Genomic DNA, 54,941 nt, shown 5'->3' on the forward strand with positions numbered 1-54,941 from the left:
CGCGCAGTCTCGGCGCTGCTCAGCGCACGAAGAGTCACGGGCGGCTTGTAGCGGTCTGTCATCGGGACGGCGGTCTTGTCCTCGAGGACCGTCCAGGTCGCCTCTAGGCACGAGATGACCGTGACGGCTCGGTGCTTGATGTCGTGAAGCTCCAACAGGCCCTGGGCGAGCGCATCCACGATCGATTGCGTCTCAGCTTTCTCGAGCCCGGCGTCGTTGTTTCCGGTTCGGGCTGCCGAGACGCTCGCGGTCACGATCGCGTCGATCTGGTCGACCGCAATGAGCGTCGGCCCGACCAGGCTCATGATCCAAGACAGTCCTTGGACCACCTTGATCGGCGAATTGTCCTCCTTGAACCCGAGCCGACGAATATCGTCCGCATCGAAGGTCATGCCCTGCAGCCATCCGTGCGCGATGCTGTGGCAATCGAGATCCTCGGAAATGAGCAGAATCAGGGCGGTGACGACGTCACGAAAACGGGTCGTTTCCTGCGGGTACCTGCTCGAGAGCGACGTCGTGAACAGGCGAACCAGTTCGAGAACGAGGTCGTGTGGCCGCCCCCTCCACCGTTCTGCGATCGCGGTCAGCTCCTGGTCGATATCGAGAAGCTTCGCGACGCGCAGGACGAGCCGGTCGTATTGTGTCGTTCCGTTCCAGACACGGACCTGAAGAGAGTTCAGGAATCCGAGCGCGACTGACGACCAGAAGTCCTTGATCCCGATGAAATCGAGAGAACGAACCATCCCTCGTTCTCCCACACCCGACGACGCAGCTCGCCGATCAGGTGCGTTTTTCCAAATCCGGCCGGACCGACGATGACCCGGCCCGGCGGCTCGTCGTCCGGATCGGTACAGCGCGTGCTCGTCAAGAAATACGAGACGATGTCGTCGACCGCTCGGTCGTTCAGGGACGCCACATGGTAAGGCGGATCTCGCCAGACGCTCTTGAGCTGGCGGACCCAATTGAAATTGGCCGAACGAAAGGCGTCGAGATCCCGGGTCATTGTTCGATCCAAAGGATATGGCGAGGCTCTCCGCCGAAATAGATCGCGGCAGCGCGATCGGACTCGGTGATCTCGGTCTTGTTGTCGAACGGATACAACGAGGCGTCCTGCTCTCGCTGCATTCGCTTCAGGGCTTCGTCGAGTGACGCCCGATCGATGCTCTCCAATCTCGCCCGAATATCGGACAGACGAGCGCGCGCATTGATCCGGCCACCCGTGGCCGCGAGATACGCCTGCCGGATGCGCGTGCGCAGTGCCTCGTAGTCGAGCGGGTGATCCGGCCCGACGGCCTGCTCGGCCGCGGAGCCGTGCGTGTTGCCCGGGGCTTCTTCGGGCCGGTCGGCGGGACTGGGCTCGAGCACGTCCTTCAGTGATAATTGTCGGCTGCTCATATGCCCCGACAAACGCGTCAACCATGCTTGCAGAATTGGTGCGGCGGCGGAAGCGCGGGCCGGGACGGCGGCGAGGTTCTGCTCTGCCCACTCGCGGCCGGCCTGGGTGACCGACAACCAGTGTCCCTTGACCATACGACCCTGGTCGTTGCGCGCTGATCGCATTTCGAGTTTTATCAGACCTCGTCCCACAAGCGCGGTGCGCGCGGCTTTGTCGTCGCCAGGAAGCATTCCCTTTTTCTCTAATGAAGATCGTGAAACGTCTCGGCCTCCCCCCTCGCCGAGGATGGCCCAGAGCAGCAGAACCTGCTTCTGCATGAGCAGCTCGGCCGGCGTGGGCTTCGCAACTGCCTTCTTCGGCTTCTTCCCCACCTCATCTCTCCTCGTTCAATCGCGACCTGCGCCAGCGCACGAGATCACGGATCTTCTCGAGCGCTCGCTCGAAATCCTGCACGACTTCGTCGTTGGCGAGCCGCAGGACGGTATAGCCGCTGAGTGTCAGTTCATAGTCGCGGTGCCGGTCGCAGCGAAATGCCCGGCGTGTCGAGTGGTCGGGATATCCGTCGAGCTCGACCACGAGCCGTCCTTCCGTCCATACGAGATCGCCTCGGAAACACGAGCCGCGCTCCGTGTGGACGGACCAGTTGAAGCGAAACAGCGACGCAAGCTCGTCGTCGGCACGAACCATGGCGGCGAGTCGCTGCTCGATCTCGCTCATCGGATGGGGACTTCCGCGCCAGGGTGCCAGCCACAGATCCGCCGGGCCTTGCGCTTCGTCGTTTTCGGGAGTGCAGATGTCTCGGCAGATTGATGCACTCACGCTGCGAGCGCCGTACAGAATACGGTCGAACGGCGAAATGTGCGGTGGCAGCTCGGATAGCAGGACGATCACGGCCGCGCGGGCGTTCTGGGCGATCCATTCCAGCGCATGAACCAGCGCGTCGGCATTCGGTCTCGCGGCGGCGGCGTTCGCATCGGCGACGAGCACGAGCCCGGCTCGGCAGATCGCGAGCGAAAGCTGAGCTATCTCGATCGCCGCCAGCATACCGTCGATGCGCGGTGGCCGGCCGGCGAGCGCGCATCGCGTGGCGGCTTCCGCCCAGACGGCGCTGGTTCCCGATACGATGGCCGCTGTTTCACGGGCGATCACGCCGGCAGCTTGCCGGCCAAGCGTGTCATTATTACAGCTCGCAAAGCTGACATCAGTGTACCACATCGGCCAAAGCCGCAAGGCGGCCTCGGCCATACGCGAGATCATGGCCTCTACATAGGCTTCGACGCTCGGGGCCGACTGCACGGACAGGAACAACGCTCGCCGATCGTCCGGGCCATGCGCTGATCCGTCGACGAGTTCGCGCAACGACGCGCTGTCGATCCCACTCAGGGTAAGGATCGCGCCGACGGGGGCCTCGAAGACGAATCGACTTGCATGCTCCGGCGCGAGAGTTTGCTCATAGCCGACGCCGGGTACGGTTGCCGCAAAGGCGGATCGGGGCTTCGACGAGGACAGGCCTGAGTTTGAGGATTCGAGCGGCGCCACTGCCACAGTGATCCGAAGTGAGAGTCGCGGAATTATAGGTACTCAATCGAGGTCAGCCTATGGATTAGTTGGCAAACAAGCAACCTGGGCAGAACGGCCGCTCGTGGAGGAGTCTTCACATAATGGGAAAATTAAATTTCACTATACAGCCTGGTCGCGGAAATTCGGCAGAAATAGCTCTGCCTGTTTAGCCCAGGTCGCCGGTAAAGGACGCATAAAGTAGGCGAGCGAAAACTCGGCAGTGCCTGACAGAATCGCTTCGACGATCTCGGGGGCGAGCAGGGTGAGTCGCAGGACGCGGCAGGCGTAGGATTCGTTGACCTTCTCGGCGCGGGCAATCGCGGTGATGGAGTGCGACTCGCCGTTCTCCAGCATGTGGCGCCAGCGATAGGCGCGCGCGAGCGCTTTTACGATGGCGGCATTGGTATAGCTGACCGGAGCCGATGACGAGTTCCAGCTGGCATGGCCCGCCGACGTCGCTGGACTGCGCGCTTGTTCGGAAGGTGCGGGCGGTCTTGAACCCGGAGCCGCGACCGGAACGATGATCAACTTGCGGCAGCGGCGCCGGCGGATCGTGAGCGGCACGCTGACTACGATCGTTTCACTGCGCCTGGTCGCCGATCGGTTCATTCGGCCGCCTCGGCTGAAGCACGAGTGTCGAGCTCGTCGAGCAGGCACGTCAGCCCGTCGGTACGGAGATGAATTTCGGCACCGGCGGCGCCGATATCAATGCGGTCGACCAGGAGGCGCACGAGGCGCGCCTGCTCGGCCGGGAACAGCTCGTCCCACAGCGTATCGAAGCGTAGGAGTGCGTCGCGGACGTCGGCCTCGGTCAAATCAACGACCGTCTGCTTCGCCTTGCGCCAGGTGCGCACGATGATCTCCGGAGCCCGCAGCAGCGTTCGGATCTGGCCGACGACGGCACGCTCGATCTCGGCAGCCGGTAAGCGAATGGGGGCATCCGGGTCGGCCCCCCGGCGCAGCACGCGGTTCGAAACGTAATAGCCGTAGAGACGGCCCCGACGCCGGGTGAAGCTCGGCGTCATCGCGGCGCCGTCCGGACCGAACAGGAGGCCTTTCAGCAAAGCCGGTGTCCGCCCGCGGTGCGCACCGGCGCGCTGTCGGGGGCTTTCCTTGAGGATGGCGTGCACCTTGTCCCACAGCGGTCGGTCGATGATGGCCTGGTGCTCGCCCGGATACGCGATGCCCTTGTGCACGGCCTCGCCCAGGTAGATCCGGTTGGTCAGGATCCGATAGAGGATGCCCTTGTCGATGAGCTTGCCGCGTTTGTTCCTGACGCCTTCGGCGATCAGCTCTCGGGCCAGGAGAGTGGCCGAGCCGATCTGAGCAAAACGTCGGAAGATCGACTGGACCGTTTTCGCCTCGGCCTCGACGATAACAAGCTTGCGGTCCTTGACGGCGTAGCCGAGGGGCGGCCAGCCGCCCATCCACATTCCCTTCTTGCGCGAGGCCGCGAACTTGTCGCGAATGCGCTCGCCGATCACCTCGCGCTCGAACTGAGCGAAGGAGAGAAGGATGTTCAGCGTCAGCCGGCCCATCGAGGTCGTGGTGTTGAACGACTGGGTGACGCTGACGAAGGTGACGTCGTTGCGCTCGAAAGCCTCGACCAGCTTGGAGAAGTCCATCAGCGAGCGTGACAGGCGATCGATCTTGTAGACAACGACGACGTCGATCTTACCCTGCTCGATGTTGGTGATCAGGCGCTGCAGCGCCGGGCGCTCGAGGGTGCCGCCGGAGAAGCCGCCGTCGTCGTACCGGTCGGGCACCAGCAGCCAGCCCTCGGACCGTTGGCTCGCGACGAAGGCCTCGCACGCCTCGCGTTGGGCATCGAGGCTGTTGAACTCCATGTCGAGCCCTTCCTCGCTCGACTTGCGGGCGTAGACCGCACAGCGCCCCTTGCGGATCACCGGCTTGGTCACGGTCTGCTCCGCTGTCGCTCGAGGCCGAAGAAGAGCCAGCCGTTCCAGCGCGTGCCCGTGATGGCGCGGGCGACCGACGAGAGCGACTTGTAGGGACGACCCTGGTACTCGAAGTCGGCGTCGCGCACCGTGACCGCGTGCTCGACACCCTGCCACTCCCGAATCAGGCGGGTGCCGGAGATCGGCCGGTTTCGATTGCTGGGTCGATGCGGTTTGGCCCGCGCACTCGCGAGCTGCTCGCCAAGGGCGCGGAGCCGCTCCTGGGTCTCGGGCTTCAGGCCGCCATAGGTGAGCTCCTGGATTCGGTACGCCAACCGGCTTTCCAGGAAGCGTCGGTTGAAGGGCGGCGGCTCGGTACCGAAGAGTTCGCGCCAGCGGGTCTTCAAGGCCGACGCCGGCATGGTCTTCAGGGCGGCGATCTGTGCGAGAACCGATGCGTTCATGGGACCGGATCCGAAGTATGCGGATCCGGATGACCGCTCCAAACAGGCGAGATGTCGAGCGAACTCTCTCCAAAGTCGGGAGACTTTCGACTGGACTCTTTGGCTCGAAGCCGGATCAGCCCGGCCGCCAACAACTCGGCGATCTCGTCGAGTCGATCGTGCCGGTCTTGGGGCGGGTCGTGCGCCATGCCACCAAGGATGACTGCAGAATCGGATTGTCCAGGGTTTTGAAGACCTTATGGGCCCCATAGGGCGCCGCCGCCGGCGATCGGACGTCCCCGTAGAACTCGCTTGTGGACAGATCGGCCGGACAGCCCCTCGGAGCGGTCGCCGGTGAGACAATTCCCCGTCACGGCGAATCAGCGCGGTCCGTCACCATGGCGCACGACCCGTTCACAGGTCCCGGCCTGAGCCTTGCCGAAGCGCTCGAACGACCAGCCGACATCGACGCCTGGTGCGCGAAGGATCGGCTGGAAAAAGCCTTGGCGGCAGCCGGGGGCCCGATTACGCCGGATGAGTTTCCGCGGCGGCGGGATGCTCCGGACGAGGAGACCTACGATCAGCAGTGGCGGGCAGCGGAACGGCGCAGGAGCCTGATGGCGGACCTGGACGATGCCCGCGAGCAGCTCCACCGGGAACTCGAATGCAGCATTCGCTCTACGCACGTGTTCGCCGTGGCTCGCGTGCCGCCCGACAGTCCCCGGCGTCTGTTGACCCATGCCGAATGCCGCAAGCTCAGGCTGTTCACGCTTCCGCCGCCGCCGGCGTGGGCCCCGGCGGAGCCTCCTTATGTCGCGGATCTCGGCTTCTATGGGCTGCTCGATCTCCCGGACGTCGCGACGCGGCTATCCGGAATGCGGCTCGCCGACGCGTTCCGTGAAGCGGTGCTGAACTGGCCGGAGCTGCAACACGTCATCGCGAGCAGCCATCTGGTCGGGCCGGTGCTGGACGGCCAATTCACCTTCGGCCGGCACGCCTGGCCGGTCACCATCGAGGACTGGTGCCTCGCCGACGTGTGGCTGGTCAGCCAGGGGTACATGCGGGAGGCCGGAGACTGGCATTACACGAAGAACGGGACCTACACGCTGGACGATGAAGCCGGAGGTCGGCTGACCGTGATCGGGCGCTACATCGGCGCGCGTGTCGCCCGCTTCCTCGAACTGCTTCGCACCGGCGCGCTCGTCGCACGCGATGGCGCGGTCACGGTGCCGACGTGGTGGTGGCAGAGGCCGAGCTTCCGCGTCCACTTCCCGAGGAGCCGTTTGTTCGAACAAATCGGCGAGGATCTGGTCGAAAGGTCGGGCGAGCTGATCGTGACAGCCGGATCGCCTCGGCTCGCGGCGTCGGCAGATGCGCCTCCGCCGTCGGACTCGCCGCGACTTTCTGACAAGAACCCCGGCGCGAACGGGCAAGGCGCGTTTCACGTGAAGCCGACCGAGCCCGACCGGGCACGATCACCAGCGGCGGAACGCGCGGCCGAACAACCCACACGCAAACATTCCGCGACCCACCAGAATATCGCTGTTGCAATCCGCATATTGTGGCCGGACGGCATTCCGAAAACTCTCACGGCCAAGGCGCGCAACTGGGAGATCATCGATTGGCTTGCAACAAACAGAAAAATGAACGTGAGCGAACGGTCGGTTTACCGGTACATCCAGCGAGACGGAGCACCGTAGCCGGACTGCAGGCGTCCGACTTTCGGGGGCTCCATCATTTATCATCGCGGCACGGCCGTCACCTCACGAGCGTGAGCTGTGACATGGCAGACTCTGTCAGATCCTGGCAGGTATCGGCAGTTCAATTTTGCTGAACTCGACGTCGTACGCGTGCATCGTGACTCATCGGAATCGATGTGGGTGAGAGCGATGAAGACGAACTCCACGATCTCGAGTGGCGACACGCTACTCGACGAGAGGCAAGCGGCCGAGCTGCTGAACCTCTCCTGCCGTACCTTGCAGGCTTGGCGAGCGGTCGATGCCGGCCCGCGGTTCATCCGGGCGGGCCGCGCCGTGCGCTATCGCCGGACCGACCTCCTCGCCTGGGTGGAGGCCAACGCCGTCGCCCCGACGCGCCTCGCGCCGGCCAGCCGGGAGGTGCGGTCATGATCCGGGCCGACGAGACGCGGCGCGCTGCCAGCCTCGGGCAGGCCGACCTACATGATCGCGAGCTCCGGGTGACGGCGCCGTCGAACGTCATAACGGTATGCGCGTCCTCAGCGGCAGGCGGCGACTCGCTCACGATTTCGATCGCGCTCCCGCCGGGGCGAGCACATCAGTTGACGCCTGCCGAACTCCACTCGATCGGCGACCAGGTGTTGCGCGTGCTCGTCACGCCGATAGCAACGAACCGTGCAGGATCACGAGCGGTTGCCGGTGCGACCGCGCCGGCCCGACGCCCGGTCCTCACCCAAAAAGCCAGCGTGGCTGCCGCCGCCGAGGCTATTCGAGCATTCATCGACGCGCAGTGTATTTTGGACAGGAACGCGTGGGAGCAGGCCAGTGTTCTGCGCGAGGCGTATGGGTCTTGGGCCTCCACGCGAAACTTGCCGCGCCTGGGCGGCAGGGTGTTCGGTATGGCTTTGGGCGCGCTGGGCTACGAGCGCCGAAAGTCTTGCAACGTTCTTTGGTGCGGGCTCCGGCTGGAGCGACGCAAGGATGCCCCGTGACGAGCCGACGAGACGGGAGACCGCCCAGGTCTCCCGCGCGAACTGCGCTCGATCAACGACGATGGTGTGCGCGTGTTCACCACGGTAACCCATCATCGGGCATCTGATCACGTGTGATCAGGTGATCAGGCTGGTCCTGTCGATCAGCTGTGTATCTGATCAGGTTCTCGTTGCCGTGCGGCGGGCGCAATTCGGGCGCGCAATGTGCTGTGGATAAGCACGGTCCGTCCAAGCCAGTGCTCTCATCGAGGCGTATCGTGTCCAGGCGTCCGAGTCGAGCTTGCCTGCGAGCAGGCCGACGTTCGGTCCGGCCCAGGTGAAAACGCTGCATGCCGCTGCAGGCGGGGTGCGGCGCATTATCGTATTGACCTCGCGATTGGCCGAACAGGGCGAGGTCTCCCAGGTCTCCCAAAAATGGGAGACCTGCCCTCCTGGCAAGCCCTTGTTTCAAAAGCGTTTGGGAGACCTTTCCGAAAATGGGAGGCATTTTCCATGTGCGCGCGTATAGGAAGCACACATGAGAAAATAAATTCAGATTTGTATCTCTCATATGCGCGTATACGGGAAACGTCTCCCAGTATCCCAATGCTATACATAAGATGTTGATATGAGCGCCAAAATTTGAAATGGGAGACCTTCAAAGACTGCGTTGGCGGGTATCCCAAGGGTCTCCCAAAGTGAGAAATTGTCATTGAGCGAGAATCGCTAGCCGCTCCGGCGCTCATCGAGCCCGGCCGTCGTCCTCGGCATGCGCGATGCGGCCTGAGCGATGTCCTGACTCGCGTCGGATCCTGGAGCATCCGCGTTCTGTGACGCCAGGGCCCGACCACAATGGGTCGTCCGCGGCCAGAGAAGGCCGCCAGTGCGGATCCTCGATCGCGGGGTCCTGAGGGTAGCGCTCGGAAGATCTGCGCACCAGATCACGTCTGGCGCCGACTACGGGGCATCAGCCGCCTCTCGCGTCTGCGTGTCAGCTCGTTCGAACGGATGTGGCCTCCGATGTACCTCGGTCGACTTTGCGCGATCAGGCGAGTGCCTGTCCGGATGGGGGTGGGGGGTGGCGAATCTTGCCGGCAATTCGCCTCGCGACCGGTGGGCTAAGCGCGCGCGTGATGCCGCGAAATTCGGAAGTATTTTTTTCAGCACGCTTCGATCAAACGATCTGATCAGCGGGGCGGAGTGGCCGAGAGGCACTGCCGAGCAACTCAGTGGAAATACCGGATCGAGTTGAAGGTTGTCGCTGACGCTGACGCAGAGGCTGCCGTGCTCCGGTTTTCCCTCTTCCGCGCCCGCAAGGGCCGGGCCTACGGCTTCCGCTTCCGTGACTGGAACGACTTCGAGGCGGCGGGCGAGCCGCTCGGCGCGACGGCCGAGCCGCTGGTGTGGCAGCTCTTCAAGCAGTACGTGTCGGGATCGTCCGCCGAGCAGCGGGTGATCACCAAGCCGGTCGCCGGCTCCGTCGTGGTGCGGATCGGCGGGACCCCGGTCGCGGTCACGGTGAACCACCTCAACGGCAAGGTGACGTTCGCGGCGGCGCCCGGCGCGCAGCCCTATGCCGATTTCCAGTTCGACGTGGCGGTCCGGTTCGACACCGATCACCTGCCGGTGGTCGCGGTCGACTACCACATCCATCAGGTCAGCTCGATCGTCGTCGTCGAGATTCGCGCATGAAGACCGCAACGGGTGCGCTTGCGGCGCACATCGCCGGCGAGGTGACCACGCTGCCACCTGCTGGCGGTTGGAGCGGACCGACGGCTGGGTGCGCGGCTTCACCGACCACGACCAGCCGCTCGTGATCGACGGGCTCACCTATGTGGCGGCGACCGGGTTCCTGCCGAGCGCCATCAAGTCGGGCTCGGATCTCTCGGGTCGACAACCTCGACGTCGAGGGCTTTCTCGACGACGACGCCCTCACGGCGGAAGACCTCTCGGCCGGGCTGTTCGACGGGGCCAGGATCGACATCTTCCTCGTCAACTGGGCCGACCTCGCCCAGGGCCGGTTGCTGCTGCGCCGCGGTTGGCTCGGCGAGATCAAGCGCGCCGACAGCCGCTTCTCCGCCGAGATCCGCGGGATCGCCAACCGCCTGCAGCAGTCGGCCGGCAAGCTCTATTCCCGGCTCTGTCGCACCGATCTCGGCAGTGCCGAGTGCAAGGTGGCGCTGGCGCCGTTGATCGACACGCTCGCCGTCACGGCAGTCGCGAGCGGCGACAGTTTCACGGTCGGGACGGGCCGGCCGACGGGCTTCTACACCTTCGGGGTCTGCACGTTCCTCTCCGGCGCGAACGTCGGCGCTGCGACCGAGATTCTCCAGCTCAACGGCCAAGCGATCCAGCTGTTCACGCCGATGCCGCGTCCGATGGCCGTGGCGACCAGGTGCGGCTGGTCGCTGCCAAGGCGGACGCCGAGGCCTAATCCAAGGCGCTCGCCGAAACGAACGACACCATGCGGATCGAGGTGGCGTCCGGCGACGTCGTGCAGCGCTGGTGGCGGCCGATCTATGCCTTCGAGCTGACACTCGAATGCGCGGTCTGCTGGGCGCTCGCGACTTGGGCGGTCAACGCCTTGGGACTTCTCTCGCTGTACTGGGGCCCGCGCTTCGGCGTCCTCGGCGTGTACGTCAACGGCCGCTCGCGCGAGAAGAAGGCGGCGCTCACCGGCCAGCCCGCCCCGACCGCGATCAATCCCCTCGTAAAGGCTGCGGCCCGGAAGGTGCGCGATGACCATTCTCTCCGAACTGGCCGACGTGGCCTGGCGCGCCGTTGCCGGCCTCCTTGCTGTTCCTGCCGTCCCGCTCGCCGGAGCTCGACCCCGTCGGAAACGTCTGGCAGTCCCTGCGCGGCAACTGGCTCTCGACCGTGTCTTCGACACCTACGACGAGATCGTCGACGCCGCTTGCGACGCTTGGCGACGCCTCGTTGCCCAGCCCGCAACCATCGGGTCCATCGGACCGCGGGCATGGGCTCACATCGTTCAGCCGTCAGGGCCGTCGGTATTACAGGCCTGAAGCACGCGGAGCGCCCGGGGCCGTCTTGGGTCCCATCGGGCCTCCGGAGCTCCACCCCGGGGGGTCAGAATCGACGACTTCGAAGGCTCCGGGAAAGGCTTGCGCTGGACCGCCGACGTCGCACGGCTTCTGTTTCGATCACCTGATCTCTCCAGCCGGGCGGCACCAGCGCCCGCCAGCGTCAGGCCCTGCGCGTCTGGCGGCGCTGCATGAACAGGCCGTAGGTCGCCTGCAGGTGCAGCCGCATGGCGGCCTCGGCGTAGTCCCGGTTGCGCTGGGCGATCGCCGTCGCGATGTCGCGGTGGTGCTGCAGGCTGCGCAGCAGCTCGACGTCGGTGTAGAAGTAGAACGAGCCGATGATCACCGGCAGGTCCAGCAGGTTGTCCAGGATGGTGCGCAGCCGCGGCGAGCCGGCGGCGATCACGACGGCGTGGTGGAACTCGGAGTTGGTCCGCTGGATGTCGGCGATGCGGCCCTTGCCGGTCGAGGCGATCGCCGCGGCGAGGCGGTCGTTCAGCGCCTCCAGCCGGGCGATCTGCTCGACGGTGGCGCGCTGCGAGGCGAGGCCGGTGGCGCGCGCCTCAAGCAGGAGCCGCAGCTCGAACACCTCGATGATGTCCTGCTCAGTCCATTCCGCGACGAACACGCCGCGGTTGGCGGCGGCCACCACCATGCCGTCGAGGGTCAGCCGCTTGAGCGCCGCCCGCACCGGCGTGCGGCTGACCGCGAGGTCGGCCGCGATGTGCTCCTCCTTGAGCTGGGCACCGGGGACGAAGTGGCCGGCCATCAGGCGCTGCCGCAGGATGGCGTAGACCGCGTCGGCGACGCTCCGGGGCTCCGGCGGACCGGACGCGTCCGGCGGGCCGGGCGCGTCCTCCGGCACCGGCAGTCCCGCGCCGGCCGGCCGTCCGCTCTGCCGCGAGGCTCGCATGGTGGTCGTGTCGTCCGTGTCGCCCGGTGCGCCGCGAACGGCCCCGTCCGGCGGGGCCATCCTCCGTCGCGCTACCGCCTAACAGATCGGTCGGCCGACCGGAAGAGGCGCGCGGCTCAGTCGACCACGCGGCAGCCCTTGGCGGCCAGGGTCTTGTCCACCCAGGCGCGGTCCCAGCGGTCCTGCTCGATCTCCTCGCGGGTCTTCTCCTCGTCGCGCATCTTGGCCCGCGAGGTCGCCAGGATGTCGGGCGCGTCGGCCGGCGCGATCACCACGACGCCGTCGTCGTCACCGACCACGATGTCGCCCGGATGGACCGTGACGCCGCCGCAGGAGACGACGCCGTTGATCTCGCCCGGCCCTTCCTTGTAGGGCCCGGCCGGGGTGACGCCGGCGGCGTAGACCGGGATCGGCAGGATCTTGAGGGTCGAGAGGTCGCGGATCGCGCCGTCGATGACGAAGCCGCCGATCCGGCGCCGCATCGCCCAGCGAACCATCAGCTCGCCCATCAGCGAGTTGGCGGTGTCGCCCTGGCCGTCGACCACGATGATGTCGCCCGGCTCGGCGAGATCGAGCGCCTTGTGGAGCAGCAGGTTGTCGCCCGGCCGCGCCTTCACGGTGAGGGCCGGACCGAGCAGCGGCACGCTGTTGACCGGGCGAATACGCGCCGCGACGCAGAACATGCGGCTCATGTTGTCGGCGATGTTGGCGACCGGAAGGCCTGCGAACCCCTCGACGAGATCGCGGGGCGGCCGCTGGATGCAGTTGGTGATGCGAAAGCCGACGGCAGGCATGTGGTGCTCCGTTGTGAAGGATCGATCGGGTGTCGGTGGACGGTCGTGCGAACCTCACACGACCGGGAAGCGCGGCGGCCGGCCCTCCAGCACGTCGAGCACACCGGCGGCGACGTCGCGGCCCATGCGCGACAGCGCCTCGGTGGTGGTGCCGCCGATGTGCGGCGTGGCGACGAAGCCGGGAAGGCCGAGCAGCGGATGGTCGGCGGACGGCGGCTCCGCGACGAAGACGTCGCTCGCCGCGCCTCCGATGCGGCCGGCGCACAGCGCCTCGTGGAGCGCCGTCTCGTCGATCACCCCGCCGCGCGCCGTGTTGACGAGCAGCGCGCCGGGCTTCATCGCGGCGAGCTCTGCGGCGCCGATCAGCCCGCGGGTGGCCGGCAGCAGCGGCACGTGGACCGTCACCACGTCGGCGCGCGCCAGCAGCTCCGGCAGCGTCGCCACGCGGATCGCGCCGGCGTCGGCGAACACCTCGGACGCCACCCCCGGATCGAAGGCGACGACCGTGGCGTCGAAGGCGGCGCGGACCAGCGCCGCGACGCGGCGCCCGATGGCGCCGAAGCCGACGACCCCGAAGGTCTTGCCGGTCAGCTCGGTGCCGATCCGCTCGGCCGGCGACAACGGCGTGCCGGTGCGCAGTCTGCGGTCGGCGAGCGGAATGCGGCGCGCCAGCGCCAGGGTCAGCCCGAGCGTCAGCTCGGCGACCGAGCAGCTGTTGGCGTCCGGCGTGGAGACGACGCGCACGCCGTGGGCGCGGGCGGCGGCGAGATCGATGGCGTCAACCCCGGCGCCGTGCTTGCCGATCACCTTCAGAGTCGGCGCCGCGGCGGCGATCTCGGCGGCCGTGACGCCGGCCGCCCGTACGATCACGGCGGCGGCGCGTCCGACCCACGGGATCTCGCGCGACTGCGGCAGCGCCACCACGGGGACCCGCTCCGCCAGCAGGGCGATCGCCTCGGCGGCGACCGGCTCCAGCACGAAGACCTCGTTCATGGCACCGCCTCCGCGGCGGCGAGCGGCCGGTGCGAGACCGCCGGGAAGGCGACGCCGTGACGGGCGGCGAGCGTCTCCAGCAGGCGCACGATCTCGGCGGTGAGCGGGATGCCGCTGCGCAGCCGCTCGTCCTGCAGCCGGGTCTCGATCTCGCCGGGCATCAGCACCTCGGCGTGGCCGGCGGCGCGTTTCGACGCTTTTAGGGTGGTGATCATGTCGTCGACGCGGGCGCGGAACCGGTCCATGTCCATGAACCGCGCCACGTCGAGGCAGAGGAAGAAGTGGCCGAAATTGGAGACCCGCTTGAGGTCGCGGTAGAAGTCGGGCACCTCCTGCAGCGAGTTCGCTCCGGACAGGCGGCCGGCGAGCAGCTCGACCAGCATGGCGAAAGCCGAGCCCTTGTACTCGCCGAACGGCAGCACGGCGCCGATCAGCGCGGCGTGCGGATCGGTGGTCGGCGCCCCTTCGGGATCGAGCGCCCAGCCGGGCGGGATCATCTCGCCGCGCTGCGCCGCGAGCAGGATCTTGCCGCGCGCCACGATGCTGGTGGCGAGATCGGCGACGATCGCCGGGTAGCGTCCCGTCGGCATGCCGTAGCCGAGCGGGTTGGTGCCGAACAGCGGCTCGCGGCCGCCCCACACCGCCATGGTGGGCGGCGCGTTGGAGCAGACGAAGGCGAACATGCCGCGCGCCACCGCCTTGGCGATGTAGTAGGCCGTGGTGCCGAAGTGATTGCTGTGCCGAACCGTGACGGCGCCGAGCCCGGTCGCCGCCGCCATCTCGATCGCCTCGCCGATCGCGGCCGTGCCGACCACGGCGCCCATGCCGTTGTCGCCGTCGATCGTGCAGGCGGCCGCCCCGGTGCGGTCGATGGTGATCCGCGGGTGCGGGTTGAACAGACCGCGCCGCAGCCGCTCGGTGTAGATCTCCATCCGGGTGACGCCGTGGGAGTGCACACCGCGCAGATCGGCGACGACGAGATTGTCGGCGACCGTGGCGGCGGCATCCGCCGGAAGTCCAGCGTCGACGAAGACGTCGGCGCAGAACGTCCGCAGGGCGCGCGCTTCGATCCAGGTGTCGGCCGACGCTTCGGTGACGTACTGCTTGGACATGTCGAGTGCTCGGTTTCGGGGCGTCGGAAGCCGGCCCACGGAGCCTCCGCGGGGGCGTGACGACCGTCGGCGCATCCGCGGCCGGGCGGACCGGAGCCCGCCCGGCCGGCATCGCCTATTTGACGTTCCAGGGGGTGTCCTTCCACATCTGCTGCAGGTTCGCCTCGACGCCGGCGAGCTCGGCGGCGTACGCGGCCGGCGGCAGGAACCGCATCGGGGCGTAGATCCCGGCGACCTTGGCGACGAACTCCGGATCGGCCGCCGTCTTCGCCACCGCGTCGACCAGCCGGTCGCGCAGCTCCGCCGGGATTCCCTTCGGCGCGCCGACGCCGCGCATCGACGCGAACACCATGTCGAAGCCCTGCTCCATGAAGGTCGGCGTGTCCTCGGCGATGTTGACGCGCTTGACGCTCATCTGGCCGAGATTGCGGAACGGGCTGCCGCCGGCGACGTACTGCTTGGCCTCGCCGATGTTGATGGCGCCGAGGACGATGTGCTTGCCGACGAGCGCATTGCGGACCGCCGAGGCGCCCGCGAACGGAACGTGGGTCAGCTTGGTGCCGGTGAGCCGCTCGAACGCCATCATGGCGAGATGGTCGTCGGAGCCGACCCCGGTGGTGCCGACCGTCACGGCCCCCGGCTTCTCCTTGGCGTAGGCGACGAGATCCTTCAGCGACTTGATCGGGCTGTCGACGTGCACCGAGAAGCCGCCCGGATCGTCGAGCAGGTTGCCGAGCAGCTCGTACTGGCGCCAGTTGAACTTGGTGGTCCGCTCGATCGGGATCGACAGCACGTTCGGCGTGTTGAGGAAGCCGATCGTGTAGCCGTCGGGCGTCGATTCGGAGAGCGCCGTGAAGCCGATCTCGCCGCCGGCGCCGGGACGGTTGACGACCGCGATCTTGGCGCCGCCGCCGATGTACTTCTCCAGATAGGTGGCGAGGACGCGCGCGGTCAGGTCGGTGGAGCCGCCGGGCGCGTAGGCGACGATCATGGTGATCGGCTTCTCCGGCCAGGCCGCCCGGGCCGGGCCGGTGCCGAGCAGGGCCGTGGTGGTTCCGGCGAGGCCCAGTTCGAGAAATGTCCGCCGCGTCGCGATCATCGAAGTTCCTCCAGCTCGTTTGTCTCGTTGGATCGGTCAGGCGCGCAGCACCTGCCGTTTTCGCTTCAGGGTCGGCACCAGCGCGGCGAGCAGCAGCAGCGCCGAGACGCCGAGCATGCCGGCGGCGATGGGCCGCGTGACGAAGACGGACGGGTCGCCCTGGGACAGCAGCAGGGCGCGGCGCAGGTTCTCCTCGAACATCGGCCCGACCACGAAGCCGAGCATCAGCGGAGCGACCTCGCAACCGAGTCGGCGGCAGACGTAGCCGAGCACCCCGAAGGCGGCCATGAGACCGACCTCGAAGACGCTGTTGTTGAGCGAGTAGGTGCCGATCGCGCAGAACACCAGGATGATCGGGAACAGCACCGAGTAGGGCACGCGCAGCAGCCGCACCCACAGGCCGATCAGCGGCAGGTTCAGCAGGACCAGCGTCACGTTGCCGATCAGCATGCTGGCGATCATGCCCCAGAACAGCGCCGGCTGGGTGGCGATCACGGCGGGCCCGGGCTGGATGCCCTGGATCATCATCGCGCCGATCATCAGCGCCATGATGGCGTTCGGCGGCACGCCGAGGCTGAGCATCGGGATGAAGCAGGCCTGCGCGGCGGCGTTGTTCGCCGATTCCGGCCCGGCCAGTCCCTCGATCGCGCCGCGGCCGAACTCCTCCGGCCGGCGCGAGACCTTCTTCTCCAGGGCGTAGGAGGCGAACGACGCCAGGGTGGCGCCGCTGCCCGGCAGGATGCCGAGCAGGATGCCGAGGATCGTGCCGCGCAGGCTCGCCGGCCAGGCCCGGGCGAAATCGGTGCGCGACGGCCACAGCCGGCTGATCTGCGCCGTCGTCTGGCCGCGCCCGCCGGTCTCCTCCAGGCTAACCACCACCTCGGCGAGGCCGAACATGCCCATCGCCAGCGGCACGAAGCCGATGCCGTCGTAGAGCGTGGTGACCTCGAAGGTGAAGCGCTTTTCGCCGGTCGAGATGTCGATGCCGACGCAGGCCAGCAGCAGACCGAGCAGCACCATGGCGATAGCCTTGGGGATCGATCCGCTGGCCAGCACCACGGCGCCGATCAGGCCCATGGTCAGCAGCCCGACATACTCGGCCGGGCCGAACATCACGGCGATGTCGGCGAGCGGCGGGCCGGCGAGCGCGATCACGAAGGCGGTGGTCAGGCCGGCGAACAGCGAGCCGAGGGCGGCGACGGCGAGCGCGGCGCCGGCGCGGCCCTGCTGCGCCATCGCGTAGCCATCGAGGCAGGTGACCACCGAGGAGGCCTCGCCCGGCAGGCGGACCAGGATGGCCGTGGACGAGCCGCCGTACTGCGCGCCGTAGAAGATGCCGGCGAGCATGATGAGCGAGCCGGTCGGCGGCAGATAGAACGTCACCGGCAGCAGCATCGCCACCGTGGCGGTGGGGCCGAGCCCCGGCAGCACGCCGATCAGGGTGCCGAGCAGGGCGCCGACGAAGCAGAACAGGAGGTTGTCGGGAGAGATGGCGATCCCGAGCCCGTAGGCGAGATTGGTGAAGACGTCCATCAGAACGGCCACGCGTTCAGGGGCAGCTTGGCGCCCCAGATGAAGATGGCGACACACGCGAAGGACAGCACGGTACCGACCACCAGCGACTGCAGGACGCGGGGACGGTCGCACGCGAAGGTCGACAGGAAGACCGTGAGCATGGTGGCGAAGACGAGCCCGAGCCGCTCGACCGTGAAGGCGAACAGGACGACGCAGGCCGTGACCACGACCAGCGGCCGTAGCGACGCGATCGACGGCAGCCGGCCGCGCTGCCGCAGGCCCTGCAGCAGCACGATCAGACCGAACAGGATCAGCAGCGAGGAGACTAGCGTCGGCACGAAGCCGCTCTGGATCTCGCCCGCCCGCCACACCGCCATCTGGCGCGAGAAGACGAGGCCGAGGGTCCCGATCGTGACGAACAGCGCACCGGCGGGAAGGTCGGTGCGGTCCTCCACCTCCGCGGGGAATCGGTCGGAGTCGGTCTCGTCCATCGTCGCCTCCCTGAAACGTCCCCGGTCGAACGCCGGGTCTGCATCGTCGGCGCGCGGCGCGTGCGCCGCGGACGGAGGTCGTGGCGTCAGGCGGCGTCGCCGCACCGGTCGGCGGCACGCGGCGCGGGGTTGGCGCGGCCGCTGTCGGCGACTACCGACAGCCACGACAGGGCCGCGTCGGCGCCCGCCGGCTCGGCGGCGGGGGGGAGTTCGTGGAGGGCGTCGGCGGTGCGGGCGAACAGCGCCCGCACGCCGGGCGTGACGCAGGGCGCGACCCCGGCCAGCAAGAGCTGGTCTTCCGCCTCCTCGACCTCGTGCAGGCGCCGTTCCGCGTGGAGAACGTGGGTGCGCACCAGCATCTCGAGGAAGGCGCGCAGCGGCGCGGCGTCGAAATCCTTGAGGTTGTCGTGCAGGGCGTCGACCAGCTTCAGCCGGCGGGCGAGCACGAAGGTCTCCACCGTGAGCGCTTCGAGGCCCTTCATGAAGATGCTGCGCAGCAGCTTCAGGGTCACGGCGTCGCCCGCCTCGCCGGTCAGCACCGTCACGGGCGCCTTCACGGCGGCGAGCAGGTCGCGCAGATCGGCGGCGCCGTCGCCGGCGCAGATCAGCCCGGTCTCGGCCCGCTTGAGCGAGATGCCGCCCATGATGGCGACGTCGACGAAGCGCACGCCCGCCGCCTGCGCGGCGACCGCGGCCGCACGGATGTCGTCCGGCGAGGCCGTGGTCATGTCGGCGAACACGGTGCCGGGCCGCAGGAACGGGAAGCTGGCGCGCGCCACCGCCAGCGCCTGCCCGCCGGTGACGGCGGACAGCACCAGATCCGCCCCGGCGAGCCACGCCCCGGGGGCGTCGTGCAGCGGCGCGCCGATCCGCGAGGCGAGGTCGCGGGCCGCCTGAGACGGGTGGGCGTCGCAGAGATCGGAAACCGAAATGCCCGCCTCGGCGAGCGCAGTGACGTAACAGCGGCCGACTTCGCCGCAGCCGACGACAACAATCCTCATGCCCCGGCCTCCTTAATGAATGATACAATCACAGTACAATTCGTGCGTCGCGTCCAGTGCTCGTCGCATCCGGATTGTTGCGGACGCGACCTGCCGGCGCGACGCGAGACGGGGACCGCGAGCTCCGGCCGACGTCCGGGCCGCTCAAACGAGTTGAGCACACCGGAAGTCAGCTCTATTTATCGCCGATAATTGCAGGGAACTCAGACCCTGGAAGCGGCCGGCGCGACGGGCGCCCGACGGACGAGCGGCCGCTCGGGCCTGTCGGCCTCCCTGAGCGCGCCACCGCCGGGACGGGCCGCGTCCCTGACCGGCTGCGACTGTGTACTTAGATTGTATCCGCGAGCGATGCCGGTCGAGCCCGTCAGGGCTTCGAAAAACTCGAACCAGACGTCAGCTCGATGCACATCAACGCCCACCGCTCGGCGGCGTGTGGAAAAGGAGGGGCTTCCAAGCAGCCAATCGGCCGTTCACGCGGCGGGCGAGCGACGATAATGCACACGCTGGCGCGCGAAGCACGGTCTGCACGACAGGAGCGTCCGCAACATCTCCGAGGAGGAGCTGCAGGACATCTACCGCGGGAACTACTAGGTCCCGATGGTCGGCGACGCCTGGCCCAAGGGGCCCGACCAGATCGTATTCGACACCGCGGTCAATTCCGGGACCGGCCGCGCTCCGCAGATCATGGGCACCGCCATCGGCGTCGCCACCAGAAACCCGCAGGAGCTGGCGGCGCTCGCGTTCCGCTCCGCCGACACGGTCGGCATCGTCAAGCGCGCCTGTGCCCGGCGTGCGAGCTTCTATCGGTCGCCCGCGAGCGCGGCCGCATAGGCCCTGGCCCGCTCGCCATGCCGCCGCCAGGCCCAGACGAGCGCCAGCGTGAGCGCGACCGCGCCGCCGGTGAAGACGTCGGACAGCATAGGCGCCGCGAGGGTCGGCGCGAACCGGAGACTTTCTGCGAACAGGACGGATCGCTATGCCTGATCTTGGGCATGTTGCACAATTGGCAGGGCCGATGCAGATCAACGCCGAGCTCGCGAAAATGTTATGTACGTCGTAACGCATTTAACGCCGTGCTGATCCAGATCAACGATGCGGTCGGTTGAATGTGTGCGTGATCAGTTGCTGAATTTGTTCCCTCCATCGGGAGGTGCGCCATGCGCACCGGCTTGGATCGCGCCGAGCTGTTCGAGGAGAGGATCGCGACCGACGCCGTCGGCTTCGCCGAGGCGACGATCGCCGGGCTGCTCGCGTTCGTCGGCTCCAGCACCGCAGCGAAGCGCAAGCTCGGCCTGAAGGCGGTGAGCCGCCGGGCCGACGGTTGGCCTGCATGGTATGTCTGGTTGGCGGGGCGAACCGACGCCTTCGAGATCGTGTTGGTTCCCTCGGACGGCGACGGCGCGACGGGCGTCGATGGGATCGAGCTGGCGATCCGCTGCTTCCCCGATCCCGCCGACGAGACGCTGTTTGCGACCTTCACGGACGGGGAGCAGGAGGCACGGATTTCGGCCCTCTTCGATCGGACCGGCACGCCCGCCGTCGGCGCGGCCGGCGATCTCGATCCGAGCCTCTATCACGTCGGCACGATCGGTCTGGTGCCGCGGGCCGGCGGCTGGGTCGACCTCACGCTGTCGACCCAGGACGTCTGGTGCGAGATCGAGACGTCGGCGTGCGGACCGCGCCGGCGCCGGTCGGTCCCCGGGACCGCCCTGTCGGCGCCGATCGTCGATCTCCTGGTCTGCGCCCATGCCCTGGTCGGCCGGCAGCCGCCGGCGGCCGTCGAGATCCGGTCGGCGCCGGGCCTCGTGTGGCATCTCGGTCCCGGTGACAGCGCCACGGTCCGTCCGGACCCGGACCTGTCCGCCCTCGAGATCCGCGTGACCGGGCTGCCGCGCTTCGGGGTTCCGGTCGATCGGCAGAGACGGGCGGCGGCCCGGCTGGACGACGCTGCGGGCGGCCGATTGCTGCTGTGGCCCGCCGGACCGGAGCGTCCGCCTGCGGTCGCGCCGTTCGATCTCGCCGCCTGGTGGGACGCCGCCGGGTGGCGACTGCCGCCGATCGGGGCCATGTGCGGCTGCCATGCGGGCGAGGTCGGCGTCGCCGGACCCGACGAACGCGACGAGCCCGCGTCGTCTCGTCCCACGGTCCGCCAGGGAGGTCGCGCATGAGCGCCGACCCGGTCACCCGCCGTGCCTTCCTCGCCTTCCGGCTCGCCGGCGCGCCCGACCGGGAGCCCCGCGAGGAGACCGCCCCCGAGACCCCCGACGACCCCTTCGCCTCCTACGACATCGCGTGTGCGCTGGTGAACGAGGCGCGACCGTTCCTCGCCGACGAGGCCCGCCGGTACGAAATCAGCATGGAGAACCGAACCGACCTCGAGATCTGTAAGGCGATCTTCGCCAAGGCTGCGCCGCCGACCGACTGACGCATCCCCCGACGACAGCCGACCGACACGGGCCTCGGCGTCCGAACTGTGTCGAAGAGCACTGTGTCGAACCTACCCAGGGAGGCCCACATGGGGGCTCAATCCGGAACCGCGACGGAGCGGTACGGCGAGGGGTGGCTGGAGGAGCGCAAGCTGACCGCCCGCTGGCCGTGGCCCGTAACGCATGCCGTCAACGTCGTCTGCCTGCTGTCCGTGTTCTTCGTGACCTGGTGGATCTTCCAGGATCCGCGCGGGATCATGCGGCTCTACACGCCGTATGTCGGCTACATGTACACCCGTTGGCTGCTCATCATCCTGATCTGGATGGTCTACATCTTCCAGTTCTGGCCGATGCGCCGCGTGCAGCTCGAGACCTGGCATCCGCTGGTCAAGGCGATGATCGCGCTGCCGGTCGCCGTCGCGATCATGTTGCTGGTGATCCACGGGTTCTTCCAGTGGTTCCTGGGCTCGCTCGGGATCACCTACTTCAACCCCGAGCGCACCGCCGCCTTCCCGCGCATGACCCGGTTCTTCGCCGAGGAGTACGCGGCGCTCGCGATCCTGATGTTCGCCGCGCTGGCGAGCTGGCTGTCGCCGGCCTGGGTGGTCGGCATGGAGCGGGCGCCGTGGCGGAACGAGCCCCAGCCCGTGCAGGGAATCACGATTCTGATCGTGACCTTCTTCCTCTCGACGGTGCTGTATTTCGTCACCATGCATCCGCACATGGGCATCCTCTACTATCCGTGGCAGCAGTTCACCGCGGTATCGCCACCCTACTGGGAGGATTTCGCCAACACGGTCAGTGGCAACTTTCACATCTCGTGGATTATGTGCGCGACCGTCGTCGTCTGGTTGGTCGAGACGGTCTGGGAGCGTTGGCCGTTCAAGCTGATCAGGCACGCCTGGACGCGTCGGGTCGTCACCTTCTTCGGCATCGTGGCGATCGCCTGGGCCTTCCACCTGTTCTTCTACTTCGCGCTGGAGCTCTACATGGGGCCGGTGATCCGCGGCACCCGCAACGAGAACGCGCCCGATTGGCGGTGGCTTCACGTCGGCGAGATCATGATCTTCTTCCTGCTGCCGGCGCTCTATCTCCACTTCTACTGCGGCAACAGGCCGACCCGGTTCTCGACGCCCGTCAACGTGGCGCTGCGGACCCTGATCGTCGCGATCGGCGGCGTCGCGCTGATGATCGTCTATTACAACATCAGCCACCTCGCTCTGGGGACCCAGCGCGGCGTCTCGCAACCCGAGCAGTTCCCGATGATCCCGACCATCTGGCTCATCAACGTGATGCTGCTGCATCACTGGTACATGGACAACTGGCCGGCTTGGCGCCTGACGGTCCCGCGGACCGCCGAGGACGCCGCGCCCGTGCGGCCGCAGATCGCCGCCGTTCCGGCCGAGTGAGGAGATTCGTCATGTCCGACACCCTCAAGATGAGCTCCGGCTTCGTGGTCGGCATCGGCGTGGGCATCGCCCTCTACTTCGCCGTGGTCGCGCTGCTGCCGATCGTCGGCAAGATGAACCTGGTCTTCCTGTGACGGCGGCGCGCGGTGCCGCGCGCCGGCGCCGCGCCCGTGTCACGACACGGAGCTTCGTCATGTCCGAACAGAAACCCGAGGTCAGCCGCCGCACCTTCGCGGGCGGCGTCGCGGCCGGCACGCTCGCCGGCGCGGTCGGCACCATGGGCGTGTACTCCTACTCGCCGTGGCGCCAGCGTCACTTCGTCAAGGCCGAGCCGACCCGCCGTCAGATCGGCGAGGTGAAGAGCGTCAAGGTGACCAACATCAGCGAGACGAGCTGGTTCGACAACCGCACGCTGATGAGCGACATCCGCGGCGCCGGCGGCCTCCTGGTCAACCAGTACACCTACAACTGGGCGCCGTTCACCGACGTCAAGGGCAAGCTCGGCAAGGGCAGCTACGAGCAGGGCGTACGCAACATCCAGCCCTATCTCGCCAAGGCCAATCTGGAGGACGCCTGGGCGTTCCAGATGGAGAATGCCGTCAACCCGCTCAACTCGGGCGGCTTCTCGGCGCTGATCGAGGTCGAGACACTGGAGGGTGAGACCAAGCGGATCCTTCTCGACTCCGGCTGGTCCTTCGACTGGATCGACAAGTCGTTCCAGCGCGAGGGCATCGACAAGATGCTGGCCGAGAACAAGATCGACATCTTCATCGTCTCGCACGAGCACTTCGACCACTTCTGGGGCGTCCCGGTCGTGTTCAAGTACGCGCCGACTATCAAGACCTACTATCCGAAGGGGTTCTATGCCGAGGGTCTCGACTACTTCAACGTCGCCGGCCACCGCGGCGAGCGCATCGAGACCCAGCCCGGCCTCACCGTGTTGTTCCCGGGCGCCGCGCTCTACAACTTCCAGACCCCGATCATCTGCCGAGTGTTCGGCGAGCAGTCGCTGTTCTTCAACGTGAAGGACCGCGGCCTCGTCACCATCACGGGCTGCTGCCATCAGGGCATTCTGCAGTTCGCGTCGGTGGCGCAGCGCGCCGTCGAGGCCAAGAAGCTCTACGGCCTTTATGGCGGCCTGCACGTCTCGCCGTTCGAGGAGTGGGATCCGAAATACGACGACCTCGTCGCCGTGTTCAAGAAATGGGGCTTCGAGAAGGTCGCTTGCAATCACTGCACCGGCATTCTCACGGCCCGCAAGCTGCAGGAGGCCGGCATCGGCATCGTCAGCGGCACGGCGCGGTACCGCTCCAAGGATACGGCCTATCTGGGCAACGGCGACCAGGTGACGTTCGCCATGAACGACGACGACAAGCCGGCCGTGCTGGTCCCGGGCGGCTCGGCGTCGGCGGCGCCGGCCCAGGCCGGCGGCGGCGTCAAATACTGAAAGACGGGCGTCGAGAGGACACCCCTCCGTTGCTCCGGCCGGAGGATCCGGCCGGGGCAACGGTACGAGGCAGCCTGCGGTCATAACCGCGTGTCATCGATGTGGCGCCGGCGGCGCGGCGCCGAAATCCGCCGGCATCTGCACCGCGACGACGGTGCCACGGGCCGTGACCACGCCGCCCGCTCGCAGCTCGGTCTCCACCACGACCTTGCGGCCCTTAATCTCGACGGCGCGTCCGCGGATCTCGAGCGCACCGTCGATCGGGGTCGGCTTCAGGTAATCGACATGCAGCGAGCCGGTGACGAAGCGGAACGGCGGCAGCGTGTCGAGGCCGCGGCCGTCCTGGCGATACATCGCGGCGGCAGCCGTCGCGGTGCTGTGGCAGTCGATCAGCGAGGCGACGAGCCCGCCATATACGAAGCCAGGGATCGCGGTGTGATAGGGCTCCGGCGTGAAGCGCGTGACGGTCTCGTCGCCGTTCCACACGGTCTTGATTTGGTGTCCGTGCGCGTTGAGCCGCCCGCAGCCGAAGCAGTGGGCGACGGCGTCGGGATAGTGGTCCTGAAACGCATCCATGCACGTGTCCCTGGTCGGTCGACGGGGCGGCATTGTCGCGACGCGCGCGGGGCGCCTGTGCCGGGCGGCGCGCATCGATGGCGGCGGCAACGGACGCGGTGACGCGCGACGATGTCCCTGAACGAGGCCGTCAGGCTAACGTCAGCCCGTCCGGCACACAATGTCGTCGGTCGCTCTCGACGGTGCGGTCATCTCGATCGCAGCGCCGCCGAGCGCGACGGCCACGGGGCCGTGGAGGGACGGGGGCAGGACAGGAGACCTGCGATGAGACACTTTCGTTCGCGTGCCGCGCTCGGCGTGCTGATCGTCGTTGTGGCGGCCGGATCGGCGTTTGCCCAGAAGGGGACCGGGGAGGCCACCGGGATCGCCCGCCGGGCCGAGAAGCCGCCCATCGTCACGCTGTCCGGGGCCGTGACGGAGACCAAGATCGGGCCCTGCAAGCTGACCACCGGACGCGCCTCGGAAGGCGCGCATCTGATCGTCCAGACCGGTGACAAGACGATCAATCTCCACCTCGGCCCGTCGGCGGCCGTCGCCGACGTCCTGAAGGCCGCGCCGGTCGGCCGCTCCATCACGGTCGACGGGTTCCGCACCGACCGCATGCCGACCGACGCCTATGTCGCCAAGTCCGTGAAGGTCGACGATCGGACGTTCACGTTGCGTGACGACTCGCTCCGGCCGACTTGGGCGGCGGGCCGCGGCCGCGGGCGCGGCGCGTGGTCCGGTCGCGGTCCGGGATGGCGGCGCGGATACGGCGGCTGCTTCTGAAGGCACGAGCTGCTGGGGCGGGTCGGCGGCGCGGCCGGTCGCCGACGTCGACCGGCCGCGCGGGCCGATGCCGAGAAGGGCCGATGCGCCGGGGCGGCGACACGCCGGCGCATCTCCGTGGCCCCGCTGCTCCAAGGTGACTTGGTCGCAGACCGCCGTGTCGGGTGACCTAAAACCCGCTCATCGGACAGAGGCATCGACAAGCGAGGACGACATGCTTGCGAAGAACATGGGACTGATCGACCGGGTGCTGCGCGCCGTGCTCGGCGCGGGCCTGATCGCGTGGGCGCTGGCCGGCGGCCCGGTCTGGGCCTGGATCGGCGTCGTTCCGCTGTTCACCGCCGCGGTCGCGCGCTGCCCGCTCTACTCGATCGTCGGTATCAAGACCTGCGCGGTCTCGAAGGCCTGACGCTCCGGCCGTCCCGATGCGGTCGGCGCCCGCCGTGTCGGGGGCGCCGCGCCGAGTTCGATCGAACCGTTCGGCCCATCGTCCCGACCGTGAGTCCTCTCACGACTGTCGCGTCGTCGGTCCTGGGCCGCTGTGGGCTCCGCCGGCGTCGGCGCCGGTCGTCGTTCGCGGGTCGAGACGCGAGACCACCCGGCCGTCCTCCAGCCGGACGATCGCGTCCATGCGATCGAGCCGCGCCGGCCGGTGGGTCAGCAGCATGAGCGACCCGACGCCGGGGTCGTCGAGTAGTGCATCGAGCAGCCGCGCCTCGGTGTCGGGGTCGAGCCCCTCGGTCGGCTCGTCGAGAATCAGGATCGGCCGGCTTGCGACCAGGGCGCGGGCGACGAGCAGGCGGCGGATCTCGCCGCCCGAGAGCTTGGCGCCATGGGCGCCCACGAAAGTGTCGAAGCCGTCCGACAGCGCCTCGACGAAGGGCAGGATCTGCGCGATCCGGCACGCCGCGCGCAGGCGCTCCTCGTCGGCGTTCGGATCACCGAGCAGCAGATTGTCCCGGATCGTCGCGGCGAACAGATGGTCGCGCTGGCCGACGAAGGCGATCCGGCTGCGCACCGCCTCGCCGGTCAGGCCGCCATAGGGGACGCCGCCGAGCGCGAGCCCGCCCGCGTGCGGGAGCGCGAAGCGCATCGCGAGCTGCGCCAGCGTCGATTTCCCCGCGCCGCTCGGCCCGACCACGGCGATCCGCCGGCCGGCCGGGAGGTCGAGCGTCACGCCGTCGAGCGTGTCGCGCGATGCGCCGGGATAGCGGAACGTGACGGCGTCGAAGTGCAGATGGGTGGCGGACGGCACCGGCACGGGGTCGGCCGGATCGGGGGCGCCGGTCGGCCGGTCGGCGATCTCGAACACCCGGCTGGCCGACGCGACGACGGCTGGCATCGCCTGCACGGCGAGCGGGACTGCGGCGACGGCGTCGAACAGCGCGAGGCCGAGGAGCGCCAGCATCGGCAGGTCGGCCGCCGCCAGCGCTCCGGCCGCCACGACGGGCAGGCCGAGCAGCAGGACCGCCACCAGCAGGACATGGCCGGCAAGCAGGAGTCCGGCGCTGCTCAGCGCCGCGGTGTTGGACAGCACGCGCTCGTCGGCGACGAGGGCGTCGCTCGCGGCCAGCGTGGCGCGGCGATGCAGCCCGTCGGGATCGTAGACGGCGAGCTCGGCCAGGCCTTCGACCTCGTCGACGAGACGGGCGCCGAGCGCCGCCGTTCCGGCCGTCAGCCGGACGGCCGCGGGGGCGCCGGCGCGCAGCAGCACGAGCGGCAGGACGAGGCCGGCGACCGCCAGCAGCACGGCCGCGAGGGCGGCGATCCGCCGGTCGTAGGCCGCCATCGCGAGGACCGACGGCACCGCGATCGCGAGGCCCGCGGCGAGCGGCCCGACGACGCGCAGGAACGCGTGCTCGAGCCGGTCGATGTCGCCGCGCAGGCGGGCGAGCAGATCGCCGTCCGTCCGGCCGCGAAGATTTCCCGGGGCGCCGCGCTCCAGCCGCGCGAACAGCCACGGCCGCAGGCCGGCGACGAAGCGCAGCGTCGCCTCGTGGCCGATCACCCGCTCGGCGTAGCGGCCGGCGGTGCGGATGATCGCGAGGCCGCGGATCACGGCGGCGGGCGTGAAGAAGTTCATGGTCACGCCGGCGGCCCCGGCCAGCGCCATGCCGGTGATGAACCAGCCGGCCGTCGCCATGAGGGCCACCTGGGCGAGGCCGACGATCGCGGCGAGCAGGACGGCGAGCGTCATCCAGGCCGCATGCGGCCGCATCAGTCGAACGAGCCGGAGGACGACCGCCATGCGCGCTCAGCCCATCCAGCCCGGCACGAAGCCGGCCGACCGCACGAGCGCCGCGAAGCGGCCGTCGGCGGCGCGCAGCTCCGCCTCGGACCCAGCCTCCGCGATCCGGCCGCTCTCCATGACGACGATCCGGTCGGCGTGCCGCAGCGTCGCCAGCCGGTGGGCGATCACCAGCATGGTGCGGCTCTCGCGCAGCCGGGCGAGGCTCCGCTGCACCACGGCCTCGGTCTCCGCGTCGAGATGCGCCGTCGGCTCGTCGAGCAGCACGAGCGGCGCCTCGCGGTAGAAGGCGCGGGCGAGGCCGAGCCGCTGCGCCTCGCCGCCCGACAGGGCATGGCCGCCGCTGCCGACGAGTGTATCGAAGCCGTCGGGAAGCGCTGCGATTCGCTCGGCGATCGCCGCCGCGCGGGCCGCCTGCAGGATGCGGTCGCGGTCGGGGGCGGGGTCGCCGAGGGCGATGTTGGCGGCCACGGTGCCGGTGAACAGGCGCGGGCGCTGCGGGATGTAGGCGATGCGGCGGCGGAAGCCGGCGAGATCCAGGTCGTCGAGATCGCGGCCGTCGATCAGGACGCGGCCGCTGCTCGGCCGGACGAAGCCCATCAGCAGCGCCAGCAGGCTCGACTTTCCGGCCCCGGACGCGCCGACGATCGCGATCGTCTCGCCCGCCGCCACGTCGAGGGTCACGCCGTCGAGCGCCACGCGCCCGTCCGGATAGGCGAGCCGCACGTCGTGGAACGCGACGGCGGTGCCGGCCGACGATGGGGCGTGCAGTGACTGCGCGCGCGGCGCCGGCTCCGTGGGTCCGGCGCGCCGGCCGGCGCGGGCGAGGTCCGGCATGGCCTCGAAGGCGACCAGCCGCTCCGCCGCGCCGAGCGCCTCCATGCGGGCGTGATAGGCGGTGCCCATGGCGCGCAGCGGCAGGTAGAACTCCGGCGCCAGCAGCAGCACGAACAGGCCGTGCTGGTAGCTCATGTCGCCCCACAGCAGGCGGAAGCCGATCAGCACCGCGACGATCGCGATCGACATGGTGGCGAAGAATTCGAGCGTGAGCGCCGACAGGAAGGCGAGGCGTAGCACCGCCATGGTGTCGCGCCGATAGGCGTCCGCGGCCGCGGCGACCGCCTCGATCATCCGCGCCCCGGCATTGTAGGCGCGCAGCGTCGGCAGCCCCTGGATGGCGTCGAGCAGATGGCCGGACATGCGCTGCATGCGGCCCCATTGGCGCTGGTTCAACGCCTCGGCGCCCTTGCCGATCAGCACCATGAAGACCGGGATCAACGGCGCCGTGACGGCGAAGGCGAGCGCCGAGATCCAGTCGAGCGGCGCGACGACGAGAACGATTCCGAGCGGGATCACGGCGGCCTGGACGACGGCCGGCAGGTAGCGCGAGAAGAACGGCTCGACGCCGCGCGCCGCCTCCGAGAGGATCGCGACGATCTCGCCGGACGGCCGCTCCGCGAGCCCGGCCGGGCCGGCGCGATCGAGCTTGGCGAGCAGTGCGGCGCGCAGCGCGGGAACCACCCGCATCGCCGCCGAGAAACCGAACCGGTCGGCCGCCCAGGCGGCCGCGGCGCGCAGCAGCACGACGGCGACCAGCAGCACGAACGGGAGCGCGAGCGAATCGCCGAGCGGCTCCGTGATGCGGAGCGACTCCGTGACGCGTCCCTCGAACAGCCCGTCGTGCAGGATCGTGGCGACCAGCCACGCCTGCGCCACGACGGCGATGCCGCCGAGGAGCCCGGCCGCGATCGCGAGGCGCAGCTCGCGCCGCGCGATCGGCCGTAGACCCCTGAGATACGTCGTTTCGGCTCGCGCGGTCACGGGCCCGGCTGCTGCGTCCAGAACGCGATCAGATCCGGCCGCCGTCCGGCGGCTCGAATTCGCTCTGGAACTCGTACCACATCACGTTGATGACGCCGAAGGCGAGCGCCGCCGTCACCCCGAGGATCCAGGCAAAGTACCACATGGTCGGCTCCGGTTCCGGGTTTCAGTAGGCGTGGTGCTTCTTGGCCTCGATCTCCGCGACCGTGACCTTGCCCCACATCGCGCGATAGCACCACAGCGTGTAGCCGAGGACGATCGGCAGGAAGATCACGACGGCGAAGAACATGATCGTCAGCGTCAGCCGGCTCGACGGCGCGTCCCAGACCGTGAGGCTGGAGCCCGGCTGCGAGCTCGACGGCATGACGAATGGGAACATCGCCGCGCCGGCCGTGCCGATGATGCCGGTCATGCCGAGGCTGCTTGCCACGAAGCCGAGCCCGGGGCGGTCCATGCCCGACAGGGCGCGGGCCGCCAGCGGGGCGAGGAGCCCGGTCGCCGGCAGCAGCATCGCGATCGGTAGCGTGGCGTAGACGGCGAACCACGCGCCCGCCTCGCGGACGACCTCCTTGGCGAGCGGGTTCGGCAGCGCCGAATGGGCGGGCTCCGAGACGATACGGTAGCCGTCGATCCCGAGCAACACCCAGATCCCGCCGAGCGCGAAGGCGCCGGTCACGACCAGGGCGAGCAGCGAGACGGCGCGCTTCGCCCGCGCCGCGACGGCGCCCTCGGTGCGGATCTGCAGCCATAGCGCGCCGTGCAGCGCGAGCATCGCGACGCTGATCAGCCCGGCGAGCAGCGCGAACGGGTTGAGCAGCGGCAGCAGCGCCCAGATGAACGTGCCCTCGTAGTGCGGCTTGAGGAACGCGTCGAGATGGAACGGCACGCCCTGCAGCAGGTTGCCGAAGGCGACGCCGAAGATCAGGGCCGGCACCAGGCCGCCCGCGAACAGCCCCCAGTCCCAGGCGTTGCGCCAGCGGGGATCCTCGAGCTTCGAGCGATAGTCGAAGCCGACCGGCCGGAAGAACAGCGCGACCAGCACCAGCAGCATCGCCAGATAGAAGCCCGAAAAGGCGGCCGCGTAGACGGCCGGCCAAGCGGCGAAGATGGCGCCGCCGGCCGTGATCAGCCAGACCTGGTTGCCGTCCCAGTGCGGGCCGACCGTGTTGATGACGACGCGACGCTCGGCGTCGTCGCGTCCGACGAAGGGCAGGAGCATGCCGACGCCCATGTCCATGCCGTCGGCGATGGCGAAGCCGATGAGCAGCACGCCCACCAGCACCCACCAGACCAGCTTCAGGGTCTCATAGTCGAGCATCGCGAGGTCCTCTCGGCGGCGTCGGGATCATTCGGCGGGAACGAGGCGCGGCGCGGGCGCGGCGTCGGCCCGCGTGTCGGCGCGCTCGTGATGGTAGCGCCCGGTGTGGAGCGAGCTCGGGCCGAGCCTGGCGAAGCGCACCATCAGGTAGAGCTCGATCGCCAGCAGGATCGAGTAGAAGATCAGATAGGCCGCCATCGACGTGACGATGTCGGTCGTGGTCAGGGCCGAGGTGGCCAGGAAGGTCGGCAGCACCTCGCCGATCGCCCAGGGCTGGCGGCCGTACTCGGCGACGAACCACCCGGTCTCGCTGGCCAGCCAGGGCAGCGGGATGCACCACACCAGCACGCGAAGCAGCCAAGCGTTCTTCTCCAGCCGGCCGCGCGCCAGGAGATAGAACGAGGCGGCGAACAGGCCGAGCATCAGGAAGCCGAGCCCGACCATGATGCGGAAACTCCAGAACAGGTAGGGCACGTGGGGCACGCTGTCCCAGGCGGCCTGCCGGATCTGATCCTCGTTCGCGGTCGCGGGATCCGCGACGTAGCGCTTGAGCAGCAGCCCGTATCCGAGGTCCTTCTTGTGGCGGTCGAAGCTCGCGCGCGTCTCGGTCCCTTTGTCGCCGCTGCGCAGCTTCTCCAGCATCGCGTAGGCGACGGCGCCGGAGCGGACGCGCGTCTCCGCATGGGCGACGAGCTCGTCGATGCCGAGCACCGGCTTGTCGATCGACCGGGTCGCGATCAGCCCCAGCGCCCAGGGAAGCTTGATCTCGAAGCTGTTCTCGCGCTTGTCCTGATCCGTGATCGCGACGACGTTGAAGCTGGCCGGCGGCGGCTGGGTGTGCCACTCGGCCTCGATGGCGGCGAGCTTCATCTTTTGGACGTCGCCGAGCTCGTAGCCGCTCTCGTCGCCGAGCACGATGACGGACAGCGAGGACGCGAGTCCGAACCCGGCGGCAACCGCGAAGGAGCGCTTGGCGAAGGCCACATCACGTCGCTTCAGCAGATACCAGGCCGAAATTCCGATCACGAACATGCTCGCCGTCATGTAGCCGGCGGCGGTCGTGTGGATGAACTTCACCTGCGCGACCGGATTGAGCAGGACCGCCGCGAAGTCGGTCATCTCCATGCGCATCGTCTCGGCCGAGAACTCGGCGCCGACGGGGTTCTGCATCCACGCATTGGCGACCAGGATCCAGAGCGCGGAGAGGTTGGTGCCGAGTGCCGTCAGGAACACGACGAGGAGATACTGCACCTTGGAGAGCCGATCGCGGCCGAGCAGCAGAAGGCCGACGAAGGTCGATTCGAGAAAGAAGGCCATCAGGCCCTCGATCGCCAACGGCGCGCCGAACACGTCGCCCACGTAGTGCGAGTAGTAGGCCCAGTTGGTGCCGAACTGGAACTCCATCGTCAGGCCGGTGGTGACGCCCAGCGCGAAGTTGATGGCGAACAGCTTCGTCCAGAACCGCGACATGTCCTGATAGATCTGCTTGCCGGTCATCACGTAGACCGACTCCATGATCACCAGGATCCAGATCAGGCCGATGGTGAGCGGCACGAAGATGAAGTGGTACATGGCGACGGCGGCGAATTGCCATCGCGACAGTTCGACGAAGGTCGGGTCGATCATCGGGAGCTCTCTGATCGCGTCGTTGCGGAAGCGCGCGGGTCTCGGCCGAGGAGCACGGACGAGAGGTTGTGTGCGGACGGTCGGATCGCCGTGTTCGGACCTGTTCGGATCGTGGTGTCTGAACCGTGGTGCTCGGACCGTCGTGTCACGTGTCGGCGTCGCGCATGTGCCGGGACGACCCGGCTTCGCTCGGTCGAAGCGAGACGTATTCTATGATGCGAATACGACTTTCACGCCGCGGAAAACGCGTCAATCCGTAAGATCCCGTCGCTCTCGTCTCAGACAAGCGACGTGCGTGGCGACTGCGCACGCCGGTCCGCGGATGCGTGCCGCGACTGCCGCTTCGACGTCGTTCATCAGGTGGAAACGAGGTTCGCCGGTCGGCACCGGTCCTCGGTCGGTTGGTGGGCGAGACGCAGGGATTTGGGGAACGGCCGCGCGCGCCCACCTGCAACGAGCGCGATGCGGGCCCGGGCATCGATCAGCACGGTGCCGTCACGTGTGATGGTCTGAGCGAGGATCATCGATGCGCCGCCGATCGCCTCGGCTGCGGTCGTGACGGTCAACAGATCGTCCATGACGGCCGGCTTCAGGAACTCCAGCGTCATCGCGCGAACCACGAAGGCGTGCCGCGGCAGAGACTCGTCGGTGCCGTCCCACAGCCTGCGCTGATGCACGCCGAGCAGTCGCATGTAGTTGGTGCGCGCGCGCTCGAGAAACCGCAGATAGCTCGCGTGATAGACGATGCCGGAGAAGTCGGTGTCCTCGATGTAGACGCGCACGCGCATGCGATGCCGCCCGCCGTCCAGAGCACCGTCCAGCGACAGCTCGCTCATCGCCCCGCCTCGTCGGTCGTGAAGCGCGTCGGCGCCGCGAAAGCAAACTCGCGCGCGACCGTGACGACGAGCGCGGCGGCGCGATCGATTGGGGCGGTTCGCGAAGTCAGATGTGGCCGCAGCAGCAGTCGGCGCACTCTGCCTCGTGGTCCGGATCGGGCGCGGTGTTGTCGTGCCCGCCGCTCCGATGCGCACCATGATCGTGCGACGCATGCTCGTGCGATGCATGGTCGTGCGGGGCGGCGGGCGTCAGCGTGCCGTCGAGGAATCCGGCGACGGCCTTTGCGGGATCGGGTTCCGCGGTCGCGACCGCGACGACGCCGTGCTCGGCCATCCGGCGCACGAAGCCGGCGCTCGCACTGCCGGCGATCACGGCATCGACCGCGAACAGCGGATGCGGGCCGTCGCACTGGAACTCGTGAATCGACATCTCCTTCGGCAGGTCGAGACGCGCGACCTCGCGGGGCGGCGCCCCGCGCTCCGCCTCGAACACCAGGAACCGCCGGCTCTTGCCGGCATGGCCCGTCACGGTCCGGAAGTTCTGGCTGGCAACCGCGATTCTCACGTCGATGCTCCTGTCACGATGGATCGGCCGGCCGGCGGCGCTCCGCCGCCGGTCGGGAGGAGGGGCCTGGCGAAACCTCAGGCTTCACCGATGCGGATCGTCGAGTCGTCGACGAACGCGTAGGGCGGCACCGGGAGGTTGAGCTGCGCCGGTCCGTGGCGGACGCGGCCGGAGGCGTCGTATTGTGAGCCGTGACACGGGCAGAACCAGCCGCCCCACTCGCCCTGCTTGCCGAGCGGGATGCAGCCGAGATGCGTGCAGCTCGCGAACACGACGAGCCACTGCTCGCGTCCCGCCTTCACGCGGTCGCCGTCTGCCTGCGGATCCATCAGCTCGGAGAGCTTGGTCGCCTGCTCCTTGGCGATCTCGTCCGGGGTGCGGTGGCGGATGAAGATCGGCTTGCCGCGCCAGAAGATGCTGATGATCTGCCCCGGCGCGATGGCGGCGAGGCTGATCTCGATCGGCACGCCGGCCGCGATGGTCGAGCGGTCGGGATTCATCTGGTCGACGAGCGGCCACACGGCGGCGCCGACGCCGACGGCGGCGACTCCCCCGGTGGCGAGATAGAGAAAGTCGCGGCGGCTCGGATCGGCGGCGGGCACGATGGTCATGGGGTCATCCTCGTGGGCAGCGGAGGGCGCGCACGGCGCCCGTTCCGGGCGCCGCACGGCTTCGGAAACGTCTCTGGCATCGGATCGGCGGCAGGCAGTCCCGCACCCGCGTCGCGGCGGGCCGGGCGCGTTTCGCCGCGAGCCTGGGTCGGTGGCGGGGGCGTCGCGCGCCGTCCACGCCCTCGACCGTGATATGATCAACCCTAGCGCATTATGAGCATATGTTCAATACAGGATCCCCGAGCCGATGCCCCGTCCCCGCAAGCTGCGCACGGTCCGCGAGCCGGTCCCGGCCCGCGTCTACAAGCCGGCCGGCGTGCCGCGGCGCGATCTCGACGAGATCGTGCTCACGCTCGATGCGCTGGAGGCGTTGCGCCACGCCGACGCGGAGGGGTTCGAGCACGCCGCCGCCGCCGCTCAGATGGGCGTCTCGCGGCCGACCTTCTCGCGGCTGATCGCCGAGGCGCGGACCACGGTCGCGACCGCGCTCGTGCAGGGCCTCGCGCTCCGCATCGAGGGCGGTCCGGCGCGCGTCGCCGAGGAGGGCGACGAGCCTTGCTGCGGCCGCGGCATGCGCCGGCGCCGCGGTCATTGCGGGCGGCTCGGGCCGGGCCGGGGTCTCGAGAGCGCGACGGAGCGGCGGGTCGGATCGGCTGGACCTGCCGCACGTCCCGCGCCTTCCGATGGACGGACCGACGGCTCCGACTGACCGGGAGGCGGCGGCGGGATGGCGGCTTGCTTCGGTCGAGCCGACGCCGGGGTGAGGCAGCAATCGGGCGCGCTTCATACATATGCAATCATACGCATGTAATTGGTCGGCGAGATGCCGTCATATCCGGGGCTTGGTCGCGCCCGGCCGGTGACCGAGTTGCGCGATGTCCGTCGTTGGTTGCCCGTGCGGCCGGCCGGGTCATGGGTCCCGGCGGCGGCGCGCGACCCGTCGTCGTGACGGTCAGTCATGCTGGCTGAACGTGCCCGGAGAACCCGCATGCACCTCGCTCGCCTGATCCGCTGCCTCGCTCTCCTCCTGCCGGTGGCGCTGTCCGGCGCGGTCATCGCCCAGGAGCAGCCGCCGACCGCGACGCTCCTCTTCTTCCTCAACCCGAACGGCGAGCCCTGCCGGATCCAGTCGCAGATCCTCGACGGGATCCGCCCGCAGCTCGACGCGCGCGTCCGGGTCGTTCCGGTCAGCACGGCGGTCTTCTCCGACACGATCTGGTTCCGCCAGTTCGGCATCCGTTATTTGCCGAGCCTCATCCTGGTCGACGGCGAGCAGCGGGAGATCAAGCGCTTCCCGCCGGGCATCCAGCCGGCCGAGCAGATTCTGAAGGAGATCGGTGCTCTCGGCGACAAGCGCTCCTGACGCGCCATGTCGCTTCTGCTCGAAGCCCCGCTCGCCTTCGGGGCCGGACTCGTCAGCGTGCTCAGCCCCTGCGTCTTGCCGGTGCTGCCGATCATCGTCATCGGTGGCGGCGACGATCACCGGAGCCGGCCGCTTCTGATCGTCCTCGGCCTGTCGCTCACCTTCGTTCTGATGGGAATCGTGAGCGTGCTGTTCGGCACGCTAGTCGCCGGCGTCATGCCGCAGATCGAGCGCGCCGCGGGCATTCTGATCATCGGCCTCGGGCTGCTCATGCTGCTCGACGTCAATCCGTTCAAGCGTCTCGGCGTCCTGTCGCGGGTGAGCGTGTCGACCGGCGGCGGCCGCTGGTCCGGCCTGCTGCTTGGCGCGACGCTCGGCGTCGTCTGGATCCCCTGCGTCGGCCCGGTGCTGTCCGGCATCCTAACGCAGGTCGCCGGCCGTGCTGAGATGGGACACGGCATCGCTCTGCTGGCCGCCTATGCGGCCGGATTCGCCGTGCCGATGCTCGCCGTCGGCTATCTGTCGCACGGCGCCCGCCACCGCTTGCGCGCCCTCCAGCAGCACCAGACCGCCGTCCGTCTGGTCAGCGGCGGCATCCTGATCGCGCTGGGCATCGTCATCGCCAGCTCGGGAATGCTGACCTTCGCCGTCTAGCGTCGATCCGAGGGTCGCGGGCTGCTTCCCTGGCGAAGGGACGGCTTCAGGACGGATCTGGCTTTCGCGCGACGATGTAGGGGCCGGCCGGGTTCGTGCCGAAGACGCGCTCGTCGACGATCTCGAAGCCGGCGTGGCGGATGGTCTCGCGCAGCGCGACCTTGGTCAGCTTCTTCACGGGCGGGAACACCCGGAGCGCGCCCAGCACGAAGAACACACTGCGCAGCTTGAAGCTCATGTCGGCGAAGCACCAGGTCTTCGAGATCAGCAGGCCGCCGGGTTTCAGATGGGCGTGGATCTGGGTGAGCGTGGCCGGGAGATCGCCGACCAGGTGCAGCACCTGAAAGGCGCAGATCGCGTCGAACGGGCCGCCCGCGAAGGCGTTCTGCGTATCGGCGAGAACGAAGCGCAGGTTGTCGGGCGCCGGTTTGGCACGGGCGATGCGCAGCATCTCGGACGAGAAGTCGGTCGCCGTCCACGCTGCCACGTGAGGAGCGAGGCGGATCGCGGTCGAGCCCGAGCCGCAGCCGATCTCCAGCACCTGGTCGGTCGCGCGAAGCCGTCCGGCGGCGTCGGCCAGCATCGCCTCGTAGGCGGCCGTATCCTTCACGGGCTTCGCCGCGTAGCGCGCGGCGATCCGGTTCCAGAACCTGACGTGTCGAGTCTCGGCCATCGCGTGGGCTCTCCCGGGTCTGCTGTCGACGATGCGGCGGTCAAAGATGCGGCGCGACGATGGCCCGCAGGTCGACCCGGGCTCGCATCCGGGTGGCGAGCAGGTACAAGCCGCCGAACTTGCGCTGCAGGAACAGCGTGTCCATCGGCGGGATGCGGAAATAGGCGTGATCCTCGGCCATCGCCATGCCGGCCTCGCGCATGCGCATCGCGAGGTCGATCGCGCCGAAATCGAACGGCGCGTCCTGCCGCAACGGCTCGAGCGACATCTCGAACATCTCCAGCATGGCCCGTTCCAGGCGTTCCGGCGTGTCGCCGGCCACGACGCCGATGTCGCGCGCGCCGGTGCGGATGCCGTTGCGGTCGCCGGCGAGCCCGGCACGCAGGAGGCGGCGCCAGAGATCGGCGAAGTTCTCCGAGAACGCGCGGGTGGCGCCGAAGTCGAGCAGGATCACGCAGCCGCTCGCGCCGTCGTAGCGGTAGTTCGCGAAATTCGGGTCCGTCTGCATCAGCCGGAACACGAACAACTCCTGGAACAGGAGGCCGATCAGCAGCGTCATCACACGGTCGCGTTCGGCCTGCGGCGCGCCCACGAGACCGTCGATCGGTCTGCCCTCGACATAGCTCATCGCCAGCACGCTCGTCGTGGTGAGCTCGGGGTGCAGCGCGGGCACGCCAAACTCCGGCCTGTCGGCCAGGAGCGCACCGAACTGCGCGAGGCAGCGGCCCTCGCGCTCGTAGTCGGCCTCCTCGTGGAGCTGGCGCTTGGCCTCGGCCAGCATGGGGGCGATGTCGACGGTCCGCGGCACCAGCCCGGCGACGCGCAGCAGCGAGGCGACGTTGTTCACATCGGAGTCGATGCTGCGGCGGACGCCCGGATACTGCACCTTGATCGCGAGGTCGCGGCCGTCTTTGGTGCGCGCCCGGTGGACCTGGCCGATCGAGGCCGCGGCGACGGGGTGGGTGTCGAACGTCTCGAACCGGCCCCGCCAATCGGTGCCCCAGGCGTGGGCCAGCACCCGCTTCAGCTGCGGCCACGGCATGTGATGCGCGTCGGAGCGCAGGCGGGCGAAGATCTGCGCGAGCTCCGGCGGCAGCATGTCGCCGGCATCCATTGAGATAAGCTGGCCGACCTTCATGGCCGCCCCGCGCATCCGCGCCAGCTCGTCGGCGACCTTCATGGCATTGGCCGGCGTGAGCAGCAGGTCGCCGAGCCGCGGGCGCTCGCCGCGCGCCAGCTGCCGCGCCACCCCCCCCCCAGCGACGTTGCCCGCGAGGCGAGACCGCCCAGCTTCGCCAGCCGCGACAGGCGCGAGCTCGGCACGGCGAGGGCCTTTCTCTCGATTGTCCGATGCGGCATCGCTAGCTCCTGGCCGGCGGGGTGGGGCGACGGGGGCCGGGTGCGGTCACGGCTGGTCGGGCCACGGAGCCGGATGCCGTGTCCTTGCCGAGCTCCATCAGCCGCGTGCCGAAGCCGCGGCCGACCGCCGACACGCGCGACGAGGTGGCTGCCGATCTCCGCACGAACCGCTCGCTCCTCGGCAGGCCGGTGCCGACGATCGGCGGCCGTTCCGTCGAGGGCACCTGTCTCATGGGAAGGCCCTCGTGCCGTGCGCGACCGGCCCGGCCGTTCTCGGAGATCCGTGATAGGTGAGTTTTCCGCGGCAGCGAGTGACTTTGTCACAAGACGGCCATTCCTTCGCGCGGTGGACGCGGCCGTCATCGACCGCACGACCCGTCTGCAGCGCAGCCTCTCGCGGCGCGCTTTGCGACGCATATGCCCAAATGGTCTCGGCTGGAGCCGCTGCCGGCCGGTCTGCGCTGCTCGTGTTTGCAGCTCTGGACGAGAGGCTCGAAGGAAGCCGTCGCGAAACTTTCGTCTCCCATTCGCACTGTCGATTTTGTGCGAATCCTCTCTCGCACGATCTGGTGCGCTCCACGACGCGGAGAATGATCGAACCCAGTTGCTCTCCCTCCGCCACCGGACCGAGACGAACCGGGTTCGAAACGTCTCCGAGGTACGCTTTCCGGGGACGCGCCTCCGAGGCTCCATGCGAATTCGTCTCGCCCCTCCGCTCGAGCGCGCTTCACTGCATCGAGGGACGATCGCGCTGGGCTATGAGTCTCTGGCGGCAACGCTGTCATGTGCGCAACTCCAGCGGAAACGGCGTCGGTTCCCATAACTTCTCGATCTTCAAATTCCTGACGGTGATCGCCTCCCACTCGTGCAGCAGGGCCGCGAGTCTTGGCCGATCATCGGCCTCGAGCCGAGCGCACAGCTCGCGGACGCGCTGATATTTTGCTCGGCTCTCTTCGTCGTATGCAGGATTGTCGCCCCAGCCGTCGATATGGGCATCGCGGAGCGCACGTGCCCGGCGAGATCGCCGCGTGCGACGTCGACGATGATCCTGACCTCCGGCCAGTCGAACAGCTTGTGGCGAAACGTGTGCGCGGACACGAAGGTGAGATAGTCTTCGAGCGACGTCACCGATCGGAGTTTCAGGAGTGCCTGCTCCTCGAACGCTTCGATCAGGGCCTCCTGGATATCGGGCTGCGACATCAGCCAAAGCCCGGGACGGCGAGACCGCCTGTTCGCGAGGAACTCACCCCAGTTGAGCGAGAATGTACGACGGGCTTGGAACACATGGATCATCGCCCATTGGGGTTCGATCTCGTCGGCGTAAACCGAGCAAGACCCTCTCGGCTGCGACTAACGACTTGTACCGGAGGATTTGGGAGGCGAGGTCGGGAGAGGATGCCACGATCTGTGTCTCGGTAGGTCAGGACAAAAATCCGGTACCGGCAGAGCGGGGCCGGCAAGGAAAAAATTCATGTCCCAGCGTCGCCCGGATTGCGCCGCTCTTGCACACACCTCGCGGACGCGAAGCTCTCAGGACGGAGGGGGAGCTTCTCGTATGGCGCCCTGTGGACGAAATGATGCCCTCTCGGCGCTGAACTCGACCACCGGCACGGGCCGGCATCGCCGGGCGGCGCCGCGTGATCAGCGTCAGTCCGCGATGCGCGGCCGGCCGCGGCGGCGGCTCGGCGGGTCGTCGAGGCGCGGTCCTCGGGCCTGGTAGGCCGTGCCGCTGAGCGATTCGGACAGCAGCCGCGCATGGCGGTGCAGCACCTCGAGCTGATGCGGGTCGGCCTCGCTCGGGACGTTGCGACTGAGCCCGACGATCGAGAAGACGCCGGCGATCTCGTCGCCCTCGCGCAGGATCGGCACCGACAGCGTGTTGACACCTTCGATGATCTCGCTGTCGGCCGTGTCCCACATCCGCTCGCGCACCAGCGCGAGCCGCTCGCGCAGCAGCACCTTGTCCGTGAGCGTGTAGGGGGTCAGCCGGACGAGTTCGCGCGACAAGGCGCGGTCGACCATCTCGGGGGGCGAGAACGCCAGCACGACCCGGCCCTGGGCCGCCGCATGCGGCAGCGGGCGGTTGCCGGGCTTGATCGAGATGAAGACGCGGGCATGGATGTTGTCGGCGACGCTGACCACCTGGGTCTCCCAGCCGATCGGGACGGCGAGCAGCGCGGTCTCGCGGGTCTCGTCCCGGATCGCGGTCAGATGCGGGGCGGCGATCTCGCGCAGGTTGAACTGCTCGGCCACCGACTCGCCGAGCTGGACCAGCTTCCAGCCGAGCCGGTAGCGCTCGGTGCCGCCGTCCTGCTCGATGACGCCGAGCTGGCGCAGCGTCGCCAGATGGCGGTGCACCTTGGCCTTGGTCTCGTCGAGCGCCGTGGCGATCTCGGTGAGGCGCAGCGGCCGGCCGGCGGCGGCGAGCTCGTCGAGGATCCGGAAGGTGGTCGCCACCGACTGGACCGCGACGTCGTCGGTGTCGACCGATCCGGCGGGCGATGCGGTGCGGCCTTGTCCCGCCGAGGCGGCGCGCTTGGGCGAGACGGTGTCGTCGGTCATCGGCATCCCCACCTTCCGTTCGGCGCCCGGGCGGGCGGGCCTGCACGCCCGGCGGACTCCCCCGCACTCCCGGCCCGATGAGATCGGGGCACGCCCGCGGGCGTGCCCCTCGTCTCGTGGTGTCGTTGTATGTCGACCGGCGGACCGGAGCAATCAGGTCGCGGACATCACCTCGTCGCGGCGGACCGGCGCGGTGGCGCTGCGGCGCAGCTTGGGGATGACCAGCATCACGAGCCCGCCGATCACCATCATCACGGCCATGGCGTAGAGCCCGAACTCCACCCGCTGGGTGAGCTGCTTCACCCAGCCCAGGATGAACGGCATCGTGTAGCCGCCGAGATTGCCGATCGTCGCCATCAGGGCGATGCCGGCGGCGGCCGCGGCGCCGGTCTGGATGGTCGCCGGCAGCGCCCACATCACGGCGAGGCCGGCGAGCGCCGCGGCCACCGCGACCGACAGGCCGAACAGCGAGATGTAGGGGTTGAAGCCGAACATCCCGCTCAGCACCAGGCCGCCGGCGCCGACGAAGGCGCAGATCGCGGTGTGCCACTTGCGCTCGTTGCGGCGGTCGGAGTGCTTGCCGACGACGATCATGGCGATGCTGGCCGCCGTGAACGGAATGGCGGTCAGCAGGCCGTTGATCAGCAGGTTGTTGACGCCGAGGTCCTTGACGATCTGCGGCATCCAGAACGACAGGCCGTAGGTGCCGCCGAGCAGCGCGAAGTTGGTGATCGCGAGCAGCCAGACATTGACGTCGCGGATGGCGTCGCCGAAGCGGTGGCCGGCGCCCTCGGCTTTCTTCTGCAGATCCTCGGCGGTGAGCGCGTCGACCACCAGGCGGCGCTCCGGCTCGCTGAGCCACTTCGCCTTGGCCGGACCGTCGTCGAGATAGATGAACGCCGCGATTCCACCGAACACCGCCGGCAGGCCCTCGACCAGGAACAGCCACTGCCAGCCGGCGAGGCCGAGCGAGCCGCCGAGCGCGTGCATGATCCAGCCCGACAGCGGGCCGCCGATGACGCCCGAGAAGGCGATGCCGAGGAAGAAGATGGCGCAGATCTGCGAGCGCAGCCGGGCCGGGAACCAGTAGGTGAGATACAGGATGATGCCCGGATAGAAGCCGGCCTCGGCGATACCGAGCAGGAAGCGCATCACGTAGAACTGCGTCTCGGTGGTGACGAACATCAGCCCGGCCGAGATCAGGCCCCACACGACCATGATCCGGGCGATCCAGATCTTGGCCCCGAATCGCTGCAGGGCGAGGTTGCTCGGGATCTCGCAGACGCAGTAGCCGAGGAAGAACACGCCGGCGCCGAAGCCGAACGCGGCGTCGCTGAGCCCGATGTCGGCCGCCATCTGCAGCTTGGCGAAGCCGACGTTCACGCGGTCCAGGAACGAGATGACGTAGAGCACCAGGAGGAACGGCAGGAGGCGCAGCGCGATCTTGTTGTAGACGCGCCATTCGGGCTCCTGATCGGCCCCGAAGTTCGATCGCGGAAGAAAGTTCATCGGTCTTCCCCAGCTTGCTTTTTTGGTGCCGGCGCGAGGGTGGTCCGCGGCGGCGCGGGCGACGGCCCGGTCAGCGGGACCGGACGCGATGGGCGACCGACGCGGCGACGAGGGTACGCCGCGTCGGCGACGCGCCGACGGGGGGCGGCGCATCGGTGAACGGATGCGCCGCGGCAGCGGCGCCCGGACGAATGGCATCGGCAGGCGACAAATATGTCTCGTATTGCGAGACGATTTTCTTTATCTAGAGACATCTAGCTCCGAAATTTTCACCATCGTCAAGCGGCTTCCGGGTCACGATCGAGCCCTCCGGACTTTGTCCCGAGCATCTCGTGGAGGGGGTCGGGGGCGCTGCCGAATGATCGAGAGACCGGCGTGGTCGGCCATCAAGACACTGAAATACTTGATATAAAAAGACCGTCGTTAGCCGTGCTCGGGGGTCTTTATACGGGCCGCAGCCTGGCTTCCGGCGCTCCCGGCCCGGTCGGCTCCGCATTGACACGTATATCGTAGGTCAAAAATAAATATCGTAATACGGAACCGAGGCGGCCGACTCTATCGGCCGCATGGATCCCCACGTCCGACGAGAGTCCCATGCCTCTGACCCTGCCGAGAATGCCGCGCGACGGCCTGCGCATCGGCACCTTCGTGAAGACCGCATGTCCCCAGACCATCGAGATCCTGGGCATGAGCCGGTTGCACTTCGCCGTGGTCGACGCAGAGCACGCGCCGTTCGACCGCGTCACGCTCGACCTGATGATGACGGCGAGTTGCGCGGTCGGGCTGCCGCTCGCTGCGCGCATCCCCGAGGTTAACCCGGCCGTCGTCCTCTCCACCCTCGACATCGGCGCCGCCGGGCTCCTGGTGCCCCATGTCGACACGCCCGACATTGCCCGCGACGTGGTGGCGATGACGCGCCACCGCGGCGGCGTGCGCGGGTTCTCGGGGTCGCCGCGCTTCGCGCGCTACGGCACGCTGTCGATGGCGAAGTCGCTCGACGCCGGCGAGGACGCCTATGTCATGTGCCAGATCGAGAGCGCCGAGGCGGTCGAGAACGCCGCCGCGATCGCCGCCGTCGAGGGCGTCGACGGGCTGTTCATCGGCTATGCCGACCTCGCTCTGTCGATGGGGCTGGAGAGCCCGCAGGATCCGCGCGTCACGGCCGCCGCCGACGCGGTGATCGAGATCGGCCGCGCCGCCGGCAAGACGGTCGGCATGTTCGTCTCCAACACGGCCGAGCGCGACCGCTTCGCCGCCCGCGGCGTCAGCTGGATCGTCCTCGGCTCCGACCAGAGCCTGTTGCGCAACGCCGCCGACGCGATCGTGCCGGCCGCCTGAGCGTCGTGCGCCTCGCGTCACATCACCCGCCGATCTCCTCGTCCTTCGCAGAGTCCGTCATGTCGACATCCTCACGTCCGTTGCCGCCCGTCCTGGCCCGCTTCTACGATACGCCGCCGACCGAGACCGGCCCGGGCACGGAGACCTGGATCTGCCGCGCCGCCAACTTCGTCGTGACGGTCTCGCGCGTCGCCGCAGGCGCCGTGCTGACGCGCGACAATCCCGACGAGTACGTGCTGCTCTCCAACGATCTCGCCGCGACCGTGACGGCCGGCACGACCGGCGCCGAGACCATCGAGGCGGCGCCCGATTCGCTCACCATCGTGCCGCCGGGCGAGAGCCGCATCGTTGCGCGCACCGCCGGCACGCTCGCGCGGGTGTTCTCGGCGCACGCGACCGACCTCGCCGCGAAGGCCGCGAACGCCGCGGACTACGCCAACGGCGCGCCGCTCGTCGCGCCGCTCGGAGAGTGGCCCGCGCCGAAGGGCGGCTACCGGCTGCGCACCTACGCGCTCGCCGATCACGTCACCGAGGGCTCGTTCCTGCGCGTCTTCCGCACCGCCAATCTGATGGTCAACCCGCTGGTGCCGTGGGCGGCGGCGCGCGACGTGCACAAGCTCAGCCCGCATTCGCACGGCGACTTCGAGCAGGCCTCGCTCGCGCTCGAGAGCACCTGGATCCACCACCTGCGCACGCCCTGGACGGCCGACATGGACGACTGGGTCGACGATCTGCATGCCGAGATCGGCAGCCCGTCCGTCACCGTGATTCCGCCGACCATCGTCCACACCAGCCGCAACATCGCGCCGATGGGGCGCCTGGTCGATGTCTTCGCGCCGCCGCGTCTCGACTTCCTGCAGCAGGGCGTGGTGCGCAACGCCGACGACTATCCGATGCCGGCCTGACGGCCCCATGCGGCCCGGCGCGTCGCCGCCGGGTCGCTCGCCTGTCGCGCCCCACAGAAGGCCCCTCATGAACATCCTGGTCGTCCATGCCCATCCCGAGCCGCGCTCGTTCTGCGCCGCCATGAAAGACGTCACGGTCGAGACGGCGGCCGCTGCCGGCCACGCCGTGGCGGTGTCGGATCTGTTCGCCGAAGATTTCGATCCGGTCGCCGGCCGGCACGACTTCACGACCGTCGCCGACCCGGATTTGTTCCACTATCAGCGCGAGCAGGCGCTTGCCGCGGAGGAGGGCGCCTTCGCGCCCGACATCGCCCGCGAGCAGGCACGCCTCGCCGCCGCCGATCTCCTGGTGCTGCATTTCCCGATCTGGTGGGGCGCTCCGCCCGCGATCCTGAAGGGTTGGTTCGACCGCGTGCTCGCCTTCGGCTTCGCCTATCGGGACGGCACCCGCTTCGACAGCGGCCTGTTCAAGGGCAAGCAGGCGATCTGCTGCGTCACCACGGGCGGCACGCCGCAGCGATTCTCGGAGGGCGACGCCTACGGGCCGATCGACAAGGTGTTGTGGCCGGTCGAGCGGCTGACGCTCGCCTATCTGGGCGCCGCCGTGCATCCGGCCCACGTCGCCTATGCGGCGCCGCGCGTCGACGACGCGGCGCGCGCCGCGATGCTGGCGGCGTGGCGCGAGAGGCTCGCCGGCCTCCTGGCGGTCGCCCCGGCCGCCGTCCCGGTTCCGGCCTGACCGCGTTCTTCCGTTCCGTTCCACCGTTCCGCCGAGGCTTCGAGGAGAAGACCATGACCGCCACCGACACGACCGCTTCGATCGAGGCGCGAATCGACAGCCTCTTGGTCGGCGCCGTCGATCCTCACGTCCATTCCGGGCCGTCGATCGCGCCCCGCGGTCTCGATCATCTGGCGCTGGTGCGGCAGATGTCCGAGGCCGGCTTCGCCGCCGTGATCACCAAGGATCACGACTATGCGGGCGTCGCGACGGCGGCCCTGATCACGGCCAACTTCCCCGAGCTGCGCACCCGGATCTTCTCGGGCATCGCGCTCAACAACGCGGTCGGCGGGCTCAATCCGTGGGCGGTCGAGCACACGGCGGCGATGGGCGGCAAGATCGTGTTCATGCCGACGCTGGCGGCCGAGCATCACCTGCGCTGGGAGAAGACTTCGGCGTGGTCGCATCCCGCCTCGACGAGCAAGATGCGGCCCGCCGTCGGCGTTCCGGTGGTCGATCCGAACGGCAAGGTGCGCGACGACACCAAGGTGATTCTCGACATCGTCGCCCGCACCGGCCTGGTGCTGGCGAGCGGCCATCTGCACATCAGCGAGACCTGGGCCGTGTTCGAGGAGGCCAAGCGCCGCGGCGTCGAGACCATGGTGCTGACCCATCCCGAGGACATCGTCGAGGCGACGCTCGACGACGTGCGCGGCCTCGTCTCGCTCGGCGCCCATGTCGAGCACTCGCTGTGCATGTTCATCGAGGGGTCGAAGTTCAAGACCCGGACGGGCGAGGATCTGAAAGCCCAGATCGACGCCGCCGGCGTCGACCGCACCATCATGTGCTCCGACCTCGGCCAGACCGGCGTCTACTCGCCGCTGGAAGGCTTCCGGCGCGGCATCCGGCTGTGCATGGATCTCGGCTACACCGACGCCGACATCCGCAAGATGGTCGCCACCAACGCGGCGCGGGTGTTCCGGCTAGAGCCGGAGCAGGGCGCCGTCGCGACGCCCAGGAAGGTTCCGGTTCCGGGCTGACGCGGGCCCGGGGATCGCATCGACGCGCGCGGCGTCGCGACCGTCGCGGCGCTCACTTCAACTTCATGTCGATGCGCAACGTGTCGCCGCGATACTGGCCTTCGCCGACGAACACCAGGCAGCCGTCGCGGTCGACGACGGTGCGATGGACGATGGCGACCGGTGCGTTCAGCGAGACGTCGAGGAGCTTCGCGGTCTCCACGTCCGCGGTCGCGATCGTCAGCGTCTGCCGCGCGTCCTTGATCTTGAGGCCGGGGATGTCGGCGATCAGCTTCAGGGCCGGCTTGGTCTGGAAGTCCTTCTTCGAGATCTTGCCGACCAGGCGCTCGTCGATGAACAGGTCGCTCAGGTAGTAGGGCGTGCCGTTGCGCGAATGCAGGCGGCGCATGCGCTGATAGGCCGGGGCGAGCTTGCCGATCGGGTGCATCACATGCGCCGGCTGCATTCCCCGCTGCTCCGAGAGGGTCTGGATGACGGCGTTCTCGCGCGGCATCAGCAGCCCCGACCAATCGGTCGCGACTTCGCACCACGCCTGCACCTCGGGGCGCTTGCGCACGAACGTGCCCTTGGCACGGAACCGCTCGATCAACTGATCCTTCGCGAGCTCGTCCAAGGCCTGCCGAATGGTGGCGCGGGCGACGCCCACCTCCTCGGCCAGCTCGTCGACGGTCGGGATCTGCTGCCCGACCGGCCACTGGCCCGATTCGATTCGGCGGCGGAACAGGCTGGCGAGCTGAATGTAGCGCGCGACGGCGCTGCGGTTGAGATCGGGCGCGATGTCGGTCTTGGGTGAGGTCATGGTCCAGGCTCGGCCGATCGATTCGCATCGGCGCACGTATGGCAGCCGGCACGACGCCGTGTCCGCCAGTATGCCACGCCCGTCTGACGCAGCGGCAGGCGCCGAGACGCCGCAACGTGGATCGCCTCACGGACGACGGTAACGTCCGCCGCGCCACCGAGAGCGCCACGGCCTGCCGTGCGCCATGGTGTCACGGATGGCGGGTAATAGCTCATTCCTCTAGCCAATTCAACCAAGCCGCACTAGCTGCATCGCACCGCTCGCGCGGCGCGCGAGTCGTGTCGTCGGGGCATGACCACGGCTCGGGACGCGCCCACGCGCCGACGCGCGGCGGGTGACGGCCGCGCGGTCGTACCGTGCCCTGAAGCCGGGGACCGCCGTGCAGGCCAGGATCGAGCAAAACGCGCTGGACATCGCGGCTATTAGGTCATAATTCTGACCTAACGGCACTTTGCTCCTCCCGGGCGGTGCCGCGGCGTCGTCGCCAGCCGTCGACCGACGCCACGACGGCCCGGCGGGCCGACGCCGGGCGACACCGGCGCGACCGCGCATCGATCGGCCGGACGATCACTGACGCGACCATCGCGAGACGCATACAGCCGGAGCCGCCATGCCCGTACCGACGTCACCTCGGCCCGCCGAAGCGACGGCCGAATCGCAGCCGCCGCGGGTCGGCCCGCTGGCGAATATCCGGGTACTCGACATGGGGCGCATCCTGGCGGCGCCGTGGGCGACCCAGATTTTCGCCGATCTCGGCGCCGACGTGATCAAGATCGAGCGCCCCGGCGTCGGTGACGACACGCGCGGATGGGGGCCGCCGTTCCTGACGAGCGCGAGCGGCGAGCCGACCCGCGACGCCGGCTACTTCCTGGCCGTCAATCGTGGCAAGCGGTCGGTGACGATCGACATCACCAAGCCGGAAGGGCAGGAGATTCTGCACCGGCTCGCGGCGACGGCCGATGTCGCGATCGAGAATTTCAAGGCCGGCACGCTGGAGCGTTATCGGCTCGATGCCGCCTCGCTGCGCGCCGTCAATCCGCGGCTGATCTACTGCTCGGTGACCGGCTTCGGCCAGGACGGTCCGCGCAAGGACCAGGCGGCCTACGACTTCGCGATCCAGGCCATGGGCGGGCTGATGAGCGTGACGGGCGAGCGCGACGATCTGCCCGGTGGCGGCCCGCAGAAGGTCGGGCTGCCGATCGTCGACCTGATGACCGGCATGTATGCGGCCGTCGCCGTGCTGGCCGCGCTCACCCGGCGTGCCGAGACCGGGCAGGGCGAGACCATCGACCTCGCGATGCTCGACGTCCAGGCGGCCGTCCTGGCCAACCAGGCGATGAACTGGATGCTGTCCGGCAAGGTGCCGCGGCGCGGCGGCAACCGGCATCCGAACATCCAGCCGCAGGACGTGTTCCCCTGCGCCGACGGGCATCTCGTGCTGGCGGTCGGCAACGATGGGCAGTTCGCCCGGTTGTGCCAGGTTCTCGACCGCGCCCAGTGGGTGACCGACGAGCGGTTCGCCAGCAATGCCGGGCGGGTCCGCAACAACGCGGTGCTGACCGCGCTCTTGAGCGAACGCTTCCGCAGCTTCGAGCGCGACGCGCTGATCGCGGCGCTCGACGCCGTCGGCGTGCCCTGTGCGCCGATCAACACGATTCCGCAGGTCTTCGACGACCCGCAGATCCGTCATCGCGAGATGAAGCGGGACCTGCCGCACCCGGTCGCCGGCACGGTGCCCCAGGTCGTCAGCCCGCTGCGCTTCGCCGAGGCTCCGCTGCGCTTCGACCGGCCCCCGCCGGTGCTCGGCCAGCACACCCGCGACGTCCTCGCCGAGCTCGGGCTCGATGACGCCGCGCTGAGCGACATGGCCGCGCGCGGCGTGACCTGACCACCGTTCCGTCCCGATCCGAACCGACGAGACCGCGAGATCGCCATGCCCCGGATTCCGCTTCCCGAGCCCGACGAGATGACGGACGACCAGCGCGCCGTCCACGCCACCGTGGTCACCGGCAAGCGCGGCAAGATGATCGGGCCGCTGCGGGCCGTCATTCACAGCCCCGAGCTCGCCAGGCGGTGGTCCGCGCTGGGCGAGTTCCTGCGCTACGACACCTGCCTGCCGCCGCGTCTGAACGAGCTCGCCATCATCGTGGTCGGGCGGCACTACACCAGTCAGGTCGAGTGGTGGGCGCATTCCGCCGCCGCCGCCGCGGCCGGGCTCGGCGCCGAGATCATCGAGGCGATCCGGGTCGGCGAGGCGCCAGTCTTCGCGGATCCGGACGAGGCGGACGTTTACGAGTTCGCCCGTCAGCTCGTGCAGTCCGGGCAGGTGGAGGATGCCGTCTACGCGGCGATCGTGCAGCGCTTCGGCGCTCGCGGGGCCGTCGAGCTCGCCGGGGTGGTGGGCTACTACACGATGGTGTCGATGACGCTCAACGTCCACGTCGTCCCGCTGCCGGACGGGCTCGCGGATCCGATCGCCCCGCTGCCGCAGTCGGACGGGCTGATCACGACGCTGCCGCCGGCCCGCCGCATCTGACGAGGATCACCATGCCGGATTTCGACGTCGTTCCAGCGCCGCCGGTCTCGCCGCCGACGGTCGCGCTGCCGCCGGGCGCCTGCGATGCCCACAGCCACGTCTTCGGACCGTTCGACAGGTTTCCGCCATTGCAGTCGTCGGTGTACGCCCTGCCGGATGCGTCGCCGTCGGTTCACGCGGCCGCGCGCGAAAAGCTCGGCGTCCGCTACGGCGTGCTCACCCAGCCGGCGCCCTACGGCAACGACCCGGCCGCCATGCTGGACGCGGTGCGTGGCTCCGCCGGCGCTCTCAAGGCGGTGGCGGCGACCCACAGCGCGATCGACGACGCGACGCTGGCGGCGTGGCGCGCCGGCTGCATCTGCGGCCTGCGCTTCGTCGAGATGCGGGCGCCCGGCGGCGGGCGTTATCCCGGCAGCGTCGGGGTGGAGCATCTGACCGCCCTGGCGCCGCGCATGCGCGCGCTCGGGTTGCACGCGCAGCTCTGGGCCAAGGCCGAAGACCACGCCGTGCTGCTGCCCGATCTCCTGAAGCTCGGCGTGCCGCTGGTGCTCGACCACATGGGCTGCCCGGACCCTGCACGCGGTGCGGACGATCCGAGCTTCCGGGCGATCCTCGCCGCGATGAAGAGCGGACAGGTCTGGGTGAAGCTGTCGGTGTGCCGGGTGTCGCGCTCCGGGCCCGACTATCCCGACGTTCGCCCGCTGCACGACGCGCTCGTCGTCGCCGCGCCCGATCGCCTCGTCTGGGGATCCGACTGGCCCTATGTGCGGCTCGATCCCGCGCCGGACGCGGGCCGGCTCCTCGATCTGTTCACGACCTGGCTCGGGGACGACGATCTGCGCCGCCGGATCCTCGCCGACAACCCCGCCACGCTCTATGGATTCGGCGCCGCCGCCGACTGAGCCGCCCCGGTCCGAATCCAAGCCTTCGGAGCGACGATGCCGTCGGAAGAGCGACGCTGCAGGAGTCTTGTGATGACTGACGCCACACCCGCCCTGCCCTCCACCGTGCCGGTCGCCGTGATCGGGGCCGGGACGATGGGCAGCGGCATCGCGCTCGTCGCCGCGCGGGCCGGGCATCCGGTGCTGCTGCACGACGCCGCGCCCGGCGCGATCCAGCGCGGCCTCGACGGCCTGCGGCGCGACCTCGACCGCCTGGTCGACAAGGGCAAGCTGTCGGCGGAGGCGCGGGACACGCAGCTCGGCCGCATCACGCCGCTGCCGAACATCGACGACATCGGCCCGGCCGGCTTCGTCGTCGAGGCGATCGTCGAAGACTTCGGCGTGAAACGTGATCTGTTCCGCCGCATCGAGGCCGCCGTCGCGCCCGACGCGATCCTCTCCACCAACACCTCGTCGCTGTCGGTGACGGCGCTGGCCGCCGTGCTGGAGCGGCCGGAGCGCTTCCTCGGCGTGCACTTCTTCAACCCGGCGCCGATCCTGCCGCTGGTCGAGATCGTCAGCGGCCATGTCACGACCCCGGCGGTCGCCGCGACCGCCTTCGCGACCTGTCTCGCCTGGGGCAAGACGCCGGTGCACTGCCGCTCGACGCCGGGCTTCATCGTAAACCGCGTCGCCCGCCCGTTCTACGGCGAGACGCTGCGGCTGATCGCCGAGGGCGCCGCGACGCCCGCGACCCTCGACGCCATCCTGCGCGAGGCCGGCGGCTTCCGCATGGGGCCGTGCGAGCTGATGGATCTGATCGGCCACGACGTGAACTACGCCGTGACCCGCACGGTGTGGGAGCTGTTGTTCCAGGATCCGCGCTACAAGCCGTCGCTGGTGCAGAAGGAGCTGGTCGATTCCGGCCAGCTCGGCCGCAAGAGCGGCCGCGGCTTCTACGATTATGCCAAGGGCGCGGCGCCGCCCGTCGTGGACGACGCGCCCGCCGGGCCGCGGCCGAGCCGCGTGGTCATCGAAGGCGATCTCGGTCCGGCGGCGGCGCTCGCCGGTCTCGCCCAGGCGGCCGGCCTGAATGTCGAGACACGCGACGGCGACGGCGTGATCAGGATCGACGGAGTCTCGCTCGCGCTCACCGACGGACGCAGCGCCACCGAACGCTTCGCCTCGGAAGGCGGGCCCGAGAGTCTGTTCGACCTCGCCCTGGATTACGGCGCGGCCAAGCGCATCGCCATCGCCGCGGCCGATCAGGCGCCGGCGGGTGCGTGCGCCGCGGCGGCCGGCTTCTTCCAGGCGCTCGGAAAGCGCGTGTCGGTGCTCGACGACGCGCCCGGCCTCGTGGTGATGCGCACCGTCGCCATGCTGATCAACGAGGCGGCCGATGCCGCGCACCAGCAGGTCGCCAGCGCCGCCGACATCGATCTGTCGATGCTCAAGGGCGTCGCCTATCCGCGCGGGCCGCTCGCCTGGTGCGACGCGCTCGGCGCCGCCCGCATCGCCGCCGTGATCGATGCGCTCGCCCGCACCTATGGCGAGGACCGCTACCGCACGGCGCCGCTGCTGCGCCGCCACGCGCTGACCGGGCGCTTCTTTCATCCGTCGAACTGAGCTGAGCCGACCATGACCATCAATACGCAGACCAAGCCCCCGGTGACGACGACGCGCCGCGGCGACGGCGTTGCGATCGTCACCATCGACCGTCCGGAGCGCCGCAACGCCCTGAACCTCGAGGTGAAGGCGCTGATCGCCGACGCGATCGAGACGCTGACGGCCGACGACGCCGTGCGCGTGATCGTGCTCACCGGCGCCGGTGGGTATTTCGTCGCCGGCACCGACATCGCCGAGATGGTCGAGATGACGCCGCAGACGCATGTGGCGAAGCAGACCGGCCGCGTGTTCGACGTGCTGCGCCACTGCCCGAAGATCGTGATCGCCGCCGTGGAAGGCTACGCGCTCGGCGGCGGCTGCGAGCTGGCGCTCTGTTGCGACATGATCGTCGCCGGCGAGGACGCCGCGTTCGGTCAGCCGGAGATCCGGGTCGGCATCATGCCGGGTGCCGGCGGCACGCAGCGGTTGATCCGCGCCATCGGCAAGTACCGGGCCATGAAGCTGATGCTGACCGGTGAGGCCGTGAAGGCGCCCGACGCGCTGGCGATGGGCCTGATCACCGAGGTGGCGCCGAAAGGCGGTGCGCTCGACCGTGCGCTGGTACTCGCCGAGACGATCCTGAAGATGCCGCCGCTCGCCGTGCGTGCCATCAAGGAGGTGGTGGCGCTCGGCCAGGACGTGCCGCTGGAGACCGCGCTGGCGCTGGAGCGCAAGGCGTTCATCATGCTGTTCGACAGCGCTGACCAGGTGGAGGGCATGACGGCCTTCCTGGAGAAGCGCAAGCCGGTCTATCGCGGCGAGTGATCGTGTCGCGTGTCCGCCACGGGGACACGCACACCCCTCATTCTTCTTCTCGCCGACGCGAGGCTGTCGTGCCCGACCATGCGCTCCTGGTTTTCGGCTTCATTCCGCCCGACCTTCGGGCGACGCTGAGCGAACGTTTCGCGCTGGTGGAGCTCGATCGTGCGCGCGCCGCGCCGTGGACCGGCTTCGACATCGCCGTCACGACCGGGATCGTCGGCGCCGGCCGGCGCGAGTTCGACCTGTGCCCGGATCTGCGTCTGGTGGTCAGCCAGGGCATCGGCCTCGAGACGTTCGATCTCGCCGAGGCGAGGCGGCGCGGCATCGCCGTCGCGCACACGCCCGACGAGATCGCCGAGGATGTCGGTGATGCCGCCATCGCGATGATCTACGCCGTGCTGCGCGGCACGCTGCGCGCCGACGCCTTCGTGCGCGCGGGCCGCTGGGGCAAGGAGCGCATCGCCGCGACCCGCCGCGTGGCGGGCAGGACGGTCGGCATCGTCGGTCTCGGCCGGATCGGGCGCCACGTCGCCGATCGCGCGACCGCCATCGGCATGCGGGTCCTCTATCACACGCGGCGCCGGGCGGAGGCGCCGTACGAGTGGATGGCGGATGTCGTCACGCTGGCGACTCGCAGCGACGTCCTGGTCCTCGCCTGCCCGGGCGGCGAGGCGACCCGCCATCTGGTCGACGCGACCGTGCTCGACGCGCTCGGCCCGGACGGCGTGCTGGTCAACGTCGCGCGCGGCTCGGTGGTCGACGAGGCGGCGCTGCTCGATGCGCTGGAGGGCGGGCGGATCCACGGCGCCGCGCTCGACGTCTTCGCCACCGAGCCGGCGATCGATCCGCGCTTCCTGGCGCTCGACAACGTGGTCCTGTCGCCGCACTCCGCCTCGATCACCCGCGAGACGCGCGCCGCGATCATCGCCCGCATGATCGACGACATCGACGCCTATCGGAACGGTCGCCCGTTCTTCGACGCCGCCGCCGCGCCCTGACGCGGGCGCGTGCTCACGATCCTTCGGGCGTCGTCGGCCGATCGCCGGCCCAGCCTTCGCCGCCGGGCGGACGCTGCAGCATCGGGCGCTCGAAGATCTCGCCCAGCGCCGCGTAGAACGGCCCGCCGAGACGGGCCACCGGCCGCATCGCGATGCCGTCCACGCGTCGCCCGTCGTAGATGTCCGGCGACAGATGGAACGCCACGACCTCGCCGATATAGAGCGTGTTGATGCCGCGCCCGAGCACGACGATCTGATCGAGGCGACACTCCATCTGCACGGGCGACAGCGCGATGCGGGGCGGCGCGACGATCCGGCTCGGCAGCAGCGGGATGTCGAGCGCCTCCGTCTCGCTGGTCTCGGGCGGGAAATTCTGCCCGCAGCGGTGCATCACCTCCATGTTCGCCTCGGTCGCGACGTTGACCACGAACTCCCCGCTCGCCTTGATGTTGCGGGCCGTGTCCTTGATCGTCCCGACCGGAGTGCCGGGCCGCAGTGCGATGTTCACGGCGAGCATCGGCGGGGTGGTGGCGACGTAATTGTAGGAGCTGAACGGCGCGGCGTTGACGAGCCCCTGCGCGTCGATCGTGGTGATCCAGGC

Annotated in this window: 57 protein-coding genes and 2 pseudogenes (2 of these 59 cut by a window edge); 28 read left to right on the forward strand and 31 right to left on the reverse strand. The window is 69.0% G+C overall.

Annotation, left to right across the window (positions count from 1 at the left end; all coding sequences use genetic code 11):
- The 7 genes from CCR97_RS09735 to CCR97_RS09765 form a co-directional block, all read right to left on the reverse strand.
- Nucleotides 1–743, reverse strand: partial view of an ATP-binding protein gene (locus CCR97_RS09735; RefSeq protein WP_111355732.1) — the 5' portion only. The gene continues 2,245 nt to the left of window position 1, outside the view; the window shows 743 of its 2,988 coding nt (coding positions 1–743); its start codon is at nt 741–743; the stop codon falls past the left edge of the window.
- Nucleotides 677–1,003: a DEAD/DEAH box helicase family protein gene (locus tag CCR97_RS09740; RefSeq protein ID WP_146618656.1), complete on the reverse strand. Its 327-nt coding sequence runs from the start codon at nt 1,001–1,003 to the stop codon at nt 677–679. Before CCR97_RS09740 ends, CCR97_RS09735 begins: the two co-directional genes overlap by 67 nt.
- Nucleotides 1,000–1,767 carry a hypothetical protein gene (locus tag CCR97_RS09745; protein ID WP_146618655.1) on the reverse strand — a complete coding sequence of 256 codons (768 nt, stop codon included), beginning with the start codon at nt 1,765–1,767 and terminating at the stop codon, nt 1,000–1,002. Before CCR97_RS09745 ends, CCR97_RS09740 begins: the two co-directional genes overlap by 4 nt.
- Nucleotide 1,768: 1 nt before the next feature.
- Nucleotides 1,769–2,935 carry an endonuclease domain-containing protein gene (locus CCR97_RS32275; protein WP_146618654.1) on the reverse strand — a complete coding sequence of 389 codons (1,167 nt, stop codon included), beginning with the start codon at nt 2,933–2,935 and terminating at the stop codon, nt 1,769–1,771.
- A 141-nt stretch (nt 2,936–3,076) separates the two neighbouring features.
- Nucleotides 3,077–3,565: a hypothetical protein gene (locus CCR97_RS31350; RefSeq protein ID WP_111355729.1), complete on the reverse strand. Its 489-nt coding sequence runs from the start codon at nt 3,563–3,565 to the stop codon at nt 3,077–3,079.
- Nucleotides 3,562–4,875 (reverse strand): recombinase family protein, encoded by a 1,314-nt coding sequence (locus CCR97_RS09760; protein ID WP_111355728.1) that lies wholly within the window; start codon nt 4,873–4,875, stop codon nt 3,562–3,564. Before CCR97_RS09760 ends, CCR97_RS31350 begins: the two co-directional genes overlap by 4 nt.
- A complete protein-coding gene (locus CCR97_RS09765) occupies nt 4,872–5,318 on the reverse strand; it encodes a DUF2924 domain-containing protein (protein ID WP_111355727.1) in 447 nt (148 codons plus the stop codon). Before CCR97_RS09765 ends, CCR97_RS09760 begins: the two co-directional genes overlap by 4 nt.
- A 377-nt stretch (nt 5,319–5,695) precedes the next feature.
- On the opposite strand from CCR97_RS09765, the gene CCR97_RS09770 reads away from it, so the two are divergent.
- The 7 genes and pseudogenes from CCR97_RS09770 to CCR97_RS09795 all read left to right on the forward strand — a co-directional run.
- Nucleotides 5,696–6,997, forward strand: coding sequence for a hypothetical protein (locus CCR97_RS09770; RefSeq protein WP_111355726.1), 1,302 nt, complete (start codon nt 5,696–5,698; stop codon nt 6,995–6,997).
- Nucleotides 6,998–7,186: 189 nt separating this feature from the next.
- Entirely contained in the window at nt 7,187–7,426 is a 240-nt protein-coding gene (locus tag CCR97_RS09775; RefSeq protein ID WP_111355725.1) for a helix-turn-helix transcriptional regulator, read from the forward strand.
- Complete coding sequence (locus CCR97_RS09780; RefSeq protein ID WP_111355724.1) at nt 7,423–7,986, forward strand: hypothetical protein; 564 nt, start codon at nt 7,423–7,425, stop codon at nt 7,984–7,986. Before CCR97_RS09775 ends, CCR97_RS09780 begins: the two co-directional genes overlap by 4 nt.
- 1,179 nt (nt 7,987–9,165) lie before the next feature.
- Nucleotides 9,166–9,657, forward strand: coding sequence for a DUF2460 domain-containing protein (locus CCR97_RS09785; protein WP_245428729.1), 492 nt, complete (start codon nt 9,166–9,168; stop codon nt 9,655–9,657).
- A pseudogene (locus CCR97_RS32035) lies at nt 9,539–9,790 on the forward strand (baseplate hub domain-containing protein); the annotation flags it as partial. The gene CCR97_RS09785 and the pseudogene CCR97_RS32035, both read left to right, overlap by 119 nt.
- A 7-nt stretch (nt 9,791–9,797) precedes the next feature.
- Nucleotides 9,798–10,499, forward strand: coding sequence for a DUF2163 domain-containing protein (locus CCR97_RS09790; RefSeq protein WP_245428727.1), 702 nt, complete (start codon nt 9,798–9,800; stop codon nt 10,497–10,499).
- A 256-nt stretch (nt 10,500–10,755) separates the two neighbouring features.
- Nucleotides 10,756–10,991: pseudogene (locus tag CCR97_RS09795) on the forward strand (hypothetical protein); the annotation flags it as partial.
- Between the two features lie 181 nt (nt 10,992–11,172).
- Here CCR97_RS09795 and CCR97_RS09800 read toward each other — a convergent pair.
- From CCR97_RS09800 to CCR97_RS09835, 8 genes are all read right to left on the reverse strand, one after another.
- Nucleotides 11,173–11,922, reverse strand: coding sequence for a GntR family transcriptional regulator (locus CCR97_RS09800; protein WP_111355739.1), 750 nt, complete (start codon nt 11,920–11,922; stop codon nt 11,173–11,175).
- Between the two features lie 116 nt (nt 11,923–12,038).
- Nucleotides 12,039–12,716: an RraA family protein gene (locus CCR97_RS09805; RefSeq protein ID WP_111355721.1), complete on the reverse strand. Its 678-nt coding sequence runs from the start codon at nt 12,714–12,716 to the stop codon at nt 12,039–12,041.
- A gap of 54 nt (nt 12,717–12,770) precedes the next feature.
- Nucleotides 12,771–13,709: a hydroxyacid dehydrogenase gene (locus CCR97_RS09810; RefSeq protein WP_111355720.1), complete on the reverse strand. Its 939-nt coding sequence runs from the start codon at nt 13,707–13,709 to the stop codon at nt 12,771–12,773.
- On the reverse strand, nt 13,706–14,821 hold the full coding sequence (locus CCR97_RS09815; RefSeq protein ID WP_170145698.1) for an Ldh family oxidoreductase: 1,116 nt from the start codon (nt 14,819–14,821) through the stop codon (nt 13,706–13,708). The genes CCR97_RS09810 and CCR97_RS09815 overlap by 4 nt, the downstream gene beginning before the upstream one ends.
- A 115-nt stretch (nt 14,822–14,936) precedes the next feature.
- Nucleotides 14,937–15,920, reverse strand: coding sequence for a tripartite tricarboxylate transporter substrate binding protein (locus CCR97_RS09820; protein WP_111355718.1), 984 nt, complete (start codon nt 15,918–15,920; stop codon nt 14,937–14,939).
- 36 nt (nt 15,921–15,956) lie between these two features.
- Nucleotides 15,957–17,453 (reverse strand): tripartite tricarboxylate transporter permease, encoded by a 1,497-nt coding sequence (locus CCR97_RS09825; protein ID WP_111355717.1) that lies wholly within the window; start codon nt 17,451–17,453, stop codon nt 15,957–15,959.
- Entirely contained in the window at nt 17,453–17,926 is a 474-nt protein-coding gene (locus CCR97_RS09830) for a tripartite tricarboxylate transporter TctB family protein (protein ID WP_111355716.1), read from the reverse strand. The genes CCR97_RS09825 and CCR97_RS09830 overlap by 1 nt, the downstream gene beginning before the upstream one ends.
- Before the next feature lie 86 nt (nt 17,927–18,012).
- Nucleotides 18,013–18,927 (reverse strand): NAD(P)-dependent oxidoreductase, encoded by a 915-nt coding sequence (locus tag CCR97_RS09835; protein ID WP_201159458.1) that lies wholly within the window; start codon nt 18,925–18,927, stop codon nt 18,013–18,015.
- Between the two features lie 597 nt (nt 18,928–19,524).
- On the opposite strand from CCR97_RS09835, the gene CCR97_RS09840 reads away from it, so the two are divergent.
- The 6 genes from CCR97_RS09840 to CCR97_RS09860 all read left to right on the forward strand — a co-directional run bounded on the left by CCR97_RS09840 (nt 19,525) and on the right by CCR97_RS09860 (nt 24,209).
- Nucleotides 19,525–19,758 carry a lysozyme family protein gene (locus CCR97_RS09840; protein WP_111358838.1) on the forward strand — a complete coding sequence of 78 codons (234 nt, stop codon included), beginning with the start codon at nt 19,525–19,527 and terminating at the stop codon, nt 19,756–19,758.
- Nucleotides 19,759–20,084: 326 nt separating this feature from the next.
- Nucleotides 20,085–21,095, forward strand: coding sequence for a hypothetical protein (locus CCR97_RS09845; RefSeq protein WP_111358839.1), 1,011 nt, complete (start codon nt 20,085–20,087; stop codon nt 21,093–21,095).
- Nucleotides 21,092–21,352: a hypothetical protein gene (locus CCR97_RS09850; protein ID WP_111358840.1), complete on the forward strand. Its 261-nt coding sequence runs from the start codon at nt 21,092–21,094 to the stop codon at nt 21,350–21,352. The genes CCR97_RS09845 and CCR97_RS09850 overlap by 4 nt, the downstream gene beginning before the upstream one ends.
- Before the next feature lie 90 nt (nt 21,353–21,442).
- Complete coding sequence (locus CCR97_RS09855; RefSeq protein WP_201159459.1) at nt 21,443–22,762, forward strand: hypothetical protein; 1,320 nt, start codon at nt 21,443–21,445, stop codon at nt 22,760–22,762.
- 11 nt (nt 22,763–22,773) lie between these two features.
- Nucleotides 22,774–22,896, forward strand: a complete 123-nt coding sequence (locus tag CCR97_RS31620; RefSeq protein ID WP_244670350.1) for a Rax2 family protein — start codon at nt 22,774–22,776, stop codon at nt 22,894–22,896.
- A gap of 59 nt (nt 22,897–22,955) precedes the next feature.
- A complete protein-coding gene (locus tag CCR97_RS09860; RefSeq protein ID WP_111358841.1) occupies nt 22,956–24,209 on the forward strand; it encodes an MBL fold metallo-hydrolase in 1,254 nt (417 codons plus the stop codon).
- Between the two features lie 93 nt (nt 24,210–24,302).
- Here CCR97_RS09860 and CCR97_RS09865 read toward each other — a convergent pair whose 3' ends face one another.
- Entirely contained in the window at nt 24,303–24,785 is a 483-nt protein-coding gene (locus CCR97_RS09865) for a PaaI family thioesterase (protein WP_111358842.1), read from the reverse strand.
- Nucleotides 24,786–25,049: 264 nt separating this feature from the next.
- Here CCR97_RS09865 and CCR97_RS09870 point away from each other — a divergent pair, with 264 nt between their 5' ends.
- Both CCR97_RS09870 and CCR97_RS09875 read left to right on the forward strand, forming a co-directional pair.
- Nucleotides 25,050–25,553 (forward strand): MamS/MamX family magnetosome protein, encoded by a 504-nt coding sequence (locus CCR97_RS09870; RefSeq protein ID WP_111358843.1) that lies wholly within the window; start codon nt 25,050–25,052, stop codon nt 25,551–25,553.
- A 214-nt stretch (nt 25,554–25,767) separates the two neighbouring features.
- Nucleotides 25,768–25,962: a YgaP family membrane protein gene (locus CCR97_RS09875; protein ID WP_111356820.1), complete on the forward strand. Its 195-nt coding sequence runs from the start codon at nt 25,768–25,770 to the stop codon at nt 25,960–25,962.
- A gap of 99 nt (nt 25,963–26,061) precedes the next feature.
- Here CCR97_RS09875 and cydC read toward each other — a convergent pair whose 3' ends face one another.
- The 8 genes from cydC to petA all read right to left on the reverse strand — a co-directional run bounded on the left by cydC (nt 26,062) and on the right by petA (nt 34,578).
- Complete coding sequence (gene cydC, locus CCR97_RS09880; protein ID WP_201159460.1) at nt 26,062–27,801, reverse strand: thiol reductant ABC exporter subunit CydC; 1,740 nt, start codon at nt 27,799–27,801, stop codon at nt 26,062–26,064.
- Nucleotides 27,802–27,807: 6 nt separating this feature from the next.
- Nucleotides 27,808–29,622: a thiol reductant ABC exporter subunit CydD gene (cydD, locus tag CCR97_RS09885; protein ID WP_111359247.1), complete on the reverse strand. Its 1,815-nt coding sequence runs from the start codon at nt 29,620–29,622 to the stop codon at nt 27,808–27,810.
- A gap of 28 nt (nt 29,623–29,650) precedes the next feature.
- Nucleotides 29,651–29,767, reverse strand: coding sequence for a cytochrome bd-I oxidase subunit CydX (gene cydX, locus CCR97_RS09890; protein ID WP_111359246.1), 117 nt, complete (start codon nt 29,765–29,767; stop codon nt 29,651–29,653).
- A 21-nt stretch (nt 29,768–29,788) separates the two neighbouring features.
- Nucleotides 29,789–30,940, reverse strand: a complete 1,152-nt coding sequence (gene cydB / locus CCR97_RS09895; RefSeq protein WP_111359245.1) for a cytochrome d ubiquinol oxidase subunit II — start codon at nt 30,938–30,940, stop codon at nt 29,789–29,791.
- 27 nt (nt 30,941–30,967) lie between these two features.
- Nucleotides 30,968–32,566 (reverse strand): cytochrome ubiquinol oxidase subunit I, encoded by a 1,599-nt coding sequence (locus CCR97_RS09900; RefSeq protein WP_111359244.1) that lies wholly within the window; start codon nt 32,564–32,566, stop codon nt 30,968–30,970.
- A 356-nt stretch (nt 32,567–32,922) separates the two neighbouring features.
- On the reverse strand, nt 32,923–33,402 hold the full coding sequence (gene ybgC / locus CCR97_RS09905; protein ID WP_111359243.1) for a tol-pal system-associated acyl-CoA thioesterase: 480 nt from the start codon (nt 33,400–33,402) through the stop codon (nt 32,923–32,925).
- A gap of 106 nt (nt 33,403–33,508) precedes the next feature.
- Complete coding sequence (locus CCR97_RS09910; protein ID WP_244670351.1) at nt 33,509–33,967, reverse strand: NifB/NifX family molybdenum-iron cluster-binding protein; 459 nt, start codon at nt 33,965–33,967, stop codon at nt 33,509–33,511.
- A 77-nt stretch (nt 33,968–34,044) separates the two neighbouring features.
- A complete protein-coding gene (gene petA, locus CCR97_RS09915; RefSeq protein WP_201159461.1) occupies nt 34,045–34,578 on the reverse strand; it encodes a ubiquinol-cytochrome c reductase iron-sulfur subunit in 534 nt (177 codons plus the stop codon).
- A 247-nt stretch (nt 34,579–34,825) separates the two neighbouring features.
- On the opposite strand from petA, the gene CCR97_RS09920 reads away from it, so the two are divergent.
- The 3 genes from CCR97_RS09920 (at nt 34,826) to CCR97_RS09930 (ending at nt 36,595) form a co-directional block, all read left to right on the forward strand.
- The gene (locus tag CCR97_RS09920) at nt 34,826–35,287 is read left to right on the forward strand and encodes a DUF134 domain-containing protein (RefSeq protein WP_111356702.1); all 462 of its coding nucleotides are present in this window, start codon (nt 34,826–34,828) and stop codon (nt 35,285–35,287) included.
- Between the two features lie 279 nt (nt 35,288–35,566).
- The gene (locus CCR97_RS09925; RefSeq protein ID WP_111356703.1) at nt 35,567–35,941 is read left to right on the forward strand and encodes a thioredoxin domain-containing protein; all 375 of its coding nucleotides are present in this window, start codon (nt 35,567–35,569) and stop codon (nt 35,939–35,941) included.
- A 6-nt stretch (nt 35,942–35,947) separates the two neighbouring features.
- The gene (locus tag CCR97_RS09930) at nt 35,948–36,595 is read left to right on the forward strand and encodes a cytochrome c biogenesis CcdA family protein (protein WP_111356704.1); all 648 of its coding nucleotides are present in this window, start codon (nt 35,948–35,950) and stop codon (nt 36,593–36,595) included.
- Nucleotides 36,596–36,641: 46 nt separating this feature from the next.
- Here the strand turns inward: CCR97_RS09930 and CCR97_RS09935 are convergent, their stop codons facing one another.
- The 5 genes from CCR97_RS09935 to CCR97_RS09955 all read right to left on the reverse strand — a co-directional run bounded on the left by CCR97_RS09935 (nt 36,642) and on the right by CCR97_RS09955 (nt 42,698).
- On the reverse strand, nt 36,642–37,268 hold the full coding sequence (locus CCR97_RS09935) for a class I SAM-dependent methyltransferase (RefSeq protein WP_111356705.1): 627 nt from the start codon (nt 37,266–37,268) through the stop codon (nt 36,642–36,644).
- Nucleotides 37,269–37,308: 40 nt separating this feature from the next.
- Nucleotides 37,309–38,517 (reverse strand): ABC1 kinase family protein, encoded by a 1,209-nt coding sequence (locus tag CCR97_RS09940; protein WP_245428796.1) that lies wholly within the window; start codon nt 38,515–38,517, stop codon nt 37,309–37,311.
- Nucleotides 38,518–39,461: 944 nt separating this feature from the next.
- A complete protein-coding gene (locus CCR97_RS09945) occupies nt 39,462–39,827 on the reverse strand; it encodes a hypothetical protein (protein WP_146618713.1) in 366 nt (121 codons plus the stop codon).
- Between the two features lie 447 nt (nt 39,828–40,274).
- On the reverse strand, nt 40,275–41,189 hold the full coding sequence (locus CCR97_RS09950; RefSeq protein WP_170145779.1) for an IclR family transcriptional regulator: 915 nt from the start codon (nt 41,187–41,189) through the stop codon (nt 40,275–40,277).
- A gap of 153 nt (nt 41,190–41,342) precedes the next feature.
- Complete coding sequence (locus CCR97_RS09955) at nt 41,343–42,698, reverse strand: MFS transporter (protein ID WP_111356709.1); 1,356 nt, start codon at nt 42,696–42,698, stop codon at nt 41,343–41,345.
- A 594-nt stretch (nt 42,699–43,292) separates the two neighbouring features.
- Between CCR97_RS09955 and CCR97_RS09960 the strand changes: the two genes are divergently transcribed.
- From CCR97_RS09960 to CCR97_RS09975, 4 genes are all read left to right on the forward strand, one after another.
- Entirely contained in the window at nt 43,293–44,036 is a 744-nt protein-coding gene (locus tag CCR97_RS09960) for an HpcH/HpaI aldolase family protein (RefSeq protein ID WP_201159462.1), read from the forward strand.
- A gap of 59 nt (nt 44,037–44,095) precedes the next feature.
- Complete coding sequence (locus tag CCR97_RS09965) at nt 44,096–44,941, forward strand: cupin domain-containing protein (RefSeq protein ID WP_146618714.1); 846 nt, start codon at nt 44,096–44,098, stop codon at nt 44,939–44,941.
- Nucleotides 44,942–45,008: 67 nt separating this feature from the next.
- Nucleotides 45,009–45,680 carry an NAD(P)H-dependent oxidoreductase gene (locus CCR97_RS09970; protein ID WP_170145780.1) on the forward strand — a complete coding sequence of 224 codons (672 nt, stop codon included), beginning with the start codon at nt 45,009–45,011 and terminating at the stop codon, nt 45,678–45,680.
- A 53-nt stretch (nt 45,681–45,733) separates the two neighbouring features.
- Nucleotides 45,734–46,699 (forward strand): DUF6282 family protein, encoded by a 966-nt coding sequence (locus CCR97_RS09975; RefSeq protein WP_111356712.1) that lies wholly within the window; start codon nt 45,734–45,736, stop codon nt 46,697–46,699.
- 52 nt (nt 46,700–46,751) lie between these two features.
- Here CCR97_RS09975 and CCR97_RS09980 read toward each other — a convergent pair whose 3' ends face one another.
- Nucleotides 46,752–47,498: a GntR family transcriptional regulator gene (locus tag CCR97_RS09980; protein WP_111356713.1), complete on the reverse strand. Its 747-nt coding sequence runs from the start codon at nt 47,496–47,498 to the stop codon at nt 46,752–46,754.
- Nucleotides 47,499–48,201: 703 nt separating this feature from the next.
- On the opposite strand from CCR97_RS09980, the gene CCR97_RS09985 reads away from it, so the two are divergent.
- From CCR97_RS09985 to CCR97_RS10010, 6 genes are all read left to right on the forward strand, one after another.
- The gene (locus CCR97_RS09985; protein WP_420826068.1) at nt 48,202–49,386 is read left to right on the forward strand and encodes a CaiB/BaiF CoA transferase family protein; all 1,185 of its coding nucleotides are present in this window, start codon (nt 48,202–48,204) and stop codon (nt 49,384–49,386) included.
- A gap of 45 nt (nt 49,387–49,431) precedes the next feature.
- Nucleotides 49,432–50,034: a carboxymuconolactone decarboxylase family protein gene (locus tag CCR97_RS09990; protein ID WP_111356715.1), complete on the forward strand. Its 603-nt coding sequence runs from the start codon at nt 49,432–49,434 to the stop codon at nt 50,032–50,034.
- Nucleotides 50,035–50,045: 11 nt separating this feature from the next.
- A complete protein-coding gene (locus tag CCR97_RS09995) occupies nt 50,046–50,936 on the forward strand; it encodes an amidohydrolase family protein (protein ID WP_111356716.1) in 891 nt (296 codons plus the stop codon).
- 72 nt (nt 50,937–51,008) lie between these two features.
- Entirely contained in the window at nt 51,009–52,541 is a 1,533-nt protein-coding gene (paaH, locus tag CCR97_RS10000) for a 3-hydroxyacyl-CoA dehydrogenase PaaH (protein WP_201159463.1), read from the forward strand.
- A 12-nt stretch (nt 52,542–52,553) separates the two neighbouring features.
- Nucleotides 52,554–53,345, forward strand: a complete 792-nt coding sequence (locus CCR97_RS10005) for an enoyl-CoA hydratase-related protein (protein WP_111357686.1) — start codon at nt 52,554–52,556, stop codon at nt 53,343–53,345.
- Between the two features lie 68 nt (nt 53,346–53,413).
- Nucleotides 53,414–54,340, forward strand: coding sequence for an NAD(P)-dependent oxidoreductase (locus tag CCR97_RS10010; protein ID WP_170145867.1), 927 nt, complete (start codon nt 53,414–53,416; stop codon nt 54,338–54,340).
- Between the two features lie 13 nt (nt 54,341–54,353).
- On the opposite strand, the gene CCR97_RS10015 is transcribed toward CCR97_RS10010, so the two are convergent.
- A protein-coding gene (locus tag CCR97_RS10015) for a flavin reductase family protein (protein WP_170145866.1) crosses the window boundary here: on the reverse strand, nt 54,354–54,941 show its 3' portion. The gene runs 96 nt beyond the window's last position; only the last 588 of its 684 coding nucleotides appear in the window; its start codon lies beyond the right edge, outside the window — the gene reads right to left on this strand; the stop codon is at nt 54,354–54,356.

The sequence above is a fragment of the Rhodoplanes elegans genome, assembly GCF_016653355.1.
GTDB lineage: Bacteria > Pseudomonadota > Alphaproteobacteria > Rhizobiales > Xanthobacteraceae > Rhodoplanes > Rhodoplanes elegans.

Coding starts and splice junctions, on each gene's coding strand:
- CCR97_RS09740 (WP_146618656.1), bottom strand. CDS start 1,003: ATGACCCGGGATCTCGACGCCTTTCGTTCGGCCAATTTCAATTGGGTC.
- CCR97_RS31350 (WP_111355729.1), bottom strand. CDS start 3,565: ATGAACCGATCGGCGACCAGGCGCAGTGAAACGATCGTAGTCAGCGTG.
- CCR97_RS09765 (WP_111355727.1), bottom strand. CDS start 5,318: ATGAACGCATCGGTTCTCGCACAGATCGCCGCCCTGAAGACCATGCCG.
- CCR97_RS09770 (WP_111355726.1), top strand. CDS start 5,696: ATGGCGCACGACCCGTTCACAGGTCCCGGCCTGAGCCTTGCCGAAGCG.
- CCR97_RS09775 (WP_111355725.1), top strand. CDS start 7,187: ATGAAGACGAACTCCACGATCTCGAGTGGCGACACGCTACTCGACGAG.
- CCR97_RS09780 (WP_111355724.1), top strand. CDS start 7,423: ATGATCCGGGCCGACGAGACGCGGCGCGCTGCCAGCCTCGGGCAGGCC.
- CCR97_RS09790 (WP_245428727.1), top strand. CDS start 9,798: ATGTGGCGGCGACCGGGTTCCTGCCGAGCGCCATCAAGTCGGGCTCGG.
- CCR97_RS09800 (WP_111355739.1), bottom strand. CDS start 11,922: ATGCGAGCCTCGCGGCAGAGCGGACGGCCGGCCGGCGCGGGACTGCCG.
- CCR97_RS09805 (WP_111355721.1), bottom strand. CDS start 12,716: ATGCCTGCCGTCGGCTTTCGCATCACCAACTGCATCCAGCGGCCGCCC.
- CCR97_RS09810 (WP_111355720.1), bottom strand. CDS start 13,709: ATGAACGAGGTCTTCGTGCTGGAGCCGGTCGCCGCCGAGGCGATCGCC.
- CCR97_RS09815 (WP_170145698.1), bottom strand. CDS start 14,821: ATGTCCAAGCAGTACGTCACCGAAGCGTCGGCCGACACCTGGATCGAA.
- CCR97_RS09820 (WP_111355718.1), bottom strand. CDS start 15,920: ATGATCGCGACGCGGCGGACATTTCTCGAACTGGGCCTCGCCGGAACC.
- CCR97_RS09825 (WP_111355717.1), bottom strand. CDS start 17,453: ATGGACGTCTTCACCAATCTCGCCTACGGGCTCGGGATCGCCATCTCT.
- CCR97_RS09830 (WP_111355716.1), bottom strand. CDS start 17,926: ATGGACGAGACCGACTCCGACCGATTCCCCGCGGAGGTGGAGGACCGC.
- CCR97_RS09835 (WP_201159458.1), bottom strand. CDS start 18,927: ATGAGGATTGTTGTCGTCGGCTGCGGCGAAGTCGGCCGCTGTTACGTC.
- CCR97_RS09840 (WP_111358838.1), top strand. CDS start 19,525: ATGGTCGGCGACGCCTGGCCCAAGGGGCCCGACCAGATCGTATTCGAC.
- CCR97_RS09845 (WP_111358839.1), top strand. CDS start 20,085: ATGCGCACCGGCTTGGATCGCGCCGAGCTGTTCGAGGAGAGGATCGCG.
- CCR97_RS09850 (WP_111358840.1), top strand. CDS start 21,092: ATGAGCGCCGACCCGGTCACCCGCCGTGCCTTCCTCGCCTTCCGGCTC.
- CCR97_RS09855 (WP_201159459.1), top strand. CDS start 21,443: ATGGGGGCTCAATCCGGAACCGCGACGGAGCGGTACGGCGAGGGGTGG.
- CCR97_RS31620 (WP_244670350.1), top strand. CDS start 22,774: ATGTCCGACACCCTCAAGATGAGCTCCGGCTTCGTGGTCGGCATCGGC.
- CCR97_RS09860 (WP_111358841.1), top strand. CDS start 22,956: ATGTCCGAACAGAAACCCGAGGTCAGCCGCCGCACCTTCGCGGGCGGC.
- CCR97_RS09865 (WP_111358842.1), bottom strand. CDS start 24,785: ATGGATGCGTTTCAGGACCACTATCCCGACGCCGTCGCCCACTGCTTC.
- CCR97_RS09870 (WP_111358843.1), top strand. CDS start 25,050: ATGAGACACTTTCGTTCGCGTGCCGCGCTCGGCGTGCTGATCGTCGTT.
- CCR97_RS09875 (WP_111356820.1), top strand. CDS start 25,768: ATGCTTGCGAAGAACATGGGACTGATCGACCGGGTGCTGCGCGCCGTG.
- cydC (WP_201159460.1), bottom strand. CDS start 27,801: ATGGCGGTCGTCCTCCGGCTCGTTCGACTGATGCGGCCGCATGCGGCC.
- cydX (WP_111359246.1), bottom strand. CDS start 29,767: ATGTGGTACTTTGCCTGGATCCTCGGGGTGACGGCGGCGCTCGCCTTC.
- cydB (WP_111359245.1), bottom strand. CDS start 30,940: ATGCTCGACTATGAGACCCTGAAGCTGGTCTGGTGGGTGCTGGTGGGC.
- CCR97_RS09900 (WP_111359244.1), bottom strand. CDS start 32,566: ATGATCGACCCGACCTTCGTCGAACTGTCGCGATGGCAATTCGCCGCC.
- ybgC (WP_111359243.1), bottom strand. CDS start 33,402: ATGAGCGAGCTGTCGCTGGACGGTGCTCTGGACGGCGGGCGGCATCGC.
- petA (WP_201159461.1), bottom strand. CDS start 34,578: ATGACCATCGTGCCCGCCGCCGATCCGAGCCGCCGCGACTTTCTCTAT.
- CCR97_RS09920 (WP_111356702.1), top strand. CDS start 34,826: ATGCCCCGTCCCCGCAAGCTGCGCACGGTCCGCGAGCCGGTCCCGGCC.
- CCR97_RS09925 (WP_111356703.1), top strand. CDS start 35,567: ATGCACCTCGCTCGCCTGATCCGCTGCCTCGCTCTCCTCCTGCCGGTG.
- CCR97_RS09930 (WP_111356704.1), top strand. CDS start 35,948: ATGTCGCTTCTGCTCGAAGCCCCGCTCGCCTTCGGGGCCGGACTCGTC.
- CCR97_RS09935 (WP_111356705.1), bottom strand. CDS start 37,268: ATGGCCGAGACTCGACACGTCAGGTTCTGGAACCGGATCGCCGCGCGC.
- CCR97_RS09945 (WP_146618713.1), bottom strand. CDS start 39,827: ATGTCGCAGCCCGATATCCAGGAGGCCCTGATCGAAGCGTTCGAGGAG.
- CCR97_RS09950 (WP_170145779.1), bottom strand. CDS start 41,189: ATGACCGACGACACCGTCTCGCCCAAGCGCGCCGCCTCGGCGGGACAA.
- CCR97_RS09955 (WP_111356709.1), bottom strand. CDS start 42,698: ATGAACTTTCTTCCGCGATCGAACTTCGGGGCCGATCAGGAGCCCGAA.
- CCR97_RS09960 (WP_201159462.1), top strand. CDS start 43,293: ATGCCTCTGACCCTGCCGAGAATGCCGCGCGACGGCCTGCGCATCGGC.
- CCR97_RS09965 (WP_146618714.1), top strand. CDS start 44,096: ATGTCGACATCCTCACGTCCGTTGCCGCCCGTCCTGGCCCGCTTCTAC.
- CCR97_RS09970 (WP_170145780.1), top strand. CDS start 45,009: ATGAACATCCTGGTCGTCCATGCCCATCCCGAGCCGCGCTCGTTCTGC.
- CCR97_RS09975 (WP_111356712.1), top strand. CDS start 45,734: ATGACCGCCACCGACACGACCGCTTCGATCGAGGCGCGAATCGACAGC.
- CCR97_RS09980 (WP_111356713.1), bottom strand. CDS start 47,498: ATGACCTCACCCAAGACCGACATCGCGCCCGATCTCAACCGCAGCGCC.
- CCR97_RS09985 (WP_420826068.1), top strand. CDS start 48,202: ATGGGGCGCATCCTGGCGGCGCCGTGGGCGACCCAGATTTTCGCCGAT.
- CCR97_RS09990 (WP_111356715.1), top strand. CDS start 49,432: ATGCCCCGGATTCCGCTTCCCGAGCCCGACGAGATGACGGACGACCAG.
- CCR97_RS09995 (WP_111356716.1), top strand. CDS start 50,046: ATGCCGGATTTCGACGTCGTTCCAGCGCCGCCGGTCTCGCCGCCGACG.
- paaH (WP_201159463.1), top strand. CDS start 51,009: ATGACTGACGCCACACCCGCCCTGCCCTCCACCGTGCCGGTCGCCGTG.
- CCR97_RS10005 (WP_111357686.1), top strand. CDS start 52,554: ATGACCATCAATACGCAGACCAAGCCCCCGGTGACGACGACGCGCCGC.